This is a genomic window from Streptomyces sp. NPDC018964 (assembly GCF_044390325.1).
GTDB lineage: Bacteria > Actinomycetota > Actinomycetes > Streptomycetales > Streptomycetaceae > Streptomyces.
Map to the genome: position 1 here is coordinate 111911 of NZ_JBIRYZ010000008.1, position 57671 is coordinate 169581.

The 57671-nt window shown below is 72.6% G+C and carries 53 protein-coding genes and 1 riboswitch (2 of these 54 running past the window's edge); of the genes, 34 read left to right on the forward strand and 19 right to left on the reverse strand.

What is annotated here, in order from left to right:
* The 3 genes from macS to ACH5AO_RS15770 form a co-directional block, all read left to right on the forward strand.
* Window positions 1–814 carry the 3' portion of a MacS family sensor histidine kinase gene (gene macS / locus ACH5AO_RS15760; protein ID WP_398924826.1) on the forward strand. It extends 425 nt beyond the left edge of the window, so only the last 814 of its 1239 coding nucleotides appear in the window; its start codon lies beyond the left edge, outside the window; the stop codon is at window positions 812–814.
* A complete protein-coding gene (locus tag ACH5AO_RS15765; RefSeq protein WP_398924827.1) occupies window positions 811–1530 on the forward strand; it encodes a response regulator in 720 nt (239 codons plus the stop codon). Before macS ends, ACH5AO_RS15765 begins: the two co-directional genes overlap by 4 nt.
* A gap of 123 nt (window positions 1531–1653) precedes the next feature.
* The gene (locus tag ACH5AO_RS15770) at window positions 1654–2649 is read left to right on the forward strand and encodes a 2-hydroxyacid dehydrogenase (protein WP_398924828.1); all 996 of its coding nucleotides are present in this window, start codon (window positions 1654–1656) and stop codon (window positions 2647–2649) included.
* Here the strand turns inward: ACH5AO_RS15770 and ACH5AO_RS15775 are convergent.
* Both ACH5AO_RS15775 and ACH5AO_RS15780 read right to left on the reverse strand, forming a co-directional pair.
* The gene (locus tag ACH5AO_RS15775; RefSeq protein ID WP_398924829.1) at window positions 2601–4481 is read right to left on the reverse strand and encodes an anthranilate synthase family protein; all 1881 of its coding nucleotides are present in this window, start codon (window positions 4479–4481) and stop codon (window positions 2601–2603) included. The genes ACH5AO_RS15770 and ACH5AO_RS15775 overlap by 49 nt on opposite strands.
* Window positions 4482–4585: 104 nt before the next feature.
* The gene (locus ACH5AO_RS15780) at window positions 4586–4642 is read right to left on the reverse strand and encodes a trp operon leader peptide (protein WP_107062014.1); all 57 of its coding nucleotides are present in this window, start codon (window positions 4640–4642) and stop codon (window positions 4586–4588) included.
* A 147-nt stretch (window positions 4643–4789) separates the two neighbouring features.
* On the opposite strand from ACH5AO_RS15780, the gene ACH5AO_RS15785 reads away from it, so the two are divergent.
* Both ACH5AO_RS15785 and ACH5AO_RS15790 read left to right on the forward strand, forming a co-directional pair.
* A complete protein-coding gene (locus tag ACH5AO_RS15785) occupies window positions 4790–6145 on the forward strand; it encodes a class II 3-deoxy-7-phosphoheptulonate synthase (protein WP_398924830.1) in 1356 nt (451 codons plus the stop codon).
* 153 nt (window positions 6146–6298) lie between these two features.
* Window positions 6299–6535: a bacterioferritin-associated ferredoxin gene (locus ACH5AO_RS15790; protein ID WP_398924831.1), complete on the forward strand. Its 237-nt coding sequence runs from the start codon at window positions 6299–6301 to the stop codon at window positions 6533–6535.
* An 8-nt stretch (window positions 6536–6543) separates the two neighbouring features.
* Here ACH5AO_RS15790 and bfr read toward each other — a convergent pair whose 3' ends face one another.
* Window positions 6544–7062 (reverse strand): bacterioferritin, encoded by a 519-nt coding sequence (bfr, locus tag ACH5AO_RS15795; protein WP_398924832.1) that lies wholly within the window; start codon window positions 7060–7062, stop codon window positions 6544–6546.
* Between the two features lie 185 nt (window positions 7063–7247).
* Between bfr and ACH5AO_RS15800 the strand changes: the two genes are divergently transcribed.
* Entirely contained in the window at window positions 7248–7895 is a 648-nt protein-coding gene (locus tag ACH5AO_RS15800; RefSeq protein WP_398924833.1) for a sulfite oxidase-like oxidoreductase, read from the forward strand.
* 12 nt (window positions 7896–7907) lie between these two features.
* On the opposite strand, the gene ACH5AO_RS15805 is transcribed toward ACH5AO_RS15800, so the two are convergent.
* From ACH5AO_RS15805 to thiO, 5 genes are all read right to left on the reverse strand, one after another.
* Window positions 7908–8786 (reverse strand): deoxyribonuclease IV, encoded by an 879-nt coding sequence (locus ACH5AO_RS15805; protein ID WP_398924834.1) that lies wholly within the window; start codon window positions 8784–8786, stop codon window positions 7908–7910.
* Window positions 8787–8820: 34 nt separating this feature from the next.
* Window positions 8821–10746, reverse strand: a complete 1926-nt coding sequence (gene pknB, locus ACH5AO_RS15810; protein ID WP_398924835.1) for a Stk1 family PASTA domain-containing Ser/Thr kinase — start codon at window positions 10744–10746, stop codon at window positions 8821–8823.
* Window positions 10747–10934: 188 nt separating this feature from the next.
* Entirely contained in the window at window positions 10935–11732 is a 798-nt protein-coding gene (locus ACH5AO_RS15815; RefSeq protein WP_398924836.1) for a thiazole synthase, read from the reverse strand.
* 2 nt (window positions 11733–11734) lie between these two features.
* Window positions 11735–11935 (reverse strand): sulfur carrier protein ThiS, encoded by a 201-nt coding sequence (gene thiS / locus ACH5AO_RS15820; RefSeq protein WP_398924837.1) that lies wholly within the window; start codon window positions 11933–11935, stop codon window positions 11735–11737.
* Complete coding sequence (thiO, locus tag ACH5AO_RS15825) at window positions 11932–13098, reverse strand: glycine oxidase ThiO (RefSeq protein ID WP_398924838.1); 1167 nt, start codon at window positions 13096–13098, stop codon at window positions 11932–11934. Before thiO ends, thiS begins: the two co-directional genes overlap by 4 nt.
* Window positions 13096–13207, reverse strand: a riboswitch (TPP riboswitch). Its footprint overlaps the gene before it by 3 nt.
* A 37-nt stretch (window positions 13208–13244) precedes the next feature.
* Here thiO and ACH5AO_RS15830 point away from each other — a divergent pair.
* From ACH5AO_RS15830 to ACH5AO_RS15855, 6 genes are all read left to right on the forward strand, one after another.
* Entirely contained in the window at window positions 13245–13604 is a 360-nt protein-coding gene (locus ACH5AO_RS15830; RefSeq protein ID WP_398924839.1) for a hypothetical protein, read from the forward strand.
* Window positions 13605–13613: 9 nt separating this feature from the next.
* Entirely contained in the window at window positions 13614–14855 is a 1242-nt protein-coding gene (locus tag ACH5AO_RS15835) for an NAD(P)/FAD-dependent oxidoreductase (protein ID WP_398924840.1), read from the forward strand.
* 77 nt (window positions 14856–14932) lie between these two features.
* Window positions 14933–15298 carry an Rv2175c family DNA-binding protein gene (locus tag ACH5AO_RS15840; protein ID WP_073936587.1) on the forward strand — a complete coding sequence of 122 codons (366 nt, stop codon included), beginning with the start codon at window positions 14933–14935 and terminating at the stop codon, window positions 15296–15298.
* Between the two features lie 398 nt (window positions 15299–15696).
* On the forward strand, window positions 15697–16362 hold the full coding sequence (thiE, locus tag ACH5AO_RS15845; RefSeq protein ID WP_398924841.1) for a thiamine phosphate synthase: 666 nt from the start codon (window positions 15697–15699) through the stop codon (window positions 16360–16362).
* Window positions 16363–16469: 107 nt separating this feature from the next.
* Window positions 16470–17393, forward strand: a complete 924-nt coding sequence (gene metF / locus ACH5AO_RS15850) for a methylenetetrahydrofolate reductase [NAD(P)H] (protein ID WP_398924842.1) — start codon at window positions 16470–16472, stop codon at window positions 17391–17393.
* A gap of 56 nt (window positions 17394–17449) precedes the next feature.
* Window positions 17450–18403, forward strand: a complete 954-nt coding sequence (locus tag ACH5AO_RS15855; RefSeq protein WP_398924843.1) for a hypothetical protein — start codon at window positions 17450–17452, stop codon at window positions 18401–18403.
* 6 nt (window positions 18404–18409) lie between these two features.
* On the opposite strand, the gene ACH5AO_RS15860 is transcribed toward ACH5AO_RS15855, so the two are convergent.
* From ACH5AO_RS15860 to ACH5AO_RS15875, 4 genes are all read right to left on the reverse strand, one after another.
* Window positions 18410–19906, reverse strand: a complete 1497-nt coding sequence (locus ACH5AO_RS15860) for a phytoene desaturase family protein (RefSeq protein WP_398924845.1) — start codon at window positions 19904–19906, stop codon at window positions 18410–18412.
* Between the two features lie 405 nt (window positions 19907–20311).
* Window positions 20312–20941 (reverse strand): TetR/AcrR family transcriptional regulator, encoded by a 630-nt coding sequence (locus ACH5AO_RS15865; protein ID WP_398924847.1) that lies wholly within the window; start codon window positions 20939–20941, stop codon window positions 20312–20314.
* Window positions 20942–20976: 35 nt separating this feature from the next.
* Complete coding sequence (locus tag ACH5AO_RS15870; protein ID WP_398924849.1) at window positions 20977–23061, reverse strand: YhgE/Pip family protein; 2085 nt, start codon at window positions 23059–23061, stop codon at window positions 20977–20979.
* Window positions 23033–23788 carry an ATP-binding cassette domain-containing protein gene (locus ACH5AO_RS15875; RefSeq protein ID WP_398924851.1) on the reverse strand — a complete coding sequence of 252 codons (756 nt, stop codon included), beginning with the start codon at window positions 23786–23788 and terminating at the stop codon, window positions 23033–23035. The genes ACH5AO_RS15870 and ACH5AO_RS15875 overlap by 29 nt, the downstream gene beginning before the upstream one ends.
* A gap of 166 nt (window positions 23789–23954) precedes the next feature.
* On the opposite strand from ACH5AO_RS15875, the gene ACH5AO_RS15880 reads away from it, so the two are divergent.
* The 3 genes from ACH5AO_RS15880 (at window position 23955) to ACH5AO_RS15890 (ending at window position 26126) form a co-directional block, all read left to right on the forward strand.
* Window positions 23955–24554: an SAV_6107 family HEPN domain-containing protein gene (locus ACH5AO_RS15880; RefSeq protein WP_398924853.1), complete on the forward strand. Its 600-nt coding sequence runs from the start codon at window positions 23955–23957 to the stop codon at window positions 24552–24554.
* 111 nt (window positions 24555–24665) lie between these two features.
* Window positions 24666–25436, forward strand: coding sequence for a methyltransferase (locus tag ACH5AO_RS15885; protein WP_398924855.1), 771 nt, complete (start codon window positions 24666–24668; stop codon window positions 25434–25436).
* Window positions 25437–25724: 288 nt separating this feature from the next.
* Window positions 25725–26126 (forward strand): DUF3040 domain-containing protein, encoded by a 402-nt coding sequence (locus tag ACH5AO_RS15890; protein ID WP_398924857.1) that lies wholly within the window; start codon window positions 25725–25727, stop codon window positions 26124–26126.
* A gap of 82 nt (window positions 26127–26208) precedes the next feature.
* Here ACH5AO_RS15890 and ACH5AO_RS15895 read toward each other — a convergent pair whose 3' ends face one another.
* From ACH5AO_RS15895 to ACH5AO_RS15915, 5 genes are all read right to left on the reverse strand, one after another.
* Window positions 26209–26415, reverse strand: a complete 207-nt coding sequence (locus ACH5AO_RS15895) for a hypothetical protein (RefSeq protein WP_398924858.1) — start codon at window positions 26413–26415, stop codon at window positions 26209–26211.
* A 201-nt stretch (window positions 26416–26616) separates the two neighbouring features.
* Window positions 26617–28956 (reverse strand): DUF3488 and DUF4129 domain-containing transglutaminase family protein, encoded by a 2340-nt coding sequence (locus tag ACH5AO_RS15900; RefSeq protein ID WP_398925241.1) that lies wholly within the window; start codon window positions 28954–28956, stop codon window positions 26617–26619.
* Window positions 28957–29003: 47 nt separating this feature from the next.
* A complete protein-coding gene (locus ACH5AO_RS15905) occupies window positions 29004–30374 on the reverse strand; it encodes a DUF58 domain-containing protein (RefSeq protein ID WP_398924860.1) in 1371 nt (456 codons plus the stop codon).
* Window positions 30374–31426 (reverse strand): AAA family ATPase, encoded by a 1053-nt coding sequence (locus ACH5AO_RS15910; protein WP_398924862.1) that lies wholly within the window; start codon window positions 31424–31426, stop codon window positions 30374–30376. The genes ACH5AO_RS15905 and ACH5AO_RS15910 overlap by 1 nt, the downstream gene beginning before the upstream one ends.
* Before the next feature lie 263 nt (window positions 31427–31689).
* A complete protein-coding gene (locus ACH5AO_RS15915; RefSeq protein WP_398924864.1) occupies window positions 31690–32238 on the reverse strand; it encodes a beta-class carbonic anhydrase in 549 nt (182 codons plus the stop codon).
* A 418-nt stretch (window positions 32239–32656) separates the two neighbouring features.
* Between ACH5AO_RS15915 and rsmH the strand changes: the two genes are divergently transcribed.
* The 16 genes from rsmH (at window position 32657) to ACH5AO_RS15995 (ending at window position 50594) form a co-directional block, all read left to right on the forward strand.
* On the forward strand, window positions 32657–33613 hold the full coding sequence (gene rsmH, locus ACH5AO_RS15920) for a 16S rRNA (cytosine(1402)-N(4))-methyltransferase RsmH (RefSeq protein WP_398924866.1): 957 nt from the start codon (window positions 32657–32659) through the stop codon (window positions 33611–33613).
* A 75-nt stretch (window positions 33614–33688) separates the two neighbouring features.
* A complete protein-coding gene (locus ACH5AO_RS15925) occupies window positions 33689–34159 on the forward strand; it encodes a septum formation initiator family protein (RefSeq protein ID WP_398924869.1) in 471 nt (156 codons plus the stop codon).
* Between the two features lie 5 nt (window positions 34160–34164).
* On the forward strand, window positions 34165–36141 hold the full coding sequence (locus tag ACH5AO_RS15930) for a penicillin-binding transpeptidase domain-containing protein (protein ID WP_398924871.1): 1977 nt from the start codon (window positions 34165–34167) through the stop codon (window positions 36139–36141).
* Window positions 36142–36367: 226 nt separating this feature from the next.
* Entirely contained in the window at window positions 36368–37888 is a 1521-nt protein-coding gene (locus ACH5AO_RS15935) for a UDP-N-acetylmuramoyl-L-alanyl-D-glutamate--2,6-diaminopimelate ligase (RefSeq protein ID WP_398924873.1), read from the forward strand.
* Window positions 37889–37892: 4 nt separating this feature from the next.
* Window positions 37893–39308, forward strand: coding sequence for a UDP-N-acetylmuramoyl-tripeptide--D-alanyl-D-alanine ligase (gene murF, locus ACH5AO_RS15940; RefSeq protein WP_398924875.1), 1416 nt, complete (start codon window positions 37893–37895; stop codon window positions 39306–39308).
* A complete protein-coding gene (gene mraY, locus ACH5AO_RS15945) occupies window positions 39305–40378 on the forward strand; it encodes a phospho-N-acetylmuramoyl-pentapeptide-transferase (protein ID WP_030858959.1) in 1074 nt (357 codons plus the stop codon). Before murF ends, mraY begins: the two co-directional genes overlap by 4 nt.
* Complete coding sequence (murD, locus tag ACH5AO_RS15950) at window positions 40360–41778, forward strand: UDP-N-acetylmuramoyl-L-alanine--D-glutamate ligase (RefSeq protein ID WP_398924877.1); 1419 nt, start codon at window positions 40360–40362, stop codon at window positions 41776–41778. Before mraY ends, murD begins: the two co-directional genes overlap by 19 nt.
* 73 nt (window positions 41779–41851) lie before the next feature.
* A complete protein-coding gene (gene ftsW / locus ACH5AO_RS15955) occupies window positions 41852–43204 on the forward strand; it encodes a putative lipid II flippase FtsW (RefSeq protein ID WP_398924879.1) in 1353 nt (450 codons plus the stop codon).
* A 6-nt stretch (window positions 43205–43210) separates the two neighbouring features.
* The gene (murG, locus tag ACH5AO_RS15960) at window positions 43211–44305 is read left to right on the forward strand and encodes an undecaprenyldiphospho-muramoylpentapeptide beta-N-acetylglucosaminyltransferase (protein WP_398924881.1); all 1095 of its coding nucleotides are present in this window, start codon (window positions 43211–43213) and stop codon (window positions 44303–44305) included.
* 169 nt (window positions 44306–44474) lie between these two features.
* A complete protein-coding gene (locus tag ACH5AO_RS15965; RefSeq protein ID WP_398924883.1) occupies window positions 44475–45272 on the forward strand; it encodes a cell division protein FtsQ/DivIB in 798 nt (265 codons plus the stop codon).
* Between the two features lie 288 nt (window positions 45273–45560).
* A complete protein-coding gene (ftsZ, locus tag ACH5AO_RS15970; protein ID WP_217136554.1) occupies window positions 45561–46754 on the forward strand; it encodes a cell division protein FtsZ in 1194 nt (397 codons plus the stop codon).
* The gene (pgeF, locus tag ACH5AO_RS15975) at window positions 46751–47479 is read left to right on the forward strand and encodes a peptidoglycan editing factor PgeF (protein WP_398924885.1); all 729 of its coding nucleotides are present in this window, start codon (window positions 46751–46753) and stop codon (window positions 47477–47479) included. Before ftsZ ends, pgeF begins: the two co-directional genes overlap by 4 nt.
* 6 nt (window positions 47480–47485) lie before the next feature.
* Entirely contained in the window at window positions 47486–48205 is a 720-nt protein-coding gene (locus ACH5AO_RS15980) for a YggS family pyridoxal phosphate-dependent enzyme (protein ID WP_398924887.1), read from the forward strand.
* Window positions 48206–48334: 129 nt separating this feature from the next.
* A complete protein-coding gene (locus ACH5AO_RS15985; RefSeq protein ID WP_217136549.1) occupies window positions 48335–48976 on the forward strand; it encodes a cell division protein SepF in 642 nt (213 codons plus the stop codon).
* Between the two features lie 49 nt (window positions 48977–49025).
* The gene (locus ACH5AO_RS15990; RefSeq protein ID WP_398924889.1) at window positions 49026–49313 is read left to right on the forward strand and encodes a YggT family protein; all 288 of its coding nucleotides are present in this window, start codon (window positions 49026–49028) and stop codon (window positions 49311–49313) included.
* Window positions 49314–49370: 57 nt separating this feature from the next.
* Window positions 49371–50594, forward strand: a complete 1224-nt coding sequence (locus ACH5AO_RS15995; protein WP_398924891.1) for a DivIVA domain-containing protein — start codon at window positions 49371–49373, stop codon at window positions 50592–50594.
* Between the two features lie 311 nt (window positions 50595–50905).
* Here the strand turns inward: ACH5AO_RS15995 and ileS are convergent, their stop codons facing one another.
* Complete coding sequence (gene ileS / locus ACH5AO_RS16000) at window positions 50906–54049, reverse strand: isoleucine--tRNA ligase (protein ID WP_398924893.1); 3144 nt, start codon at window positions 54047–54049, stop codon at window positions 50906–50908.
* Window positions 54050–54794: 745 nt separating this feature from the next.
* On the reverse strand, window positions 54795–55523 hold the full coding sequence (locus ACH5AO_RS16005) for a hypothetical protein (RefSeq protein ID WP_398924895.1): 729 nt from the start codon (window positions 55521–55523) through the stop codon (window positions 54795–54797).
* Between the two features lie 97 nt (window positions 55524–55620).
* On the opposite strand from ACH5AO_RS16005, the gene ACH5AO_RS16010 reads away from it, so the two are divergent.
* The 3 genes from ACH5AO_RS16010 to ACH5AO_RS16020 form a co-directional block, all read left to right on the forward strand.
* Window positions 55621–56097: a TraR/DksA family transcriptional regulator gene (locus tag ACH5AO_RS16010; protein WP_398924897.1), complete on the forward strand. Its 477-nt coding sequence runs from the start codon at window positions 55621–55623 to the stop codon at window positions 56095–56097.
* Window positions 56098–56163: 66 nt separating this feature from the next.
* Window positions 56164–56766, forward strand: a complete 603-nt coding sequence (gene lspA, locus ACH5AO_RS16015; protein WP_398924899.1) for a signal peptidase II — start codon at window positions 56164–56166, stop codon at window positions 56764–56766.
* Window positions 56767–56809: 43 nt separating this feature from the next.
* Window positions 56810–57671, forward strand: the 5' portion of a protein-coding gene (locus ACH5AO_RS16020) for an RluA family pseudouridine synthase (RefSeq protein WP_398924901.1). It continues 83 nt past the right edge of the window; only the first 862 of its 945 coding nucleotides appear in the window; its start codon is at window positions 56810–56812; its stop codon lies beyond the right edge, outside the window.

The following is a 57671-nucleotide window of genomic DNA, read 5'->3' on the forward strand; positions in this document are numbered from 1 at the left end:
ACGCGGCAGCCCGGCCCGCGACACCGTGCACAACGTGATCCTCGTGTGGGTCGCCTCCATCGCCATCGGCTACGTCGTCGAGGTCGCCCGCGCCTCCGAGCGCACCCTCGCCCGCGCACTGGAGATCGAGGCCGCGACCAGGGAGCGGGAGCGCCTCGCGCGGGACATCCACGACAGCGTGCTCCAGGTGCTGGCCATGGTGCAGCGCCGGGGCGCGGTCATCGGCGGCGAGGCCGCCGAACTGGGCCGGATGGCCGGGGAACAGGAGGTCGCCCTGCGCACCCTGGTCTCCGGCGGGCTCGTCCCCGTCTCCCGGGCCTCGGAGGACACCGCCGAGGGCGCCGTCGTACGGGCCGTGGACGAGGACGACACCGGGGACGACGGGCCGGTCGACCTGCGCACCCTGCTCGCCCCCTACGCCGGATCCCTGGTCAGCCTCGCCGAGCCCGGAGCGCCGGTGCGGCTGGCACCGGCCGCCGCGCGGGAGGTGGCCGCCGCAGTCGGGGCCGCCCTGGACAACGTCCGCAGGCACGCGGGGGAGCGGGCACGCGCCTGGATCCTGGTCGAGGACGAACCGGACGAGGTGATCGTCACCGTCCGCGACGACGGCCCCGGCATCCCCGAGGGCCGGCTCGCCCAGGCCGAGGGCGAGGGCCGGCTCGGCGTGGCCCTGTCCATCCGGGGCCGGCTGCGCGACCTCGGCGGCAGCGCGGAACTGATCTCGGTGCCGGGACAGGGCACGGAGGTCGAACTGAAGGTGCCCAAGGCCGCGAAGGAATCGAAGGACCCACGGGGGAAGGCGGAACGGCGATGACGGACAGCACCGGGGAGCACGGGGAGCACGGGGAGCACGGGGACCACGGGGACCCGATCAGGGTCATGGTGGTCGACGACCACCCCATGTGGCGCGACGCCGTCGCCCGCGACCTGTCCGAGTCCGGCTTCGAGGTCGTCGCCACCGCCGGCGACGGCGACCAGGCGGTGCGCCGCGCCAAGGCCGCCGTACCCGACGTCCTCGTCCTCGACCTGAACCTGCCCGGCAAGCCCGGCGTCCAGGTCTGCAAGGAGGTCGTCGCCGCGCACCCCGCCGTCCGCGTACTGGTGCTCTCGGCGAGCGGCGAGCACGCCGACGTCCTGGAGGCGGTGAAGTCCGGTGCCACCGGCTACCTGCTGAAGTCCGCCTCCACCGAGGAGCTGCGGGACGCGGTGCGCCGCACCGCCGTCGGCGACCCGGTGTTCACCCCCGGCCTGGCCGGGCTGGTCCTCGGCGAGTACCGCCGCCTCGCCTCCGAACCGGCCGGCCCCGCCCCCGCCGGCGGCGAACCGGGCGCGCCCCGGCTGACCGACCGCGAGACCGAGGTGCTGCGCCTGGTCGCCAAGGGCCTCAGCTACAAGCAGATCGCCGAACGGCTCGTCATCTCCCACCGCACCGTGCAGAACCACGTCCAGAACACCCTCGGCAAGCTCCAGCTGCACAACCGCGTCGAACTCGTCCGCTACGCCATAGAGCGCGGCCTCGACGACGAGTAGGCCGGGCGGAACGGGCGGAAGGCCCTCCAGGTGTGCCCCGTACGGCCCGGGCACGCCCTCCGGGGCGCCCGTATATTCGCCGGTACGGCAGTACACGACCCGGCACCACCCCTGGAGGGAACCGTGGAGATCCTGGCGTTCGGAGTGCAGGCCGACGAGAAGCCGCTGATCGAGCGGGCCTTCGCGGGCCACCACGAGGTGCGCGGCCTCGACGTCTTCCTCAACGCGGACACCGCCCCCATCGCCGCGGGCCACGAGATCATCTCCACCAGCGTCAACTGCGACCTCGGCGCCGAGGTGCTCTCCGGCCTCGCGGCCGGCGGCACCCGGATGGTCGCCCAGCGCTCCACCGGCTTCAACAACATCGACCTGGAGGTCGCCGAACGGCTCGGCCTGACGGTCGCCCGGGTGTCGTCCTACTCGCCGTACTCGGTCGCCGAGTTCGCCTGGACCCTCGCCATGGCCGTCAACCGCCGGATCGTCCGCGCCTCCACCCGCACCCGCGACTTCGACTTCCGGCTCGACGGACTGATGGGCCGCGACCTGCACGGCCGCACCGCCGGGATCCTCGGCACCGGGAAGATCGGCGAGGCGTTCGCCCGGATCGCCCACGGCTTCGGCATGCGGCTGCTCGGCTGGGACGTCACCGAGAACCCCGCCTGCCTGGACCTCGGCATGACCTACGTCCCCAAGGAGCGGCTCCTCGCCGAGTCCGACCTGATCAGCCTGCACCTCCCGCTGCTGCCCGCCACCCGGCACATCGTCGACGCCGACGCCCTGAAGACGATGCGGGACGACGCGATCCTGGTGAACTCCAGCCGGGGCGGCCTCGTCGACACCGCGGCCCTCGTCACCGAACTGCGCGCCGGCCGCTTCACGGGCGTCGGCCTGGACGTGTACGAGGCGGAGGCGGGACTGTTCTTCCTCGACAAGTCCCTGGAGGCCGTCGACGACGACACCCTGGCCCGCCTCGTCACGTTCCCGAACGTCCTGGTCACCTCCCACCAGGCGTACTACACCGCGGACGCCGTCGGACAGATCGTCCGGACCACGGTGGACAACGTCCTCGACTACAGCGCCGGCCGCCGCTCCGAGAACGTCCTGGTGCCCCGGAGCTGACCCACCAGCTCACGGACGATCGCCGCGCCGTTCAGGGTCAGCACCGACTCGGGGTGGAACTGCACCCCGGCGAAACCCTCCCCGCGCAGCGCGTGCACCTCGCCGCCGGCGGCACGGCTCACCTCGACGCCGTGCGCGGCCAGCTCCCGCGCGGTGTCGTCGTCGCAGCGCGCCACGAAACTGTTGTAGAAGCCGACCGTCTCCGGCCGCCCGAACAGGTCGATCTCCGTCTGCGCCCCCTGGTACGGCACCTCCTTGCGCACGATCTCCAGGCCCAGCTCGGCCGCGACCAGCTCGTGGCCGAGGCAGACCCCGAGGACGCCGTGCCGCTTCCCCCGGATGACGTCGGCGGTCAGCGCGCGCAGGAACCGCATCTTCGGGTCGGCCGTGTCGGACGGGTCGCCCGGCCCGGGGCCCAGCACCAGCGGCCCCTCGTGCCCGAGCACCGCCTCCCGCAGCCCCGGCTCGTCGTAGCGCCGCACGGTCACGTCCAGCCCGGCGGCCCGCAGCACGTGGGCGAGCATCGCGGTGAAGGTGTCCTCCCCGTCGACGACCAGGGCGTGCCCGGTCAGCGCGTCCGACCGCTCCCGCATCCGCAGCCAGAACGGGGCCAGCGAGGCCCGGCGCCCGTCCAGCGCCGCCCGCACCCGGGGGTCGTCGGCCAGCCTCGGCCGTACGGACTCCTCGCGCGGGCGTCCCGGACGCGCCCCCAGCGCGGCCAGCACCCCGGCCGCCTTGGCGTGGGTCTCCGCGACCTCGCCCGCCGGGTCGGAGCCGCGCACCAGCGTGGCCCCGACCGGCACCCGCAGCCGCCCGGCCGCGTCGACGTCGGCGGTGCGGATGAGGATGGGGGAGTCCAGGGTCTGGGCGCCGCCCTCGTCGCGGCCGATGAGCGCCAGCGCGCCCGCGTAGTAACCGCGCCCGCCGGTCTCGTGCCGCTCGATCACCCGGCAGGCGTTCTGCACCGGCGACCCGGTGACGGTCGCCGCGAACATGGTCTCCTTCAGCACCTCGCGCACATCCAGCGAGGACCGGCCGCGCAGCTCGTACTCGGTGTGCGCGAGGTGCGCCATCTCCTTCAGCCGGGGCCCCACCACGACCCCGCCCATGTCGCCGACGGTGCACATCATCTTGAGCTCCTCGTCGACGACCATCGACAGCTCCTCGATCTCCTTGCCGTCGGCGAGGAACTCCAGCAGGTGCTCGGGGGTCGGCCCTCCGGCGGGGTAGCGGTAGGTGCCGCTGATCGGGTTCATCACGACCGTCCCGCCGGACGCCCGGACGTGCACCTCGGGGCTGGCCCCGACCAGGGTCCTGTCCCCGGTGTGGACGACGAACGTCCAGTACGCGCCCCGCTCGCCCTCGAGGAGCCGCCGGAACAGCGCCAGCGCGTCGGCCCGTCCGAACCCGGGGATCTCGCCCTCGTACGTCCGCCGGATCACGAAGTTGGCGCCCTCGCCCCGCCCGATCTCCTCGTCCAGGACCCGCCCGACGATCCGCGCGTACTCCTCGTCGCCGACGTCGAAGCCGCCGCCCTCCACCCGGACGTCGTGCGCGGGGAGCCGGTCGAGGGCCTCGGCGAGCGGGATCGCGTACCGCTCCTCGGGCGTCAGCACCAGCAGCGGGGTGCCGTCGTCGCGGACCTCGAAGCCGCGCTCGCGGATCTGCCGGAAGGGGACGACCGCCAGGCACGCGTCGGGCAGGTCGGCCAGGCGGTCACGGGTGCCCACCGGTCCGACCAGCAGCTCGACCACGCCGTGGTCGTGGCCCGGCGTGCGGCGGCGCAGCAGGGCGAAGGGGCGGTCGTCGTGCGGGAGCTGTGCCAGGTCCATGGGGTGTCCCTCGTCTCGTCGCTGTCATGAGCGTGAGGAACGACCCCGGGAAACACCGAAGGCCGCCCCTCGGGCGGCCTTCGCGAAGTCTTGCGTACGCGCAGTCAGTGGGCCGCCGGAGAAGCGGGCCACCACCAGTTCTGGGTCGAGTGCGCGAACATGGCAGGCACGCTACACGATGTGGCGCGTGACGTGTGCGGTTCCGCGTCGTTGCACGTGGTGTGCCCCCGCCGGGCGGAGGAGCGGCCCCCGTCTCATTTGTTGAGCGCCGGGATGGACGGCCGGTGCGACCGCGTAGTGTGGGGCGTGTGACCGTGAACGCTGATTCTCAAAGCGTCGCCGCTCAGGCGACCTGGCGAAACCTGCCTGCGGCGCAGCAGCCCGAGTACCCGGATGCCGAGGCTCTGCGCGATGTGATCGCCGAGCTCGAAACGTATCCCCCGCTGGTGTTCGCCGGCGAGTGCGACCAGCTGCGCGCGCGTATGGCGGCCGTCGCGCGAGGTGAGGCGTTTCTGCTCCAGGGCGGTGACTGTGCCGAGTCCTTCGACGCGGTGTCCGCCGAGCACATCCGGGCGAAGGTGAAGACCCTCCTCCAGATGGGCGCCGTCCTCACGTACGCCGCCTCCGTGCCCGTGGTGAAGGTCGGGCGGATCGCCGGCCAGTACTCCAAGCCGCGCTCCAAGCCGACCGAGACCCGCGACGGCGTGACGCTGCCGACCTACCGGGGCGACTCCGTCAACGGCTTCGACTTCACCGAAGAGGCCCGCATCCCGGACCCCGAGCGGCTGAAGCGCATGTACCACGCGTCGGCGTCCACGCTGAACCTGGTGCGCGCCTTCACCACCGGCGGCTACGCCGACCTGCGCCAGGTGCACGCCTGGAACCAGGACTTCGTGAAGTCCTCCCCCTCCGGCCAGCGCTACGAGCAGCTCGCCCGGGAGATCGACAACGCGCTGAACTTCATGCGGGCCTGCGGCACCGACCCGGAGGAGTTCAGGACCGTCGAGTTCTTCTCCTCGCACGAGGCGCTGCTGCTCGACTACGAGTCCGCCCTCACCCGTGTCGACTCGCGCACCGGGCAGCTGTACGACGTCTCCGGGCACATGGTGTGGATCGGTGAGCGCACCCGGCAGATGGACCACGCGCACATCGAGTTCGCCTCGCGGATCCGCAACCCGATCGGCGTCAAGCTCGGCCCGAGCACCACGGCCGAGGAGGCGCTGCAGTACATCGAGCGCCTCGACCCCGAGCGTGAGCCCGGCCGGCTGACCTTCATCGTCCGGATGGGCGCGGACAAGATCCGCGACGAGCTCCCCGAGCTGGTCGAGAAGGTCACCGCGTCCGGCGCCACCGTGGCCTGGGTGACCGACCCGATGCACGGCAACACCTTCGAGGCGGCCTCCGGTCACAAGACCCGCCGCTTCGACGACGTGCTCGACGAGGTCAAGGGCTTCTTCGAGGTCCACAAGGGGCTCGGCACCCACCCGGGCGGCATCCACGTGGAGCTCACCGGCGACGACGTCACCGAGTGCGTGGGCGGCGGCGACGAGATCTTCGTCGACGACCTGCACCAGCGTTACGAGACGGCCTGCGACCCGCGGCTCAACCGCAGCCAGTCGCTGGACCTGGCCTTCCTCGTCGCGGAGATGTACCGCGACCAGTAGCCGGCGCGGCCGGTGACACCGGCGAAGGGGTGGGGCGTGTATCACACAGGATCGCGCCCCGCCCCGCTTTTGTGCCCTTCGGGCGACAGGTAAGGTTAGGTTAGCCTCACCGATCAAGGGTCGGGACGGCTCGACCCAGTACCCTCCCGGGAGGTGAACCGCGTGTTCGTCTGCAGTTGCTTCGGTGTGACCGAGGAACAGGTGAGGAGTCACGCGGACGCCGGAGCGTGCACGCCCCGGCAGATCGCCTCCGCCTGCAAGGCCGGCACCGACTGCGGCGGCTGCGTGCGGCGCATCCAGGCACTGCTCGGCCGCGGCTCCTGCCCGCGCCGGCAGCTCGTCGACCAGGGCGAGCCGCCGCTCGCGGCGAAGGTCCCGGAAGCCGCGTAGGACCTGCCCTAGTGGGTCGAGAAGCCGCTCGTCCCCGGGCCCGACGAGTCGGGCTGGGACTGCTCGACGACCGTCGACAGGTACAGTGACTCGCCCAGTTTCTCGATCAGGTCCAGCTGGGTGTCCAGGTAGTCGATGTGGTGCTCCTCGTCGGCCAGGATCGCCTCGAAGACGTTGGCCGACGTGATGTCGCCCTTGGTGCGCATGACCTCCACCCCGCGGCGCAGCCGGTCGATCGCCTCGAGTTCGACCTCCCGGTCCGCCTGGAACATCTCGGTCACGGTCTGCCCGACCCGGACGTGGAACAGCCGCTGGTAGTTCGGCAGGCCGTCGAGCAGCAGGATGCGGTCGGTGAGCACCTCGGCGTGACGCATCTCGTCGAAGGACTCGGCGCGCGTGTACTCGGCGAGTTTCGTCCAGCCCTTGTGGTCCTGCAGCTTCGAGTGCAGGAAGTACTGGTTGATCGCCGTGAGCTCGGCGGTCAGCTGCTCGTTCAGGAATTCGATGACCTCGGGGTCGCCCTGCATCGCATGGGCTCCTTCCGCGCGGGGGGAACTGGCGGGTTGGAGCGCATGATTGCACCGGCGGAGAAGATCGTCCAGTAAGTATGGACTTAGTAAGTAAGTACATGCTCAGTCACCTTTGTTCCTGTTTGACCGAATCTGTCGGGCCCGGTTCGGGGGCATCGCCACCGGTCTGTCAGGATGGGGACATGGGTCAGCCGGCGGAACACGAACCGAGGGAGCGCGGATCAGGAGGGGCGGCGCGGTTCGAGCTCCCGCCGGGGCAGCGGCTGCAGAAGGGCTGGCCGGTCACGCACTACGGGCCGGTCCCCAAGTTCCGGCCCGAACGCTGGGAGTTCCGGGTCTTCGGCGCCACCGCCGACGGTGCGAAGCACCGCTGGAACCACGAGGAGTTCACGGCCCTGCCGTACACCACCGTCGAGGCCGACCTGCACTGCGTCACCAAGTTCAGCATGGTCGGCGCCGAGTGGGGCGGGATCCCGGCGCGCACCGTCATGGACATCGCCCCGCCCGCGCCGGACGTCACCCATGTGATGGTCTGGGCGGAGTACGGATTCAGCTCCAACCTCCGGCTGGCCGACTTCACCTCCGAGCGCACCCTCTTCGCCACCCATAAGGACGGCGAGCTGCTCACCGCCGAGCACGGCTTCCCGCTGCGGCTGATCGTCCCCCACCTGTACGCCTGGAAGGGCCCCAAATGGGTCCGCGGCGTGGAGTACATGACCGCCGACCGCCGGGGCTTCTGGGAGGAGCGCGGCTACCACAACATCGGCGACCCCTGGCAGGAGCAGCGCTACTCCTACCAGGAGGGGCCCGGGGACGGCCCCGAGATCTGACCCGGCGGCCCTTCAGGCGTCCCGCAGCTTCTTCAGCCGCTCCACGTCCGCGGCGTGCCCCTCCTTGCCGCCGGGCGTCTCGATGACCAGCGGTACGCCCTCGGTCGCCGGATGCGTCATCAGCGCCCGGAACGGGTCCTCGCCGATGTGTCCGGCGCCGATGTTCGCGTGCCGGTCCTTGTGGGCGCCGACCACATCCAGGGAGTCGTTGGCGTGGATCAGCTTCAGTCGGCCCTCACCGACCGTGTCCACCAGCAGGTCCAGCGTCCGGTGCATCCCGCTCGGCCCGGTCAGGTCGTGGCCGGCCGCGAAGATGTGGCAGGTGTCCAGGCAGACGCCAAGCTTCGGGTGGGCGTCCAGCGCCTCGAAATACGGTCCGAAGTCCCAGGTCCGTGAGCACAGCGAGGCGCCCTGGCCGGCCGTCGACTCCAGCAGCAGGAACGGGTCGTCGTCATGGGTGAGCTCGTCGAGCAGCGGCAGCATGTGCTCCCGTACCTGCCTCAGCGCCACCGACCGCTCCCGGCCGCCCGTGGCGCTGCCCGTGTGCACCACCACGCCCAGCGCGCCGATCTCCCGGCCGCGCCGCAGCGAGTGCCGCAGTGACTCCACGGACCGCTCGACGGTCGCCTCGGTGTGGGACCCGAAGTTGATCAGATACGGGGCGTGCACGTACGCCGGGATCGAGCCGTCCGCGCAGGCCGCGCGGAACGCCTCGTCCTGCCGGGGGTTGCCGGCCGGGGTGGCCCAGCCGCGCGGATTGGCGACGAAGACCTGCACCGTCTCGGCGTTCAGCGCACGGGCGTAGGACAGGCCGACGGAGTGCAGGCCGCCGGCCACGGGCACATGGCCGCCGACCGGGTTGCGGGCGGGGCCGGACAGGTGACTCTTCACCCGTCAAGGGTGCCACGCGCGCCGGCCCCGTCGGTCAGCGGATCTCGATGGTGATCGTCGAGCCTTTGGGCGCGGTGTCCCCGCCGTCCACGGACTGGCCCTTGACGGTGTCGCCGAAGAGTCCGAGCAGCCCGCGGTCCTCCTCCACGTCGAACCCGGCGCCCTCCAGCTTCTCCTTGGCCTCGCCCACGCTGTCGCCGACCACGTCCGGCACCTCGATCATCTCCGGGCCCTTGGACAGCGTCAGCGTCACGGTGTCGCCCTCGGCGGCCTGCCGGCCGGCGCCGGGGGTCTGCCGGGCCACCTGCCCGGCGTCGTGCTCGGAGTTGACCCGCTCGTCGGCGATTTTCACCTTGAGGCCGGCCTCCTCCAGCTCCGCGCGGGCGTCCTCCGCGTCGCCGCCGGTCACGTCCGGCACGTCCACCGGACTGCCCTTGCTCACGGTCAGCGCCACCGCGGAGCCCGCGCGGACCTCGGTGCCCTTGCCCGGCTCCGTGGAGATCACCGAGCCCCGGTCCACGGTGTCGCTGAAATCCCGGGCGACCATGCCCGGCTCCAGACCCTCGTCCTTCAGCAGGTCCCGCGCCTTGTCCAGCCGGTAGCCGTCGAGATCGGGCACCCGCACGGTCTGCGGACCCTTGGAGAGGGTCAGCGACACCGAGTCGTTGCCGCGGATGCGGGCGCCCGCCTTCGGGTCGGTGCTGATCACCGTGCCCCGCTCCACGGTGTCGCTGTACGCCTCCTCCACCTGGCCGGCCTCCAGCCCGGCGTCCGACAGCCGGTCCCTGGCCTCCTGCTCGGTCTTCCCCAGCAGCGGCGGGACCTTGGTGAACTGGCCGGAGTTGATGTACCAGATGCCCGTGCCGACCCCGAGGACCAGCAGTACGGCCACGACGATCGCCGCCGGACCACGCCGCAGCGCCGTCCGGCGCCGGGGCGGCAGGGGCGGCGGGGACCGGAACCGGCTGGTGCGGTGCACGGGGTCCACGGCCTCGTCCTCGTTGACGGGCAGCGGGCGGGGCACCGTCAGGGAGCGCGGGATGACGCTCGTACGGTCCTCCGCGTTGTCGTGCTCCGACGCCAGGGCCTGCGGCGGCACCGCGTCGAGCTGCTCGTCGGTGAGCCGGCCGCGCCCCGCGCGGACCTGCGCGAGCAGCGCCACCGCGTCGTGCGGGCGGACCTCGGGGTTGCGGGCGGTCGCCGACGCGACCAGCTCGTCCAGCTCGTACGCCATGCCGGGCACGGTGGCCGACGGGGCCGGCACGTCGTCGTGCAGGTGCTTGTAGAGCACGATCGCCGGTGAGTCGCCGTCGTGCGGCTTCTCGCCGGTCAGCATCTCGTAGAACAGGATGCCGCAGGCATAGACGTCCACGCGGGGGTCGGCGACGCCGTTCTCGATCTGCTCCGGGGCCAGGTACGAGACCGTGCCCAGCACGGTGCCCGTGGTGTTCGTCACCGAGTCCACGGCGCGCACCAGCCCGAAGTCGGCGACCTTGACCCGGCCGTCGTCCCCGATCAGCACGTTCTCGGGCTTCATGTCGCGGTGCACGAACCCGGCCCGGTGCGCGGCGCCGAGCGCGGCCAGCACCGGCTCCAGGATGTCCAGCGCGGCGCGCGGCTGGAGCGCCCCGCGCTCGCGCAGCACGTCGCGCAGGGTGCAGCCGGCGACGTACTCCATCGCCAGGTAGACGTACGCCCCGTCGGTTCCCTGGTCGAAGACCTGCACCACGTTGGGGTGGGCCAGCCGGGCGACCGACTTCGCCTCGCGGATGAACCGCTCGACGAACGAGCCGTCGGCCGCGAGGGAGGGGTGCATCACCTTGAGCGCGAGGATGCGGTCCAGACGGGTGTCCACGGCCCGGTAGACCGTGGCCATCCCGCCGACCGCGATCCGCGCCTCGACGCGATACCGGCCGTCGAGCACCTGCCCGACCAGAGGGTCCTGAAGGGTCGTGTCCACGCAGTGAGTCTACGAGCCCCCACCGACACCCCTCGCCGCCTCGCCCCTCGTTGAAGCGGACCTGTGACGTGCGTACCGCCGCAGCTGCGGGCAATCGTGCCGCTGGGGCGGCACGGGTGGGCGCAGCGGCACCCGGCAAGCGCCGGCAAGCGAAACCCACCCCCGCCCAGCCCCAGCGAACGCCACCGTCAGAACGCCGGCCGCTCCGGATCCAGCACAGCCAAGCCCTCCGCAGGAGACGACGCCTCCGCGGCGAACCACCGCCGTGGAATCCGCCCCGCCAGCCGAGCCAGCCGCCCCGCCTCCACCGCCCCCCGCATCGCGGAAGCCATCAGCACCGGCTCCTGCGCCCGGGTCACGGCGGACGCCAGCATCACCCCCGCGCACCCCAGCTCCATCGCCAGCGCCACATCGGACGCCGTCCCCGCCCCCGCGTCCAGGATCACCGGCACCCCCGCCCGCTCCACGATCAACTCGAAGTTGTGCGGGTTGCGGATCCCCAGCCCCGACCCGATCGGCGACCCCAGCGGCATGACCGCCGCACACCCCACGTCCTCCAGCTTCCGCGCCAGCACCGGATCGTCGTTCGTGTACGGCAGCACCGTGAACCCGTCGTCGACCAGCGTCTCCGCCGCGTCCAGCAGTTCGACCGGGTCCGGCAGCAGGGTCCGCTCGTCGGCGATGACCTCCAGCTTGACCAGGTCCGTGCCGAGCGCCTCCCGCGCGAGGCGCGCGGTGAGCACCGCCTCCCCGGCGGTGAAGCACCCCGCCGTGTTCGGCAGCACCCGGATGTCCAGCCTCTCCAGCACCGACAGCACGGATCCGTGCACCGAGGGGTCCACGCGCCGCATCGCGACGGTCGTCAGCTCCGTCCCGGACGCCACCAGCGCCCGCTCCAGCACATCGAGGCTCGGCGCCCCGCCGGTACCCATGATCAGGCGGGACGTGAAGGACGTACCGCCGAGGAGGAACGGATCGTCGGCCATGGTCAGCCTCCCTGGACGGCGGTCAGGACTTCCACGCGGTCACCCTCGTTGAGGGGCGTGGTGGGCCACTGCGCGCGCGGGACGACGGTTTCGTTGAGGGCGGCGGCCACCCCCGAGGGCGCCGTGGTGAGCGACTTCACGACGAGGTCGAGAGCCGTGCCGGGCGCGAACTCCCTGCGCTCCCCGTTGACCGAGACGTTCATGCGGGCTGCTCCGTGCGGACGGCGGCGCCGAAGCGCCGGGGGGTGAACGGGCGGGCCACCTCCGGCAGGGTGCCGGTGGTCAGGACCTCCGCCATGACGTCGCCGGTGACCGGCGTCAGCAGGACGCCGTTGCGATAGTGGCCGGTGGCGAGCAGCAGCCCCTCGAGCTCCGTCGGGCCGAGCAGCGGCGCGTTGTCGGGGGAGCCGGGGCGCAGTCCGGCCCGGGTCTCGGTCAGCGGCAGCTCGGTGATGCCGGGGACCAGCTCGTGGGCGTCGCGCAGCAGCTCGTACACGCCGCCCGCGGTCACCGTCGTGTCCCAGCCCATCTCCTCGCTGGTCGCCCCGATCACCAGCTCGCCGTTGTCGCGCGGCACCAGGTAGACGTGGCTGCCGCGCACCACGGCCCGCACGGTCCGGTTCAGGAAGGGACCGTGCCGCGTGGGCATCGTCAGCCGTACGACCTGCCCCTTCACGGGGCGCACCGGCGGCAGCACCTCCTCGGGGACGCCCGCGAGCCGCCCGCTGAGGCTGCCCGCGGCGAGCACCACCTGCCCGGCGCCCAGCTCGGTGCCGTCGGCCGTGACCACGCCCGTCGCGCGGTCCCCCGCGACGACGAGCCGCTCGGCCCACGCGTGGTGGACGGTCACCCCCGCGCGTTCGCAGGCAGTGACCAGCGCGGCCGCCAGCCGCCGGGGGTCGATCTGGTGGTCGCCGTCCACCCGCAGGCCGCCGCGCACCCCCGGCGCGAGCATCGGCTCCAGGCGCCGGCAGTCCCGCCCGGACAGCCACTGCGAGTCCAGCCCCGACCGCTGCTGCAGGGCGTGCAGTTCCCGCAGGTGGGCGCGGTCGTCGGCGTCCAGTGCCACGGCGAGCGTGCCGCACGCGCGGTAGCCGAGGTCGTGGCCGGTCAGCTCGGTCAGCTCGGCCGCGAAGCCGGGATAGCGCCGCGCGGAGGCGAGGTTCAGACCGAGCAGGGTCTCCTCGCCGTAGTGCAGTTCCGTGACGGCGGCCAGCATCCCGGCGGCCACCCCGGCGGCTCCGCCGCCCGGCTCGGGGTCCACCACGGCCGTGGCGAGGCCGCGCTGCGCGGCCCGCCAGGCCGTGACCAGACCGATGATTCCGCCCCCGACGACGAGGACGTCTGAGGTGCGCGTGGGCGACATGGGCGTCCAGCCCCTCCCTTCGCCGGCATGACCCGGATCAGGTTCGTACGGTCGGAGGCCGCAAGCCTCCCTCTCAGCCCGGTGCGTCCGGGCTCCCGCGAGTGCTTGTACGTTGGTCACCCTAACGCTTGTAAAGGAGCCTCCGCGTGGCACCATCGCTCGACGGACTCGTCCTCGCCCCCGTGGCCGACCAGGCCCCCGGCCAGGTCGGCACCCGCACCCGGTTCGTCTACCACGAGCGGGGCGGCGAGATCTGGGCCGAGTACGCGGGCGGCGACGTCGTGCGCGGGCACCTGGTGGGCACCCGCGCGGGAGACCGGCTGGACTTCCGGTACGTGCAGCTGAAGCGGGACGGCACCACCTCCTCGGGGCACTGCGTGTCGACGGTCGTGGAGCTGCCCGACGGGCGGGTACGGCTGGAGGAGAGCTGGGAGTGGGAGTCGCAGCCGGGCAGCGGGACGAGCGTGGTGGAGCAGCTCGGCGATGATGCGGCGTCAGGTGTCTGAGGTGATCGGGTGAGCGAGCAGACCCAGGGACCGGGACGGTCCGAGCCGCGGCGGGTGGTGGTGGCGGGCGCGGGCATGGCCGGCGTGCAGACCGCCCTCGCCCTGCGGGAGCAGGGCTTCACCGGCGCCGTGACCCTGATCGGCGCGGAACCCCACCAGCCGTACGACAGGCCGCCGTTGTCCAAGGCGGTACTGCTCGGCAAGGCCGAGGACTCCGCCTTCGACGTCGACTTCGAGGACGCCGGCGTCGAACTGCGGCTCGGCTGCGAGGTGCTCGGCCTGCGGCCCGGCGACCACGAACTGGACACGGAGGCCGGGCCCGTCCCGTACGACGTCCTGGTGGTCGCCACCGGCGCGGAACCGGTCCGGCTGCCGGGCGCGGAGGGCGTGCCCGGCGTGCACCTGCTGCGCACCCTGGACGACGCCGCGCGGCTGCGGCCGGTGCTCGCGCGGCAGCACGACGTCGTGGTGGTCGGCGCCGGCTGGATCGGCGCGGAGTTCGCCACGGCGGCCCGCGAGGCGGGCTGCGCGGTCACCGTCGTGGAGGCCGAGGAACGGACGCTCACCGGGGTGCTGCCCGCCGAGGTGGCCGCTCCGATGGCCGCCTGGTACGCGGAGGCCGGCGTCACGCTGCGCACGCACGCGCGCGTGGAGCGCGTCGAGCCCGGCACCGTGGTCCTGGACGACGGTACGCGGCTGCCCGCGGGCGCCGTGGTCGTCGGCATCGGGGCCCGGCCCGCCACCTCCTGGCTGGCGGGTTCCGGGATCGAGCTCGGGACGCACGGGGAGGTCGTCGCCGACCGTCATCTGGCGACCTCCCTGCCGGACGTGTACGCGGTCGGCGACTGCGCGTCCTTCCCGTCCGGGCGCTACGGCGAGCGCCTCCTGGTCCACCACTGGGACAACGCCCTCCAGGGGCCGCGCACGGTCGCCGTGAACATCCTCGGCGCGGCCACCGGCCGGGAGCCGGTGGTCTACGACCCGGTGCCGTACTTCTGGTCCGAGCAGTTCGGGCGCTTCGTGCAGTACGCGGGGCACCACGCGGACACCGACCGGACGGTGTGGCGCGGGGACCCCGCCGAGGCGGCGTGGAGCGTCTGCTGGCTGCGGGGGTCCCGCCTGGTCGCGCTGCTGACGGTGGGACGGCCCCGGGACCTGACGCAGGGGCGCAGGCTGATCGAGGCGGGCACGGCGATGGACGCGGAGGCGCTGGCGGACCCGGCGCGGCCCCTGAAGTCGGCGACGGCGTGACACTCCCGGACCGGCGCGTCCGCCCAGGTGGGCGGGGCTGACTTCCGACTGTCGGTGGCAGATGGCAGGCTTGTCCCGTGACCGAGATTGACGCAAAGATCGATGCTCTCGTCCCCGCCTGGCTCACCCTCCCCGACATCGCCGAGATGCTCGGCGTCGAGGTGACGCGCGTCCGGCAGCTGGTCAAGGAGGGCCAGCTCATCGCCGTGCGCCGGGGTGAGAACCGCGCGCTGCACGTGCCCGCCGCCTTCATCGACGGGGACAAGGTCGTCAAGGGCCTGACCGGGACCCTGACGCTCCTGCGGGACGACGGCTTCACGGACGAAGAGATGCTGGAGTGGCTCTTCACCCCCGACCCCTCCCTGCCGGGCACCCCCGCCCAGGCGCTCAGCGAGAACCGCGGCACGGAGGTGAAGCGCCGGGCCCAGGCGCTCGCGGTCTGACCCGGCCCTGACCGTCCACGATCCGGACACCGCCGGCCGGGGCGTCGAGCCCCGGCCGCGGGAACCCGCGCCGGTACGGAGCCCGGGGCGGGCGGCGGGCCGGCCGCGTGACGTGGGGACGGGCTCGCGTCCGCAAGGAGGCGTTCGCCGGGCCGCGACCACCGGGATTCCGGCCGGAGGTGTTCCCACGCACCGGGGTTCCCGCGCACCGGAGGCGGGCGGCCCGCGGTGTCCGAGGCGGTGCGGTGGCCCGTGAGGGGCGTCTCGCGGTCGTCGGCGCGGCGGCATAGGGTCCGTTGCGGTGCGCGCTCCGCCGGCCCGTGACGGCCGGAGTGCCCGCCCACGCCATACCGGGCCCGCCGGGTCCGTACGCCGCCGACACCCTGGGGGACCCTCCTGTGACCGCCACCGCTCGCGCCCGGCTCGCCGACGCCCTGCTCTACCTGTGCACCGACGCCCGCAGGCGGCAGGGCGACCTCCCGGAGTTCCTGGACGCGGTCCTGGCCGGCGGGGTCGACATCGTGCAGCTACGGGACAAGGGCATGGAGGCCGGCGAGGAGCTGGAGCACCTGGCGGTCCTCGCCGACGCCTGCGCCCGGCACGGCAAGCTGCTCGCGGTCAACGACCGCGCGGACGTCGCCCACGCCGCCGGCGCCGACGTCCTCCACCTCGGCCAGGGCGACCTGCCCGTCCCCGCCGCCCGCGCCATCCTCGGCGACGGCGTCCTGATCGGCCGCTCCACCCACGCCGAGTCCGAGGCCGCCGCGGCGGCCGTCCAGCCCGGCGTGGACTACTTCTGCACCGGCCCCTGCTGGCCCACCCCCACCAAGCCCGGCCGCCACGCCCCCGGCCTCGGCCTGGTCCGGTACACCGCCGCCCTGGGCACCGAGCGCCCCTGGTTCGCCATCGGCGGCATCGACCTCGGCAACCTCGACGAGGTGCTGGACGCCGGCGCCCGCCGGGTCGTCGTCGTACGGGCCGTCACCGAGGCGGACGACCCGGGCGCGGCGGCGGCCGAGTTCGCGAAGCGGCTGCGGCAGGCGGCGCCCGTGAACGCCGGATGACCCCCGCACGTCTCAGGACTGTCCAAGGGGTGGACAACAAGTCGGCATTCCAGACAAATGTCCCGCATCCGGTTGGGGGACCGCCGCCCCCTGGCTAACCTGCCGGTATGGCCCTCGGAACAGCATCCACCAGGACTGACCGCGCACGCACCGTGCGCGACATGCTCGCCGCCGGCAAGACGACGTTCTCGTTCGAGTTCTCGGCACCGAAGACCCCCAAGGGTGAGCGGAACCTGTGGAGCGCGCTGCGCAGGGTCGAGGCGGTCGCCCCGGACTTCGTCTCCGTGACCTACGGCGCGGGTGGCTCCACGCGCGCGGGCACGGTCAAGGAGACCCAGCAGATCGTCGCCGACACCACCCTCACCCCGGTCGCCCACCTCACCGCGGTCGACCACTCCGTCGCCGAACTGCGCAACATCATCGGCCAGTACGCCGACGCCGGGATCCGCAACATGCTCGCCGTGCGCGGCGACCCGCCCGGCGACCCGATGGGCGACTGGGTGCCGCACCCGCAGGGGCTGACCTACGCGGCCGAACTCGTCCGGCTCATCAAGGAGTCGGGCGACTTCTGCGTCGGTGTCGCCGCCTTCCCGGAGATGCACCCGCGGTCGGCCGACTGGGACACCGACGTCGCCCGCTTCGTCGACAAGTGCCGGGCCGGGGCCGACTACGCGATCACCCAGATGTTCTTCCGGCCCGAGTCCTATCTGCGGCTGCGTGACCGAGTCCACGCGGCGGGCTGCACGACCCCGGTGATCCCCGAAGTCATGCCGGTGACCAGCGTGAAGATGCTGGAGAGATTGCCAAAGCTCAGTAACGCCGCGTTCCCGGAGGCCCTCAAAGAGCGGATCCTCGCAGCGAAGGACGATCCGGCGGCGGTACGCTCCATCGGTATCGAGTTCGCCACGGAGTTCTGTGCCCGGCTGCTGGCCGAGGGAGTGCCCGGACTGCACTTCATCACGCTCAACAACTCCACGGCGACCCTGGAAATCTACGAGAACCTGGGCCTGCACCACCCACCGCGGGCCTAGACCGGTCGCACTCATATACGACACACTGAGTAGCGACCACTGGGAGAGGGGCGTACATGGGCTGGACGGTCCTCTACATCGCGTTCGGCATCGTCGCGCTGTGGTTGCTCGGTGAGGTACTGCTGCAGTACAAGGCGCGCCTGCGCTGGCGGCTGCTCGCCTTCGGCGGCTTCCTCGGTGTCGTGCTCGGTGTACTGATCCCGTCCGTGGTCGTCATCGGGCTGGGCGCCGCGGCCTTCGCGGTCGGCCAGACCTACGTGACGCTGTCGTTCCGCCGCGGTTTCGCGGCCGGCTGGGCGGTCAACGCGCCGGTGCTGGCCGCCGTCAAGGGCCGCCGCGGCGACCGCGGACGCCAGGAGCCGACCCTGGAGGTCTCCGACCTGGAGACGCCCGGCGCCGGTCACGGAGACGAGGGCGACGGCCACCACGACCGGCCCGGCCACGCGGACGACGACTACGACCGCGACGACGTGTTCACCCCCGCCGCCCGCCCCGGCCAGCCGGCGGCCGACGGGGCCACCGCCGTCTACGAGCCGCAGCCCATGCCCGACGACACCGGCTCCTACGGCGTCTACGGCGACACCGGGTACGCGGCCCCGTCCCAGGACCAGTACGCGGCGGCCGCCCAGGGCGCCGACCCCAACTACGCCTACGACTACTCCGGTTACGGCCAGCAGCAGGGCTACGACACCACGGGCCAGCAGCAGTACGCGGCCTACTCCGACCCGTACACCGGCGACCCGGCCTACGGGAACACCTCGTACGACACCGGCTACGCCGACCCCCAGCAGTACCCCCAGCAGCAGGACTACGGCCAGGACCCGTACGCCCAGCAGGGCTACGGCGGCGAGACCCCGGCCGGTGGCCTGTGGGTCCCGCAGCAGCGCACCGCCGACGACCCGTACGGCGGTGAACTCCCGCCCGAGCAGCAGCAGTACCCGTACCAGGGCGACGGGCAGACGCACGGCAACGGCGGCGGCACCGGGTACGACGAGCAGTACCGCTACTGAGCGCGCTCACTGCGACCCGCGGAACTCCGGCCCCTCCACGATCAGTCCGGCCACCAGCGCCCCCGACATCCCGGCGTGCGGAAGCCCGCCGCCGGGGTGGGACCAGCCGCCGGCCGTGAACAGTCCCGCCAACGCGGTGCCGTTGGCCGGGTGCAGCAGCCGTCCGTCCGCCGCGGCCAGCGCCGGCACCGGCACCGCACCGCCCTCCGCGCCGGTCTCCCCGGCGATGTCGGCCGGGGTGCGCACCTCGTGCCACAGCAGCCGGTCGCGCAGGCCGGGCACGGCACGCTCGGCGACGGCGATCAGACGCTCGGCGTACGAGTCCCGGGCCCCCTCGGTCCCGGCGGGCACCACCGACGTCACCGTGACCGCCTCGTGGCCGGCGTCCGGGACCAGCGCCGGGTCGTCCGGCCGCAGCACCGTGACCGTGGGCCGCGGGGGCAGGTCCCCGGAGGCACCGGACAGCGACGCCAGTTCGGCCTCCCGGTCCTCCGCGTGCACGACCGTGCGGTGCGGGGTCCCCTCCGGGCGCCCGCCCCGCAGCGCCAGCGCCACCGTCACCCGGCTCGCCGTCCCCCGCCGGGCCGGGACCTCGCCGGCACCGCGCACCGGCGTCCCCCGGCTCAGCCGGTCCAGCACCCCGGGGGCCACCCCGGCGACCACGAGGTCCGCCTCCGTGACGGTGCCGTCGGCGAGCTCCAGCCCCGCCGCCCGGCCGTCCTCCTCCAGGATCCCGGCGGCCTCCGCGCCGAAGCGGAACTCCACCCGGCGGGCCAGGCACCGCTCGTACACCGCCCGCGCCAGCTCCCGCATGCCACCGCGCACGTACCACATGCCGAAGGCGTGCTCCATGTACGGCAGCACCGCGGCGCTCGCCGGGGTGGAGCGGGGGTCGAGGCCGTACGCCAGGGCGTGGCCCTCCAGCAGCGCGATCAGCCGGGGATCACGCAGCTCCCACGCCCCGACCTCCGCGAGCGTGCCCGCCGTGCGCGTGCGCAGGAACTTCCTGTGCGGGACCGCCGGATACGGCTCACGCTCGGCCAGCACCCGCCAGTTGGGCCACAGCGGCTCCTCCAGCAGCGGCCGGCGCGACCGGTCCCAGGCCTCCCGGGCCCGCACCAGGAAGTCCCCCCAGCGTCGGGCCGCGTCCGCCCCGAGGCTCTCCTCCAGCGCGGAGACGACGCCCGCGCGGGAGGCGTTCGGCAGCGACACGCGCGTACCGTCCGCGAACACGTGGTGCGACGACGGGTCGACCTGGACCAGTTCGACGCACTCCTCCAGCGGCTCCCTGCCGGTCTTCACGAACAGGTCCCGGTAGACCGCCGGAAGCGGGAGCAGTCCGGGCCCGGTGTCGAAGGCGAACCCGCCCCGCTCGAGTCGGCGCAGCGCGCCGCCGTACGTCTCCGTCCGCTCGTACACCGTCACCCGGTGGCCCGCGACGGCCAGCCGGGCGGCGGCCGCCATCGCGCCCATCCCGGCGCCGATCACCGCAATCCGTGCCATGCCAGGGACTTTATCCGCCACCGCCGGCAGTCCGTCCCGAGTACCCGCGCCCCCGTCCCGGGCCCCAGTCGGCGGCGCCGGGCCGTGGGCACGCGTGCGCGGCCCTGAGTACCCGTACCTAGCCGCCGAGTTGAGTACGCGCGCGGATGGGGGCCGGCCCCCGGGAACGGGAGAGTGGAGACCACGGAGAGGGGCCCCGCCCCGGAACCGGCGACACGGGGCGCCGGAACGGTACGGGCCCGCGATCCGCTCCTTCCGCCGGAACCGTCGGCGGGAGCGAGGCACGGGGGAACCCGTGGGACGACCGCACGGGGGAACGTACGGGGGAGCAGGGAAGGCGCCGGTCCGACGGTGGCCCGCGGGGGACGCGGCCACCCCGGGCCGGCGCCTTCGTCCGTCCCGGACTCAGCGGCGGCCGCTGACCCGCCCCTGCAGCAGCCGGGACAGGGCGGAGTGCACGTCGTCCAGGGAACGCTCCGGCTGGAAGGACTTCCAGTCCAGCGCTGCCACCAGCACCATGCCGACCAGCGCCGCCGCCGTCAGCGGGACGTCGATCTCGTCGCTGAACTCGCCGTTCGCCACGCCCTCGCGCAGCACGCCCTCGACCACCGCCACGGCCTGCTGCCGCACCACCATCAGCGTGGACTGCCAGGCCCGGTTGGTGCGCCACAGCTCGGCCACGTACAGCTGGGTGAAGGCCGGGTAGCGGTCGATGAAGACGAGCCCCGCGCGGATCATCGCGTCCAGGGCGTCGACCCCGCCGCCGCCCTCCGCGGCCGTCCGCTCGGCCGCCTCCCGCAGCGAGGCGGTCAGCAGACCGACCCCGTGTCGCAGCAGCTCCTCGAAGAGGACCGACTTGCTCGCGAAGTTGTAGTAGACCGTGCCCTTCGCGACCCCCGCCCGCTCGGCGATCTCGTCCACGGTGGTGGCGGAGAAGCCTTGCTCGGCGATGAGGGTGACGGCCGCCTCGTAGAGCTTCTGCCGGGTGGCCTCGCGGCGGGCACTGCCGCCCGGCGTGGTGCTGCTGCGTTCCATGGCCCTGATTCTCACAGGAGCACCGGCGCGCCCGTTCAAAGGCTCAGCTCGGGGTGGAGGCGGTCCACCGTCCACACCTGGCGGCGGCGGGCCGACAGCGCGGTCAGCGCGAGGGCGCCCGCGGTGAAGGCCGCGAGCACGGCGCACGCCTGCCACACCGGTGTGAGCCCGCCGCCCGTGATGAGCCGCCGCAGCGCCCCGACGACATGGCTCATCGGCAGGAACGGGTGCAGCGCGTTGAAGAAGCCGGGGCTGGTCTGCACGGGGTACGTGCCGCCCGCCGAGGTCAGCTGGAGCATCAGCAGCGCGAGGACGAGGATCCGGCCGGCCGCGCCGAAGCGCGCGTTCAGCCACTGCACGATCGCCGCGAAGCACGCCGTCACCAGGAACAGGAAGCCCACCGTCCCGGCCGCCCGCGCCATCCGCAGCCCGAGCGCCCAGTGCAGCACCGACATCAGCGCCAGCGTCTGCAGCACCCCGATCGCCACCACCGGCAGCCAGCCCGCCAGCGCGATCCGCCAGGCGGAGGCGCCCGCCGCGAGCGCGCGCCGGTTCATCGGCGCGATCAGCATGTACGCCACCATCGCGCCCACCCACAGCGACAGCGGGATGAAGTACGGGGCGAAGCCGGTGCCGTAGTCGGGCGCCTTGTGCGGGTCGTGGGAGACGAGCCGGACCGGGTCGGCCATCACCTCGGTGCGCCGGTCGCGGTCCCGCTCGTCGTAGTCGGGGATCCTCCCGGCGCCGTCGTGCAGGCCGCCGGCGAGTTCGCCGGAGCCGTCGACGAGCTTGTGGAGGCCGCCGTTCAGGTCGTCCGCGCCCGTTTTCAGCTCGCCTACGCCCTCGTCCAGGTCCGTGGCGCCGGTCTCGGCGGTGCCGAGTCCCTTGTTCAGCTTCTTCGCGCCGGCGGCGACCTTGCCGGCCCCGGCGTCGAGCTCGTTGATCCTGGTGACGGCGTCGTCGAGGTCCTCGGAGAGGTGCGGGGCGCGGTCGGCGAGCGTCCGGGCCTGCTTCTCCAGGGCGGCGAGGCGGGTGTCGAGCTTCTTCAGGTCGTCGCGGTGGCCGGTGACCAGGGCGCCGGTGTCGGCGGCGACGTCCGCCGCCGTGGCCGCCGCGTTCCTGGCCTTCTCCAGGTCCGGGCAGGCGGCGTCGGGCAGGACGGGGTCCTCGCAGCGTGCCTTGTGGATGCCGTCCATGGTCTCGGACGCCGCGCGGGTGTCCTTCACGGCGGCCGGCGCCTCCTCCTCGAGGGTGTCGAGGTCCTCACGGAGCTTTCCGGCCGAGTCGGCGACGAACCGCGCGGTGTCGCCGATGGTCTTCTCGTTGTCCTTCAGGAACGGGCCCGCTTCGGCGTCGACCGCGTTCACCTTGTCGGCGAGTCTCCGCGTGCCGTCCGCGACCTTCTTCGAGCCGTCCTCCAGGTCACCGGCGCCCTCGTGGAGGTCTTTCAGCCCCTTGGAGAGCTTCCGGCTGCCCTTGCGGGCGTCCGCCAGGCCGTCGGAAAGGTCCTCGGAGCCCTTCTCCGCCTTCCCGATGCCGCCGCTCAGCTCGTCGGCCCCCTCGGCCGCCTTCACGGTCTCGCCGTGGATGTCCGAGAACGAGACGAAGATCCGGTCCAGGAAGGAGCGCGAGGCCTTCGTGGACGCGGCCCGGCGCACCTCGCCGAAGACCGTCCGGGAGATCTGCCCGACGATGTAGTTGTTGGCGTCGTTCGTGCGCACCCGGAGGGCGCCCGCCTCGGGGGAGCCGCCCGAACCGGAGGCGATGCGGCGGCTGAGGTCGGCGGGCAGGGTCAGCGACAGGTAGTACGTGCCGTCCTCGACGCCCCGCCGGGCCTCGGCCGCGCTCACCTCCCGCCAGTCGAAGGTGCCGCTGTCGAGCAGCCCCTCGGCGATGTCGTCGCCCGCGGTGATCCGCTTCCCGCCGGCGCGCGCCCCCTCGTCGTCGTTCACCAGCGCCACCGGGATCCGGTCCAGCCTGCCGTACGGGTCCCAGAACGACCACAGGTACAGGGCGCCGTACAGCAGCGGCAGCACCAGCAGGGCGACCAGGGCCGCGCGCGGCAGCCTGCCCCGGCCGAAGCGCCGCAGTTCAAGAGCGGCCAGTCGCGGTGATCGCACCGGCGGTCTCCTTCCCGTCGTCGAGGCGGCCGGTCCCCGTGCGGACGGGCGTCGCGTCGGGCGGTGCCTCGCCGCACACGGCCAGCACGGTGGTGCCGGCGCCGGCGATGGACCGCAGCAGGGCCCAGACCGTGTCCCGTTCGGCGGGCGACAGCTTCAGGTCGGCGTCGTCCACACCGAGAAGGCGGGGGCGCCCCAGCAGCGCCAGCGCGAGCGACAGCCGCAGCGCCTCCACCCGCTCCAGGTCCCGTACGGCGGTCCGCGCGCCCTTGGGCAGGGCCGCGAGGTCGAGTCCGGCGCTGGTGAGGGCCGTGTCGACGAGGCGCCGCTCCTCGGCGGCCCGCGCGGTGCGCGGACGTGGCGGCCGGAGGAACGGCGAGTCGCCGAAACGGCGTCGCAGCAGGTTCTGTTCGCGCAGGTGTTCGCCGACGGTGAGGGCGGGGTCGAGGTCGGTGACGCCGCCGACGTGGGCGAGGGCGCTGGCCCGGCGGACCGCGGACATCCGCCGGGGCAGTTCCAGCCCGCCCACGCTGGCCAGGCCCTCCGTGGGCCGCATCCGGCCGGTGAGGGCGAGCAGCAGGCAGGTGCGGCCCGACCCGGACGGCCCCTCCACCGCGATCAGCGAACCGGGCTCCGCGTCGGCCGAGACCCCGCGGAACACCCACCCCCGGGGCCCCTTCAGACCGAAGTCGCGGGCCGTGACGGCGAATCCGGACGGACCGTCCACCGCATCCCCCTGTTTTTGAACTGACTGGTCAGTTCAAAAACTAACGCGAACAGTCGATCGAAGCAAAAGCCCAGGTCAGAACGGATTGTCAGTGGCATACCTCACGATGTGTACATACGGCACCTCTTGGGAGGGGAGCCGTCACCAAGACGACAGGAGGTTCGTCATGGCCAACCCGTCCGCAGCCGCCGCCCGTCGGCCCCGCGCAACCGGCCCTGCCCCCTCACTGAACGGCCCGGCGAGCGACATCCACCCCGTGCTGCGCCGCGCCACGGCCCCGCCCGCCGCCCTCGACCTGCTCGCCCAGGCCCGTGCCGGACTCGACGAGGCGTCCGTCCTGGAGACACCCAACGAGCGCTACGCGACGGCCCACCTCGCCGCCCTGCGCACCGCCGCCGCCGTGCTCGCCGCCCGCGGCCGGCCCGAGACCTCGCCCCGGGCCCGGGCCCGGATACGGAGCGCCTGGGACGTGCTCCCCGAGATCGCGCCCGAACTCGCCGATTGGAGCGCGCTGTTCGCCTCCGGGGCCGGACGCCGCGCCCGTGCCGAGGCCGGCATCCAGGGCGCGGCGAGCGGCCGGGACGCCGACGACCTGATACGCGACGTGGCGATGTTCCTCCGCCTGGTCGAACGCATGCTGGTCCTCCAGCCGGTCCTGCCCCTCCCGGCGGCGCGGGGAAGCGCGCGGAGGGGGTCCGGGGGCGAGGCCCCCGAGGACGGGACGGGAAGGGACGGAGGAGGCGAAACACCTCGCGCGGCCCCCTAGCCCCTCGGCCAGGTGGCCGGAAACCACGGCACAGGCCATAGGGTGGACACCGCCTGAAACCCGATCGCTCCGCCGAAGACCAGGCGGCGCCCCGCCGAGGAGTCAACTACCGTGTCGGACCCGATGCGGCCCCGCGCCGCCCTCCGTACCGCCGTGGTCTGGGAGGTCCTCCAGGACGCCCTGGAACGTCGGGTCGAGGCGACCGGACGGCAGGCGCTGGACGTCCTCGACACCGGTGGCGGCAGCGGCAACTTCGCGGTGCCCCTCGCCCGGCTCGGCCACCGGGTGACCGTCGTCGACCCCAGCCCCAACGCGCTGTTCGCCCTGGAGCGCCGCGCCGCCGAGGCCGGTGTCGCCGACCGGGTGCGGGGCGTCCAGGGCGACGTCCGGGGCCTCTTCGACGTGGCGGAGCGCGGCGGCTACGACGTCGTGCTGTGCCACGGCGTCCTGGAGTACGTCGACGACCCCGCCGAAGGCGTCCGCAACGCGGTGGCGGCCCTGCGCCCCGACGGCGTCCTCAGCCTGCTCGCCGCGGGCCTCGGCGGTGCCGTGCTCGCCCGGGCCCTCGCCGGTCACTTCACGGAGGCCAGGCAGGCGCTCGACGATCCGGACGGCCGATGGGGCACCGGCGACCCCGTGCCGCGCCGCTTCACCGCCGACCGGCTCACCGCGCTCGTGGAGGGCGCGGGCCTGAGGGTCGGCGCCGTGCACGGGGTGCGGGTCTTCGCCGACCTCGTCCCCGGCGTGCTCGTCGACACCGAGCCCGGAGCCCTGGACGCGCTGCTGAGGCTGGAGGCCGCGGCGGCCGAGCACGCGGCCTTCCACTCCGTGGCCACGCAACTTCACGTACTCGGTGAGACACAGGAGACCCCGGAGGCCTGAGCGGCTGCCGGGACGCGCCGCTGATCAGCGGCGCGTCCGCCGGTCCCGCCGCGCATGGAGTGCGCCACAGGCCCCCCGAATGGCGGCTTGGCGCCGTATGATCGAGGGAGACCGCCCGGCATGACGGGCCGGCCGCCGGGGAATGAGAAGCCTCAGCGGGCCGGGACGTGATGGCTGGTACCGGTTGGCCAATTGGCGCAGAGGGGCGGGTTTCACGGGGGCGATTCCCTGCCTATCCTGAAGGGACCCCCCGGGTCGCCCCGGCGACTGCACGATGAGGAGGACTCCGTGCCGCTCTCGGAGCACGAGCAGCGCATGCTCGAGCAAATGGAGCGAGCGCTGTACGCCGAAGATCCCAAGTTCGCGACAGCGCTCGAGGGAAGCGGGCTGCGTACGTACACCCGGCGACGGGTCTACCAGGCGGTCGCGGGCTTCCTCGTGGGTATTGCGCTCCTCATGGCCGGTATGGTCGCCCAGCAGGTCTGGCTCAGTGTCGTGGGGTTCCTCGTGATGCTGGGCTGCGCGGTCCTCGCGGTGACCGGCTGGCGCAAGGCGCCCAAGCCGGGAGAGCAGGCCGTCGGCACACCGGGCACGCCGCAGGCGGGCCGCCAGACCAGACAACGCCGCTCGATGATGGACCGCATCGAGGAACGCTGGCAACGCCGTCGCGACGAGCAGGGCGGCCACTAGGCCGACCGAGAACGTGCCGAAGGGGCGACCACCGCACGGTGGTCGCCCCTTCGCGTTCCCGTTCCCGCGGGCAGTCGGTGCCTCAAGGCTCCGGGAGGTACTCCCGGGCGGCACGGGTGAGCACGACCGCCCCCGCGGCTCTCCACGGGCAGCCGGGGCCGTCCGGGGGCCCGCCGAGGTGGGTGGCGGGCGGGGTGAGCCACGGGGCCCGGCGCTTGCGGGGACACCGGCGCACCCATCCGCGCCGCCCCAGCGCCGGGCAGCGCACCCACTCCTGTCCAGTGCTCACGTCGGGCAGCGCACCCCATTCCCGCCCAGCGTTTACGTCGGGCCGTGCACCCCACTCCCGCCTAGTGCTTACGTCGGGCGGCGCGGCTCGCTCCCGCCCAGTGCTTACATCGGGCAGCGCACCCTACTGTCGCCCAGTGCTCACGTCGGGTACCGCGCAACCCCGCGCGGACCGGCCCCGCGGGGCCGGTCCGCGCGCGGCTCAGCCCCGCTGCCGTGACGGCCGGCGCCAGGCCGGACGGAGCGCCGGCAGGCGCGCACGCACCCCGGCCCACCACGCCGACACCGCCCACACCACCCGCACACTCGACCGCGGAGCGAACACCGCCCGCATCCGCACCCGCCGACCACCGGCCGAGGCCCGCAGTCCCGCGGCAGCCCCCCGCACCTCGTCCGCCAGCCCTACCACCGGCCGCGGCCGCGGCGCGTACAGGACCTGCTCCACCGCGTCGGCCACCCGGTGCACCGACGCCGCCGCGTCCGGGCCGAGCCGGCCCAGCCGCACGATCCGGTCCGCCGTCCCGCGCGGGGTCAGCGACTTGTCCGGCGCGATGCCGTAGTCCCACGCCGTGTCGGTCAGCTCGTCCCAGACGGCCAGGACGTACGGCACCGTCTCCGCCTCCGAGCGGCCGTGTCCGCCCAGCCGCGCCGCCCGCGTCCTCGCCCGCCACAGCAGGGGCGACAGCGGCAGCACCAGCACCACGAGACCGGCCAGCGCCCACCCCAGCAGCGCGTACCACTTCGGTCCGTCGTCGCCCGTGGGCAGGGCCACCTGCGGCGACTCGCTCTCGCACGCCCCGAGCCTCCTGCGCTCCGTCGTGCAGCTCTCGCTCTCCGAGGGCTCCGCCGACGGCTCCGCGGACGCGGTCCGCGAGGGCCGGGCGGGATCGGGCACCGTGTTCTCCGCGGTGTCCTGCACGGTGTACGACGGCGTCGAACCACGGGTCGGGGTCGGCTCGAACCGGGTCCAGCCCACACCCTCGAAGTACAGCTCCGGCCAGGCGTGCGCGTCCCGCAGCCCGACCGAGACCGTGCCGTCCGCCTGCGGGGTGCCGGGCGCGAAGCCCACCGCGACCCGTGCCGGTATGCCCAGCGAACGGGCCATCGACGCCATCGCGAACGAGAAGTGCACGCAGAAGCCCTGCTTGTCCCGCAGGAAACGGGCGATCGCCTCCGAGTCGTTGCCGACGTCGACCTCGGTGTCGTACTCGAAGCCGCCGGTCAGCGTGAAGTACTCCTGGAGCCTGACCGCCTGGTCGTAGGGGGTGGCCGCGCCCTCGGTGACCTCACGGGCGGTGCGGGACACCACGGCGGGCAGCGAGTCCGGCAGCTCGGTGTACTCGCGCCGCAGCGCGGGCACCGGATCCGGCGCGCCGGCCAGCTGTTCCGCCGTGGGCCGCACGTGGAGGCTGCGCACCTCGTACGTCAGACCGCGCGTGTTCTGTCCGCGGCCGCCGACCAGCGACATGCCGACGGGTTCGTAGAGCCAGTCGCCCCGGATGCTCACCCCGCTCGGCGGGTACGGCGTCGGCAGCCAGTCCTGGGCGTACCAGTCGGCGGTCGAGATCGTCGTGCCGATCTCCGTGCGCTCGACGTCGGGGCCGAGGCCCGGCGGCGTCGGGAACGTGCCGGTGGGGACGGTGGTGAAGGACCGCTTCGACGGCTTCCACGTGGTGCCGTCGAAGTCCTCCAGGGACACGATCCGCAGATACAGGTCGGACACGTCCGTCAGCTCGGAGCGCACCGACATGACCTGGCGGTCGTCGTCCCTGTTCAGCGAGTCCTGCAGCGACACCAGCAGGTTCACCGCCGAGACGTTGCCGCCCCCGCCGGTGCCCGAGCCGGCCCCCGTGCCGCCGGGGTCCAGCAGGCCGCCGTTCATCGCGGGCAGGCCGAGCGGCACCACCAGGGCGATGCCCAGCGCGACCGCGCCGATCCGCCGCCCGGTGCGCACCGGTGCGACGGCGCCGGGCGAGTCCCCGCCCGGGCCGGGTGCCCCGCCGAACACACGCCCCCACTGGGAGAGCCGGTCCCGGCCCTCGGCGAGCAGCAGCATCAGGTAGCCGGCCGCCGCCAGCAGGAACCACAGCCAGTCGATGCCGTTGTCGGACAGCCCCGCCGCCACCGAGTACAGGGCGAGCAGCGGCAGCCCGGCAGGGGCCGCGCTGCGGAAGGTCACCGCGAGGGCGTCCACCAGCAGCCCGATCACCAGCACGCCGCCGACCAGCATCAGCCGGATGCCGTCGGACAGCGGCGCCGGGATCGCGTACCGGCTGACGTCGTTCCCGCCCTGCTCCAGCAACTCGGCGAAGAAGCGGACGACGTCGGGGCCGGGTATCAGCCCGGCGAAGGCGTGCTCACGCGCGAACACCAGGGTCAGCAGCACCAGCGTCACCAGGACCTGCGCCGCCACCGTCAGCGGACGCGCCAGCGGTACCCGCCGGGCCGCCGCGCCCACGCCCGACTGCGCCGCCAGCAGGAACGCCGCCTGGAGGATCCAGGACGCCGGGTCGACCAGCGGCAGCAGGGCGCACGACGCCATCAGTGTGGCCGCCCACGCGCACAGCGTCAGCCTCGCCCGTCCGCTGATCACGGTCCCTCCCCACCACTCGCCGCGGCCAGGCCCGAACGCTCCCGGTCCGCCTGCCGCCACAACTCGTCCAGCGGGGTGCCCCGCGGCACGCCCAGCGCCGTCCAGCCCGCCTCGCGCAGCATCCGCAGCCACTCCTCGCGCCGGTCCGCCGCACCGGGCACATCGGTCGGCTCCCGCAGCCAGGTCCCGCTGTCCAGCAGGAAGGCGAACGCGCCTCCGCTGCGCTGCCGCATCCGCGCGAGCACCGCGGTCTGCTCCTCGTCCAGGTCGCCGAGGAAGGCGACCAACAGCCCCTCGTTCCCGCCGCGCAGCACGTCGTAGGCGCGGGACAGGCCCTCCTCGTCGGAGTGGTCCACCACGGCGAGGGCGTCCATCATCAGCCCGGCCGCGTCCGCGGACTCCTGGTTCACCCCCGCGAACCCGTCGGAGCCCTCGCCCGGCACCGAGGTGCCGGTGTCGGTCAGCAGCCGTACCGAGAAACCGCGCTCCAGCATGTGCATCAGCACGGAGGCCGCACCGGACACCGCCCACTCGAACGCCGAGTCCGGGCCGGCGCCCGCGTAGGCCACGGCCCGGGTGTCGAGGAGCACCGTGCACCGGGCGCGCTGCGGCTGCTCCTCGCGGCGCACCATCAGCTCGCCGTAGCGGGCGGTGGAGCGCCAGTGCACCCGGCGCAGGTCGTCGCCGTGGCGGTAGCCGCGCGGGATCACGTCGTCCTCGCCGGCCAGCGCCAGCGCGCGCTGCCGTCCGTCGCCGTACCCCTTCGCCTCGCCGCTCAGCCGCACCGGCGGCAGCGGCTCCACGCGCGGGATCACCGTCAGCGTGTCGTACGTGGAGAAGGACCGGGTCAGCTCGCACATCCCGAACGGGTCGGACAGCCGCAGCTGCAGCGGGCCCAGCGGATAGCGGCCGCGCAGGTCGGAGCGGACCCGGTAGGACACCTCCCGGCGCCCGCCCGCCTCCACCCGGTCCAGGACGAACCGCGGACGCGGGCCGAGCACGTAGGGCACCCGGTCCTGGAGCATCAGCAGGCCCGTGGGCAGCCGCGAGACGTTCTCCATCCGCAGGTGCACCCGCGCCTCGGAGCCGGCGGGCACCCGCCCGGGGGAGAGCCGGCGGCTGCCGGCGACCCGGTAGCGGGTGCGGTAGAGCACGGCCGCGCACACCAGCGGAAGCACCGCGAGCAGCAGTCCGACCCGCAGCAGGTCGCTCTGCCCCAGTACGTACGCGCAGATCGCGGCGGCCACACCGGCGGCCAGGAAGGAACGCCCGCGGGTGGTGAGACCCGCCAGGGCCGTCCTGACGCCGCTCCGGCCACCTGTGTCGCCCGTGCCGCCGTCCGCGTGGACGGCGCCGGCGGTGGTCATCACAGCCTCCGGGGCGGCTGCCGGCCGAACTCCGGACCGCCGTGGCCGAGACCGCTCTGCCGCGAGGCGTCCGCGGACGTCCGGGGGCGGTCCGCGGGCACCGGGGTGTGCTGGAGGATCTCCTGCACCACCTGCTCGGCGGTCCGGCGGTTGAGCTGGGCCTGGGCGGTGGGCAGCAGCCGGTGGGCGAGGACGGCCACGGCGAGTGCCTGCACGTCGTCCGGCAGCGCGTAGTCCCGGCCGCCGAGGGCCGCCGTCGCCTTCGCCGCGCGCAGCAGGTGCAGCGTCGCGCGCGGCGAGGCGCCGAGTCTGAGATCGGGGTGCGTGCGGGTGGCGGCGACCAGGTCCACCACGTACCGGCGGATCGGTTCGGCCACGTAGACGTCGCGCACCGCCTCGATGAGCTTGAGGATCTCGTGCGCGTGCGCCACCGGCTGGAGGTCCTCCAGCGGGGAGACGCCGCCGTGCACGTCCAGCATCTGCAGCTCGGCCTCCGCGCTCGGGTAGCCGACCGAGACGCGGGCCATGAAACGGTCGCGCTGGGCCTCCGGCAGCGGGTAGGTGCCCTCCATCTCGACCGGGTTCTGCGTCGCCACGACCATGAACGGGCTGGGCAGCTCGTAGGTCTTGCCGTCGATGGTGACCTGGCGCTCCTCCATCGACTCCAGCAGCGCGGACTGCGTCTTCGGCGACGCGCGGTTGATCTCGTCGCCGATCACCACCTGCGCGAAGATGGCGCCCGGCTTGAACTCGAAGTCACGGTGCTGCTGGTCCCAGATGGACACACCGGTGATGTCCGAGGGCAGCAGGTCCGGAGTGAACTGGATCCGCCGCACCGAGCAGTCGATGGACCGCGCCAGCGCCTTGGCCAGCATCGTCTTGCCGACTCCCGGGACATCCTCGATGAGCAGATGTCCCTCGGCGAGCAGTACGGTCAGCGAGAGCCGTACGACCTCGGGCTTTCCCTCGATCACGCCTTCCACCGAACTCCGCACGCGCTCCACCACGGCGGTCAGATCAGTGAGGCTCGCTCGATCGTCATAGGTCGTCACCCGGCCCTCCTCGGCCTTTCCCCGCGCTCCGGAAGGGAGCGGGGGACCCCAAATGTCCCGGGCCGACGCCTTGCTGTGTGGACCGGCCCACCCCGAATCACGGACACCGCGCGGGAAAAGTTCCGCGTGGCGCCACTCCCGCATTCTTGCCGCCGTTACCGATTCGTGTCACTCGCCTGTGGACAACTGACAGCGATATGCCAGGTCTTGCGACAGTCGAACGGCGTCCGGAGTCCGGGTTCCCTCCGGGGTGGGCGGCCGGGTCAGGCGGGGTCGATCTCGCGCAGCAGGCCCGTGTGCACGTCGAAGACGAAGCCGCGCACGTCGTCGGTGTGCAGCAGGAACGGCGAGGTGCGCACGCGCTGCATCGACTGCCGTACGTCCTGGTCGACGTCCCGGAAGGCCTCCACGGCCCAGCCGGGACGCTGGCCCACCTCCATCTCCAGGTCGTGCCGGAACTCCTCGGTGATGGACTCCAGACCGCAGCCGGTGTGGTGGATGAGGACCACGCTGCGGGTGCCCAGCGCACGCTGGCTGATGGTCAGCGAGCGGATCACGTCGTCGGTGACGACGCCGCCCGCGTTGCGGATGGTGTGGCAGTCGCCGAGTGACAGGCCCAGCGCGGCGTGCAGGTCGAGGCGTGCGTCCATGCAGGCCACCACGGCGACGTTGAGCACAGGGCGGGCGTCCATCCCGGGGTCGGTGAAGGCGGCCGCGTACTGCTGGTTGGCGTCGACCAGACGGTCGGTGACCGTGCCGTGGCCGGTGGCGGCGTTCTGAGAGCCGGTGGGAACCGATGCTGAAGTCGTCATACCCATGACGGTACTGGTCACGAGGGCATCGGGCCCGTTGTGAGGGGCGACAAAGAACGTCAGCGGGTCTTGGTGTGAGGTAACCCACAGGAGTGGTGTGAGCCCCCTCCTGCGGGTGATGTGCCCGATCCGCCCCTTGACCTGCCGCGCGGACCGCGACGCGCAGGCCGGTTGATTGACCGGGCGGAACCGTGGACTAAAGTGGCGCGAAGCGGGAGGCGAGAGCGCCCGCCGCACTGAATTTCCCCGGATCCCCCGGCGACGCCCGGGGAATCTCCCCGCGTGCGCGGCGCGCACGTACGGCTCGGCCTCCTCCCGCCGCCGCCCGGCCGACGCCCGACGGCGCCGGTCGCCCCTCACCGGGGGAGGGCGGGAACCCGGCGGTGCGTGAGTGCCGCGCCGGATTTGAGAGGGCCACTTGAGCCAGAGTCGACACGTCCCGGTGATGCTCCAGCGGTGCCTGGACCTGTTGGCGCCCGCCCTGGAGCGGCCGGGAGCGGTGGTGGTCGACTGCACGCTCGGGCTCGGCGGCCACAGCGAGGCCCTGCTGCGGCGGTTCCCCGAGGCCCGGCTCGTCGCCCTGGACCGCGACAAGGAGGCCCTGCGCCTGTCCGGTGAGCGGCTGGCGCCCTTCGGCGACCGGGCCACCCTGGTGCATGCCGTCTACGACGAGCTCCCCGGCGTCCTCGACCGGCTCGGCGTCCCGCGCGTGCGGGGCGTCCTGTTCGACCTCGGGGTGTCCTCCATGCAGCTCGACGAGGCCGACCGCGGCTTCGCCTACGCCCAGGACGCCCCCCTCGACATGCGCATGGACCAGACGACCGGCGTCAGCGCCGCCGAGGTCCTCAACACCTACCCGGCCGGCGAACTCGTCCGCATCCTGCGCGCCTACGGCGAGGAGAAGCAGGCCAAGCGCATCGTCTCCGCGATTGTGCGCGAACGCGAGAAGGAGCCGTTCACCAACAGCGCCCGCCTGGTCGAGCTGATCCGCGACGCGCTGCCGCAGGCCGCCAAGCGCACCGGCGGCAACCCGGCCAAGCGCACCTTCCAGGCCCTGCGGATCGAGGTCAACGGCGAGCTGTCGGTGCTGGAGCGGGCGGTCCCGGCGGCCGTGAAGGCCCTCGACGTCGGCGGACGGATCGCCGTGCTGTCGTACCACTCCCTGGAGGACCGGCTCGTCAAGCAGGTGTTCGCGGCCGGCGCCGCCACCACCGCCCCGCCCGGGCTCCCGGTCGTCCCCGAGCGGTACCAGCCCCGGCTCAAGCTGCTCACGCGCGGTGCCGAACTTCCCACCGAGGAGGAGATCGCCGAGAACCGGCGCGCGGCCCCCGCGCGGCTGCGCGGCGCCGAGCGGATCCGGGAGGACGTCGATTGAGGCACGGACGGCGCACGGGGCGGGTGACGGGCGGCCGGGCGTACGGGTGGGAAAAGCGAACTCAGGGGAGCGTGAGTGAGTAGGAAACCCGAACTGAAGGGGAGGCCCGCGCCGAAGGGAAGGCCCGAGCTGAAGGGGAGGGCGGCCCGGCTCGCCCGGCTCCTGCCCACCGGGCGCGCCCAGGCGGCGCGCACCCCCTTCGTCCTCCTCGTCGTCGTCCTCCTCGGCGGAGGTCTGATCGGCCTCCTGGTGCTGAACTCCGCCCTCAGCGAGGGCGCGTTCCAGCTCGACGACATCCAGCGGGAGACCAAGAACCTCACCGACGAGGAACAGGCCCTGCAACGGGACATCGACGCCTACTCCGCCCCCGACGCCCTCCAGCGCCGCGCCCGCGAGCTCGGCATGGTGCCCGGCGGCGACCCCGCCTTCCTCGGTCCCGACGGCAAGGTCAAGGGCGTACCCGGCGCCGCCCACGCCCCCATGCTCCTGGCGCCCGGGGCGCCGGCCGCCACGCCCACGCCCTCCTCATCGACCCCCGGCAGGTGACGGAAGTGTCCGACAGGGAACCGCCCCGCCGCCGGGTGCCCGGCCCCGCCAGGCCCGCCCGCCCGGCCGCCGGACAGCGACCGGCCGCCGGACAGCGCCCCGGCCCCGGCTCCCGCCCGGCCCGCAGGCCCGCGGGAACCCGCCCCGCGCCCCCGAAGGCCATCCGGCTGGGCAGCCCGCGCCCCCGGCTGCGCCTGATCGGCGTGGCCCTGACCCTGGTCCTGCTCGCCTTCGCCGTACGGCTCTTCCAGGTGCAGGCCGTCGACGCGAGCACCTACGCCGCCAAGGCCGACCGGAACCGCTACGTCGGCCAGGTGCTGGAGGCCCAGCGCGGCGGGATCACCGACCGCCACGGCGTGGCCCTGGCGACCACCGAGGACGCCTACGACATCACGGCCGACCCCACGATGTTCGCCCCGGACGAGCTGGAGATCGCCGACGGCCCTGAGCAGGCCGCCGCCCTCCTCGCCCCGATCCTCGGCCAGGACCAGGACGAGCTGGTCGAGAAGCTGCGCCCGGAGAACAAGGCCCTGCGCTACGTCAAACTGGCCGCCCGCCAGACCCCGCAGACCTGGAAACAGATCAAGGACCTGAAGACCGCGCTCGCCAAGAAGGCCGCGACGGACGACTCCACCACCAACGTCCTGGCCGGCGTCTTCTCCGTGCCCACCAGCAAGCGGGTGTACCCCAACAACGAGCTGGCCGCCGGAATACTGGGCTGGGTCAACGCCGAGGGCAAGGGCGGCGGCGGCATCGAGCTCCAGTTCGACAAGCGGCTCGCCGGCCAGGACGGCAAGATCCGCTACGCCCAGTCCGGCGGCCGTCTCGTCCCGACCGCGGGCTCCACCGAGACCCCGGCCGTGCCCGGCAGCGACGTCGAGCTCACCATCGACCGCGACATCCAGTGGGCCGCGCAGAACGCCATCAGCGAGCAGGTGAAGAAGTCCGCGGCCGACCGCGGCTACGTCATCGTCCAGGACACCCGCACCGGTGAGGTCCTCGCGATGGCCAACGCGCCCGGCTTCGACCCCAATGACCTCTCCGAGGCCGACCCGGACGCGCTCGGCAACGCGGCCGTCCAGGACGCCTTCGAACCCGGCTCCACCGCCAAGGTGCTCTCCATGGCGGCGGTCCTCGAGGAGAACGCCGCCACCCCCGGAACGCACGTCGTCGTGCCCAACCGGCTGCACCGCGGCGACCGCCTCTTCAAGGACGACATCGACCACCCGACCTGGTACCTGACGCTCAACGGCGTCCTCGCCAAGTCCAGCAACATCGGCACCATCCTCGCCACCGGCCAGCTCGGCAAGACCCAGGCCCAGGCCAACAAGGTCCTCTACGAGTACCTGCGCAAGTTCGGCCTGGGCAGCCACACCGGGCTCGGCTTCCCCGGCGAGACCAAGGGCATCCTCGCCCCGCCAAACGCGTGGTCCACCTCGCAGCAGTACACGATTCCGTTCGGCCAGGGCGTCTCCGTCAACGCCATGCAGGCCGCCTCCGTCTACTCGACCATCGCCAACGGCGGCGTCCGCGTCGAACCCACCCTCGTACGCGGCTCCAAGGGCCCCGACGGACGCTTCATCCCCGCCCCGGCGCCCGAGAAGACCAGGGTCGTCAGCGAGAAGACGGCGAAGACGCTCGCCCGGATGCTGGAGTCGGTCGTCGACGACGCGGAGGGCACCGGCACCAAGGCACGTATCCCGGGCTACCGGGTCGCGGGGAAGACGGGTACGGCGAACCGCGTGGATCCGGCCACCGGCAGGTACCACGGCTACACCTCGTCCTTCGCCGGCTTCGCCCCCGCCGACAAGCCCAGGATCACCGTCTACTGCGTCATCCAGAACGCCACCGAGGGCAGCTACTTCGGCGGCCAGATCTGCGGACCCGTGTACAAGCAGGTCATGGAGTTCGCCCTGAAGACCCTCCAGGTGCCGCCGACCGGCGCCGCCCCCGCCGACCTCCCGGTCACCTTCAAGCCCTGACCCGTACACCGAGCACCGAGCCACCAGGAACCACCCCGTGACGACGATCACTCCCGACCCCGGGAACCGGAACACCTCCCGCCCCTCGCCCACCCGTCACCCACCGCCGCCCCCGCCGGACGGCGGTGCGCGCGGGCCCCTCTTTGGCCCCCCGGCCGGTGCGCCCGGTACGCTCACCGCCGTGCCACACGCTGATCAGTCCCAAACCGCCCAGAAGGGCCACCCCGTGACATATCCGGGACCGCCCCGTCCGGTTCAGGTCTCCGCCACACCCCTCGCGGAGCTCGCCGGCCAGCTGGGTGTCCCCACGCCGGAACGGGCCGCGGAGGTCACGGGCATCACCCATGACTCGCGCGCCGTCCGCCCCGGCGACCTGTACGCCGCCCTCCCGGGCGCCCGCGCCCACGGCGCCGACTTCGTCACCCAGGCCGCCGGCCTCGGCGCGGTCGCCGTCCTGACCGACCCGTCCGGCGCCGAGCGCGTCGCCGCGGCCGGACTGCCGGCGCTGGTGGTCGACGACCCGCGCGCGCGGATGGGCGAGCTGGCGGCCACCATCTACGGCCACCCGGGCCGCGATCTGCTCCAGATCGGCATCACCGGCACTTCGGGCAAGACCACCACCGCCTACCTGGTCGAGGGTGGCCTGAAAACGGCCCACCGCACGGGGCTCATCGGCACGGTCGAGATGCGCATCGGCGACGAGCGCATCAAGTCCGAGCGCACCACCCCCGAGGCCACCGACCTCCAGGCCCTGTTCGCCGTCATGCGCGAGCGCGGCACCGACGCGGTCGCCATGGAGGTCTCCAGCCACGCCCTGGTCCTCGGCCGGGTCGACGGCTGCGTCTTCGACATCGCCGTCTTCACCAACCTCAGCCCGGAACACATGGAGTTCCACTCCGACATGGAGGACTACTTCCGGGCCAAGGCACAGCTGTTCACGCCGGAGCGCAGTCGGCTCGGCGTGGTCAACGTCGACGACGAGTACGGCCGCCGCCTCGCAAAGGAGGCCGGCGTCCCGGTCGTCACCTACTCCGCCGAGGGCCACCCGGACGCCGACTGGCGCGCCGAGGGCGTCGAGGTCGGCCCGATGGACTCGACGTTCACCGTGACCGGCCCCGGGGGCGAGCGGATCGCCGCCCGGTCGCCGCTGCCGGGCCCGTTCAACGTGGCCAACACCCTCGCCGCGATCGTCGCCCTCGCCGCCGCCGGACTCGACCCGCAGGCCGCCGCCGACGGCGTCGCCGCCGTACCGGGCGTGCCGGGCCGGCTGGAGCGCGTGGACGCCGGACAGCCGTACCTCGCGGTGGTGGACTACGCCCACAAGACCGACGCCGTGGAATCGGTGCTGCGCGCCCTGCGCAAGGTCACCGAGGGCCGGGTGCACGTCGTGCTCGGCTGCGGCGGCGACCGCGACCGGACCAAGCGGGAGCCCATGGGCGCCGCCGTCGCGCGGCTCGCCGACACCGCCGTACTGACCTCCGACAACCCCCGCTCCGAGGATCCCCTCGCGATCCTCGCCGCCATGCTCCGGGGCGCGGCCTCCGTGCCCGCCCACGAGCGCGGCGAGGTGCAGGTCTTCGAGGACCGGGCCGCCGCGATCGCCGCCGCCGTCGCCAGGTCGCAGCCCGGTGACACGGTGCTGGTCGCCGGCAAGGGCCACGAGCAGGGGCAGGACATCGCCGGGGTGGTACGTCCCTTCGACGACCGCCAGGTGCTCCGGGAAGCCATCAAGAAAACCCAGGGATGAACTTGTGATCGCCCTCTCCCTCGCCGAGATCGCAGAAGTCGTCGGCGGGCAGACGCACGACATACCGGACCCGTCCGTCCAGGTCACCGGACCGGTCGTCCGGGACTCGCGGGAGGCGGGTCCGGGCAGCCTGTTCGTCGCCTTCGCCGGCGAGCGCGTGGACGGCCACGACTTCGCGGCCCAGGTCGTCGAGGCGGGCGCGGCCGCCGTGCTCGCCTCCCGGCCCGTCGGGGTCCCCGCGATCGTCGTGGCGGACGTCCAGGCGGCCCTCGGCGCCCTCGCCCGGCACGTCGTCGGCCGGCTGGGCACCACCCTCGTCGCGCTCACCGGCTCGGCCGGCAAGACCAGCACCAAGGACCTCATCGCCCAGGTGCTGCGGCGCAAGGCGCCGACCGTCTTCACCCCCGGCTCGCTCAACAACGAGATCGGGCTGCCGCTCACCGCGCTCACCGCCACCGAGGAGACGAAGTTCCTCGTGCTGGAGATGGGAGCGCGCGGAATCGGCCACATCCGGTACCTCACCGGACTGACGCCCCCGAAGGTCGGACTCGTCCTGAACGTCGGTTCCGCCCATATCGGCGAGTTCGGCGGCCGGGAGCAGATCGCCGAGGCCAAGGGCGAGTTGGTGGAGGCCCTGCCCCCGGCCGAGGAGGGCGGCGTCGCGGTCCTCAACGCGGACGACCCCCTCGTACGGGCCATGGCGTCCCGTACGAAGGCGAAGGTGATCCTTTTCGGAGAGTCCGACGAAGCGGACGTCTCCGCCGAGAACGTGCGACTCACGGACAGCGGACAGCCTTCCTTCAGGCTTCACACACCCTCCGGTGCATCCGATGTGACCATGCGCCTGTACGGTGAGCATCACGTGTCGAACGCGCTCGCCGCGGCCGCCGTCGCCCACGAGTTGGGCATGTCCGCAGACGAGATCGCCACCGCGCTCTCCGAAGCGGGCTCCCTCTCCCGCTGGCGGATGGAGGTCACCGAGCGCCCGGACGGCGTGACGGTCGTCAACGACGCCTACAACGCGAACCCCGAGTCCATGAAGGCCGCGCTGCGCGCGCTGGCGGCCATGGGCAAGGGACGCCGTACGTGGGCGGTGCTCGGCAAGATGGCCGAGCTCGGGGACGAGGCGCTCGCCGAGCACGACGCGGTCGGACGGCTTGCCGTCCGGCTCAACGTCAGCAAGCTCGTCGCGGTCGGGGGCAGGGAAGCCTCCTGGCTGCAACTGGGCGCATATAACGAGGGTTCGTGGGGTGAGGAGTCGGTGCACGTGTCCGACGCACAGGCGGCGGTCGACCTGTTGCGCAGCGAGTTGCGCCCGGGAGACGTCGTTCTCGTGAAGGCGTCCCGTTCGGTCGGGCTCGAGAGCGTGGCGCAGGCGCTGCTCGAGACCGGTGCCGAGGGTGAGGTCGCAGTCCGATGATGAATCAGATCCTGTTCGCAGGAGTCATTGGCCTCTTCCTGACGCTGATCGGCACCCCGCTGCTGATCAAGCTGCTCGCGCGCAAGGGCTACGGGCAGTACATCCGTGACGACGGCCCGCGCGAGCACGCCAGCAAGCGCGGTACGCCGACGATGGGCGGCATCGCCTTCATCCTGTCGACGGTCGCCGCGTACTTCCTCAGCAAGGTGATCAGCGGCGAGCCGCCGAGGTACTCGGGCGTGCTGGTGCTGGGCCTGATGGTCGGCATGGGCCTGGTCGGCTTCCTGGACGACTACATCAAGATCGTCAAGCGGCGTTCGCTGGGTCTGCGGGCCAAGGCGAAGATGGCCGGCCAGCTGATCGTCGGCATCGCCTTCGCGGTGCTGTCCCTGCAGTTCGCGGACTCCCGCGGACAGACCCCGGCCTCCACGAAGCTGTCGTTCATCACGGACTTCGGCTGGACCATCGGCCCGGTGCTGTTCGTCGTCTGGGCGCTGTTCATGATCCTCGCGATGTCGAACGGCGTGAACCTGACCGACGGTCTGGACGGCCTCGCCACCGGCGCCTCCGTGCTCGTCTTCGGCGCCTACACCTTCATCGGCGTCTGGCAGTTCCAGGAGTCCTGCGCCAACGGCGAGACGCTGACCAACCCCGGCGCCTGCTACGAGGTGCGCGACCCGCTGGACCTCGCGGTCGTCGCCTCCGCGCTGATGGGTTCCTGCCTGGGCTTCCTGTGGTGGAACACCTCGCCGGCCAAGATCTTCATGGGCGACACCGGTTCGCTGGCGCTCGGCGGTGTGCTCGCGGGTCTCGCGATCTGCTCCCGCACCGAGCTGCTGCTGGCCATCCTGGGCGGTCTGTTCGTCCTCATCACCATGTCGGTGGTCATCCAGGTCGGCTCGTTCAAGCTCACCGGGAAGCGGGTCTTCCGGATGGCGCCACTCCAGCATCACTTCGAACTCAAGGGCTGGTCCGAAGTCCTCGTGGTGGTCCGCTTCTGGATCATCCAGGGCATCTGTGTGATCGTCGGACTGGGCCTCTTCTACGCGGGATGGGCAGCGGACAAGTGACCGACTGGCAGGGGAAGAACGTCACCGTCGCCGGACTCGGCGTCTCCGGCGTCCCGGCGGCCAAGGTGCTGCACGGGCTCGGCGCGAAGGTCACCGTCGTCAACGACGGGGACGACCCGCGCGCCCGCGAGCAGGCCGCCGAACTGGAGGCGCTCGGCGTCACCGTGCGCCTCGGCGACGGTGCGACCCTGCCGGAGGGCACCGAGCTGATCGTCACGGCCCCCGGCTGGAAGCCGGACAAGCCGCTGTTCGCGGCGGCGGACGCGGCCGGGGTGCCGGTGTGGGGCGACGTCGAACTCGCCTGGCGGCTCAGGAAGCCCGGCGCGGCCGACTGGCTCGCGGTCACCGGCACCAACGGCAAGACCACGACCGTCCAGATGCTCGCCTCCATCCTGAGGGCGGCGGGCCTGCGCACCGCCGCCGTCGGCAACATCGGCGTCTCCCTCCTGGACGCCGTGCTCGGCGAGGAGGAGTACGACGTGCTCGCCGTGGAGCTGTCCAGCTACCAGCTCCACTGGGCGCCCTCCCTGCGCGCCCACTCGGCGGCCGTGCTCAACCTCGCCCCGGACCACCTCGACTGGCACGGCTCCATGGAGGCGTACGCCGCAGACAAGGGCCGCATCTACGAGGGCAACCGCGTCGCCTGCGTCTACAACGCGGCCGACAAGGCCACCGAGGACCTGGTCCGCGAGGCCGACGTCGAAGAGGGCTGCCGCGCCGTCGGTTTCACCCTGGGCACCCCGGGTCCCTCCCAACTCGGCGTCGTGGAAGGCATCCTGGTCGACCGCGCCTTCGTCGAGAACCGGCAGAGGAACGCCCAGGAGCTCGCCGAGGTCTCCGACGTCAACCCGCCCGCCCCGCACAACATCGCCAACGCCCTTGCCGCGGCGGCCCTCGCGCGGGCCTACGGGGTGCCCGCCGGCGCCGTACGGGACGGCCTGCGGGCCTTCACCCCGGACGCCCACCGCATCGCGCACGTCGCCGACGTGGACGGGGTCGCGTACGTCGACGACTCCAAGGCCACCAACACGCACGCGGCACAAGCCTCGTTGGCGGCCTACGAGCCGATCGTGTGGATCGCCGGCGGGCTCGCCAAGGGCGCCACCTTCGACGAACTGGTCGCCGGCGCGGCGAAGCGGCTGCGCGGCGTCGTGCTGATCGGCCGGGACCGTGCCCTGATCCGCGAAGCCCTCGCGCGACACGCCCCGGAAGTACCCGTCGTCGACCTCGACCGGACCGACACTGGGGCGATGCTCCAGGCCGTCCAGGAGGCGCGGCGGCTCGCCCGGCCCGGCGACACGGTGCTGCTGGCCCCGGCCTGTGCCTCGATGGACATGTTCACCAACTACAACAAGCGCGGTGACGCGTTCGCACAGGCGGTGCGCGAGCTCGGCGCCTGATCCCGGCCGCCTGGCGCCGGGCGACCTCGGGAGGGACGCGTGGGACCGTCGACGGCGTACAGCGGAGGCCCGGATGACCGGTAGTCGTACCGGCCGCCCGCCCGTGCGGCGGGCGGCACGCGGACCCGTCGTGCCCGGGCCCCCGCGCGAGAACCCCCTGCGCACCCTGATCACCCGGGCGCGCAGGGCCTGGGACCGCCCGCTGACCGCGTACTACCTGATCCTCGGCGGCAGTCTGCTGATCACCGTGCTGGGCCTGGTGATGGTCTACTCGGCCTCCCAGATCACGGCGCTGCAGATGTCGCTGCCGGGCTCGTACTTCTTCCGCAAGCAGCTGCTGGCCGCCGTGATCGGCGGCGTACTGCTGCTGGTGGCCTCCAGGATGCCGGTGAAGCTGCACCGCGCCCTGGCCTACCCGATCCTCGCGGGCGCCGTCGTCCTGATGGTCCTGGTGCAGGTGCCGGGGGTGGGAGTCGCGGTCAACGGCAACCAGAACTGGATCGCCCTCGGCGGCTCCTTCCAGCTCCAGCCCAGCGAGTTCGGCAAGCTCGCGCTGGTGCTGTGGGGCGCCGATCTGCTCGCCCGCAAGCAGGAGAGGCGGCTGCTGTCCCAGTGGAAGCACATGCTGGTGCCGCTCGTCCCGGCCGCCTTCATGCTGCTCGGGCTGATCATGCTCGGCGGTGACATGGGTACGGCGATCATCCTGACGGCGGTCCTCTTCGGCCTGCTGTGGCTGGCGGGGGCGCCGACCCGGCTGTTCGTCGGCGTGCTGTCGATCGCCGCGCTGCTCGGCGCGATCCTCATCCGCACCAGCCCCAACCGCATGGCCCGGCTCACCTGCCTCGGTGCCACCGAGCCCCGGACGGGACCGGTCGACTGCTGGCAGGCCGTGCACGGGATCTACGCCCTCGCCTCCGGCGGGATCTTCGGTTCCGGACTCGGTGCGAGCGTGGAGAAATGGGGTCAACTCCCCGAAGCCCACACGGACTTCATCTTCGCCGTCACCGGTGAGGAACTGGGCCTGGCGGGGACGCTGTCGGTACTCGCCCTGTTCGCGGCTCTAGGCTATGCGGGTATCCGCGTGGCCGGACGCACGGAGGACCCCTTCGTCAGGTATGCCGCGGGAGGCGTGACCACCTGGATCACGGCCCAGGCCGTGATCAACATCGGTGCGGTGCTCGGTCTGCTGCCGATCGCCGGAGTCCCGCTCCCGCTGTTCTCCTACGGGGGATCCGCCCTGCTGCCGACCATGTTCGCCATCGGGCTGCTGATCGCCTTCGCGCGTGAGGACCCCGCTGCACGGATGGCGCTTGCCATGCGGCAACCCCGCTTTGGTAGAAAGCGGGGCGGGGGTCCACAGCGGCCCCGGAGATGGAACACGATGCGACGGCGCGCCCCGGTGGCGCGGTCGTCCGGAGAGCGGTGAATTTCGGTGCATGTCGTACTCGCCGGCGGAGGAACCGCGGGCCACATCGAGCCCGCGCTCGCCCTCGCGGACGCCCTGCGCAGGCAGGATCCGACCGTGGGCATCACGGCCCTGGGCACGGAGCGTGGCCTGGAGACCCGTCTCGTACCCGAGCGCGGGTACGAGCTGGCGCTGATTCCCGCCGTACCGCTGCCGCGCAAGCCCACCCCCGAACTGATCACCGTTCCGGGCCGGCTGCGCGGCACCATCAAGGCGGCCGAGCAGGTCCTGGAACGCACCAAGGCGGACGCCGTGGTCGGCTTCGGCGGCTACGTCGCCCTGCCCGGCTACCTCGCGGCCAAGCGGCTCGGCGTGCCGATCGTGATCCACGAGGCCAACGCCCGGCCCGGACTGGCCAACAAGATCGGCTCCCGGTACGCCGCCCAGGTCGCCGTCTCCACGCCCGACAGCAAGCTGCGCAACTCCCGCTACATCGGCATCCCGTTGCGCCGTTCCATCTCCACCCTCGACCGGGCCGCCGTACGCCCCGAGGCCCGCGCCGCGTTCGGCCTCGACCCCAATCTGCCCACGCTGCTGGTCTCCGGCGGCTCGCAGGGCGCCCGCAGGCTCAACGAGGTCGTCCAGCAGGTCGCTCCGTGGCTCCAGCAGGCCGGGATCCAGATCCTGCACGCGGTCGGTCCGAAGAACGAACTGCCGCAGGTGCACCAGATGCCGGGAATGCCCCCCTACATCCCGGTAAGTTACCTGGACCGGATGGACCTCGCGTACGCCGCGGCCGACATGATGCTCTGCCGCGCGGGCGCGATGACCGTCGCCGAACTCTCCGCCGTCGGGCTCCCGGCCGCCTACGTCCCGCTGCCCATCGGCAACGGCGAGCAGCGGCTCAACGCCCAGCCGGTGGTCAAGGCCGGCGGCGGACTGCTGGTCGACGACGCGGAGCTGACTCCCGAGTGGGTGCAGCAGAACGTGCTGCCCGTGCTCGCCGACCCGCACCGGCTGTACGAGATGTCCCGCGCCGCCGCCGAGTTCGGCCGTAGGGACGCCGACGATCTGCTCGTCGGCATGGTGTACGAGGCGATCGCCGCCCATGCGCACCGCTGAGCGGCGAGCGAGCCGAAGGGGCGCGTCGGTGTCGGGCGACCGCGGGAGTCCCCCGCGCGAGCATAATTCGAGCGTGGGGGAGTGCGGAGGCCCGAGGGGTTGAGCACGGTCGGCCGCCCGACACCGACTCGAGCGCCCCGGAGGCGAACCGGGCCCTGAAGGAGGAAGCATGGCCGGATCGACCACCGCCGAGCGTGGTGAACGCAAGCGGGAGTCGTCCGGCCCGCCGCCGCGCGTCCGGCGGTTCGGACGGCGGCAGGTTCGTCGGATCATCGCATCGGCGGTCGCCCTGGTGTTCCTCGGCAGTGGAGCGTTCTGGCTGCTGTACGGGTCGGACCTGGTGCGCGTGGAGCGCGTGACGGTGTCGGGCACCCGCGTCCTGACTCCCGAGCGGGTGCGCGAGATCGCCGACGTCCCCCTCGGGGAACAGCTGGTCTCCGTCGACACCGATGCGATCGAGGCGCGGCTTTCCTCCGCTTTGCCCCGGATCGACACCGTCGAAGTGGTTCGTTCCTGGCCGGATGAAATCACCCTGAAAGTAGCGGAGCGCACCGCTGTTCTCCTCATCCGCAAGGGCGGGAAGTTCATCGAAGTGGACGACGGGGGTGTCCGGTTCGCCACGGTTTCCAAGGCGACCGAAGGCGTGCCCGCGCTGGAACTGGCCGTCTCCCGGACCGGTTCCGCGGCGGCGAGCCTGCGCCGCTTCGGCGAGGACCGGCTGATCCGGGAGGCGGTGCGGGTGGCCGGCGCGATCCCGGCCTCCGTGGCGCACGTCACCCGCAGCGTCAAGGTCCGTTCCTACGACGACATCTCGCTGGAACTGGCGGGCGGTCGTACGGTCGACTGGGGGAGTGGTGAGAAGGGCGCCGAGAAGAGCCGTACTCTCACCGCACTGATGAAAGCGGAGCCCGGTGCGCGGCACTTCGACGTGAGCGTGCCCACGGCCCCCGCGTCAGCGGGGAGTTGACGCACATCAGCGCAGGCCAGCACCCTGATTGGGCACCGCTACGGCTGATCACATAGGGTGAAAAGAAAAACGGGAGGTTCGGCGTGTTCGTTGAACGGGCGCCGCTTGTCGACTTAGTGTCCTGTTCAGAAGACTCCAGGGAACGGACACACTGGTAACCCTAAACTTCAACGTTAGGGTTCGGGTCGGCGCTACGGACCGTCCCATTCGGCATCAGTCGTCGGGTCGCGGGGGCATCAGTGCTTCAGCGGTCGGGCGACACGTAACTCGAGGCGAGAGGCCTTCGACGTGGCAGCACCGCAGAACTACCTCGCAGTCATCAAAGTCATCGGTGTCGGCGGCGGTGGTGTCAATGCCATCAACCGGATGATCGAGGTCGGTCTCAAGGGCGTCGAGTTCATCGCCATCAACACCGACGCGCAAGCCCTGTTGATGAGCGACGCCGACGTCAAGCTCGACGTCGGCCGTGAACTCACCCGCGGACTCGGCGCCGGAGCCAACCCGGCCGTCGGCCGCAAGGCCGCGGAGGACCACCGTGAGGAGATCGAGGAGGTCCTCAAGGGGGCCGACATGGTCTTCGTGACGGCCGGCGAGGGCGGCGGCACCGGCACCGGCGGCGCGCCCGTCGTGGCCAACATCGCCCGCTCGCTGGGGGCCCTCACCATCGGCGTGGTCACGCGCCCGTTCACCTTCGAGGGGCGGCGCCGCGCGAACCAGGCCGAGGACGGCATCGCCGAACTCCGCGAAGAGGTCGACACCCTCATCGTCATCCCGAACGACCGGCTGCTGTCCATCTCGGACCGCCAGGTGTCGGTCCTCGACGCCTTCAAGTCGGCGGACCAGGTGCTGCTCTCCGGTGTCCAGGGCATCACCGACCTCATCACCACGCCCGGTCTGATCAACCTGGACTTCGCGGACGTCAAGTCGGTCATGTCCGAGGCCGGCTCGGCCCTCATGGGCATCGGCTCGGCCCGCGGCGACGACCGCGCGGTGGCCGCCGCCGAGATGGCCATCTCCTCGCCGCTCCTGGAAGCCTCCATCGACGGCGCCCGCGGTGTGCTGCTCTCCATCTCCGGCGGCTCCGACCTCGGCCTGTTCGAGATCAACGAGGCCGCCCAGCTGGTCAGCGAGGCCGCCCACCCCGAGGCCAACATCATCTTCGGCGCGGTGATCGACGACGCCCTCGGCGACGAGGTCCGGGTCACCGTGATCGCGGCCGGCTTCGACGGCGGCCAGCCGCCGGCCAAGCGGGACAACGTCCTCGGCTCGTCCTCGGTCAAGCGTGAGGAGCCCGCCCCGGCGCGGCAGCCGGAGAGCCGTCCGTCCTTCGGTTCGCTCGGCAGCGTCACGCCCAAGGAGGACCCGGAGCCGCCGGCGCCGGAGCCGGTGCGCGACATCCCGGCCGTCCAGCCCCCGGTCCCGCCGTCGCGGACCTACGACAGCGCGGCCGAGGAACTGGACGTACCGGACTTCCTGAAGTGATAGGACAGCGCGAGAGCGTGAGCGGCGCGCACTTCGCCTTCACCGACCGGTGGGGCGGGGTGAGCGCCGCTCCGTATGAGGAGCTCAACCTCGGCGGAGCCGTCGGCGACGACCCCGGCGCCGTACGCGCCAACCGCGAACGGGCCGCCGGGTCCCTCGGCGTGGACCCGGCCCGGGTGGTCTGGATGAACCAGGTGCACGGGGCCGACGCGGTCGTGGTCGACGAACCCTGGGGCGAGCGCCCGGTCCCCGAGGTCGACGCGGTCGTCACCGCGCGGCGCGGACTCGCCCTCGCGGTGCTCACCGCCGACTGCGTGCCCGTACTGCTCGCCGACCCGGTCGCCGGCGTCGTGGCCGCGGCCCACGCGGGCCGGCCCGGCATGATCGCCGGGATCGTCCCCGCCGCCGTACGGGCCATGACCGGGCTCGGCGCCGACCCCGCGCGGATCGTCGCCCGTACAGGACCCGCCGTCTGCGGCCGGTGCTACGAGGTGCCGGAGGCGATGCGCGACGAGGTGGCCGCCGTCGAACCGGCGGCGCACGCCGTCACGAGCCGGGGCACACCGGCGGTCGACGTGGCCGCGGGCGTGCACGCGCAGCTCGAACGGCTCGGGGTGCGTGACCGGGAGCGGTCGCCGGTGTGCACGCTGGAGTCGGACGATCACTTCTCGTACCGCCGCGACCGCACCACCGGGCGGCTCGCGGGCTACGTGTGGCTGGACTGATGGGACATGACGGACCGTAAGGACGAACTCGCCGCGAACCTGGCGAGAGTGGAAGAGCGGATCGCCGCGGCGTGCGCCGCCGCCGGACGCGGGCGCGACGAGGTGACCCTGATCGTGGTCACCAAGACCTACCCCGCGGAGGACGTGCGGATCCTGTCCGGACTCGGGGTGCGCCATGTCGCCGAGAACCGGGACCAGGACGCCGCCCCCAAGGCGGCGGCATGCGCGGATCTGCCCCTCACCTGGCACTTCGTCGGTCAACTTCAGACCAACAAGGTGCGTTCCGTGGTGGGTTATGCCGATTTCGTGCAGTCCGTCGACCGTTCCCGGCTGGTGGCGGCTCTCTCCAAGGAGGCCGTGCGGGCCGGGCGCGAGATCGGCTGTCTGATCCAGGTGGCGCTCGACGCCGACGCGAGCGGCCGGGGGGAGCGCGGAGGCGTGGCGCCCGGCGGTGTCGCGGAGTTGGCCGAACTGGTCGCGCGGTCCGAGGGGCTGCGGCTCGACGGACTGATGACCGTCGCCCCGCTCACCGGGGAGTACGCGGGACGCGAACAGGCCGCCTTCGAGCGGTTGATGGATTTGTCGACCGACCTGCGCCGGACCCATCCGACTGCGAACATGGTCTCGGCAGGGATGAGTGCGGACCTCGAACAGGCCGTGGCCGCCGGAGCGACACATGTGCGCGTCGGCAGTGCGGTACTCGGAGTCCGCCCCGGGCTCGGGTAACGTCGCCAAGAAGTCGGACCACAGCAGAAAATATGGTCAGTTCCGCCGAACAGCGGACGTAAAGACCTAGTGGATCGCGGGCACTTGGCGGTCGTCAGCGGATCCACCACAGAGCGGAGGACTCGGAGCATGGCCGGCGCGATGCGCAAGATGGCGGTCTACCTCGGCCTCGTGGAGGACGATGGGTACGACGGCCGCGGATTCGACCCAGACGACGACTTTGAACCCGAACTCGACCCGGAGCCCGAGCGGGACCACCGGCGGCACGAGCCGTCCCACCAGGCGCACGTCTCACATCAGCCCCAAAGGGATGAAGAGGTGCGAGTCGTCCACCCTCCCGCGCCGCGCGAACCGATCGCCCGATCCGCTTCGCTCCCCGCGGAATCGCCACGCCCGGCGCGGATCGCGCCCGTGGCGTCCATCACACAAGAACGCGCAAGCCTGGAGAAGAACGCACCGGTGATCATGCCCAAGGTCGTGTCGGAACGAGAGCCTTACCGGATCACCACACTCCACCCCCGGACCTACAACGAGGCCCGTACCATCGGGGAACACTTCCGTGAAGGTACGCCGGTGATCATGAATTTGACGGAGATGGACGACACGGACGCGAAGCGACTTGTCGACTTCGCGGCCGGGCTGGTGTTCGGTCTTCACGGCAGCATCGAGCGGGTGACGCAGAAGGTGTTCCTGTTGTCGCCTGCTAACGTCGATGTCACGGCGGAGGACAAGGCCCGCATCGCAGAGGGCGGGTTCTTCAACCAGAGCTGAGACGCAGGACCGGACGAAGAGCGGTACAGGGGAGAGGGAAAAGCAGGCCATGGGCGTGTTCGCGCAGGTGATCTACATCGCGCTGATGGTGTTCCTCATCGTGCTGATCTTCCGTTTGGTCATGGATTACGTGTTCCAGTTCGCCCGCTCGTGGCAACCCGGCAAGGCGATGGTGGTCGTCCTGGAGGCCACCTACACTGTCACCGATCCACCGCTGAAGCTTCTGCGGCGGGTCATCCCGCCGCTGCGTCTCGGGGGCGTGGCGCTCGACCTGTCCTTCTTCGTACTGATGATCATCGTCTACATTCTGATCTCCCTCGTGGGCAGGGCACTGTGAGGTGACTGTGGACGACATGGGCCTGCCGACTGCCGATGACTACGTTGAGGTGAAGAGATGCCGTTGACCCCCGAGGACGTGCGGAACAAGCAGTTCACGACCGTCCGCCTCCGAGAAGGCTATGACGAGGACGAGGTCGATGCCTTCCTCGACGAGGTCGAAGCCGAACTGACGCGCCTGCTCCGCGAGAACGAGGACCTGCGCGCCAAGCTGGCCGCGGCCACGCGCGCCGCTGCCCAGAACCAGCAGAACATGCGCAAGCCCCCCGAGCCGCAGGACCAGCAGCAGCAACAGCAGGGACCGCCCCAGGGCATGCCCCAGCAGGGCATGCGAGGTCCCGGCGCTCCGGTGCCCGCCGGCATATCGGGCCCGCCGCAGCAGCAGATGGGTGGCCCCATGGGTGGTCCGCCCCAGCTGCCGAGCGGTGCTCCTCAACTGCCCGCCGGCCCCGGCGGACAGGGCGGCCCGCAGGGTCCCGGCCCCATGGGCCAGGGTCCCGGGCCGATGGGCCAGGGCGGCCCGATGGGGCAGGGTCCCGGCCCGATGGGTCAGGGCGGCCCGATGGGCCAGGGCCCGATGCAGGGGCAGATGGGCCCCGGTGGCCCGATGGGCGGCCCCATGGGCGGTCCCGGGATGCCCGGCCAGGGAGGACCCGGTATGCCCGGTCAGGGCGGCCCCGGTGGCGACAGCGCCGCGCGCGTCCTGTCGCTGGCCCAGCAGACCGCCGACCAGGCGATCGCGGAGGCCCGTTCCGAGGCCAACAAGATCGTGGGCGAGGCGCGTTCGCGTGCCGAGGGCCTCGAGCGGGACGCCCGTGCCAAGGCGGACGCCCTGGAGCGGGACGCGCAGGAGAAGCACCGCGTCGCGATGGGCTCCCTGGAGTCCGCCCGCGCCACGCTGGAGCGCAAGGTCGAGGACCTGCGCGGCTTCGAGCGCGAGTACCGCACGCGGCTGAAGTCCTACCTGGAGTCGCAGCTGCGCCAGCTGGAGACCCAGGCGGACGACTCGCTCGCCCCGCCGCGCCAGCCCGCGAGCACCGCGCCGTCGCTGCCGCCGTCCCCGGCGCCCTCGATGGCTCCGGCCGGTGCCGGTGCGCCGTCCTACGGCGGCAACCAGACGATGGGTGGCGGTCAGGGCGGTCCCTCCTACGGCGGCGGTCAGCAGCAGATGCAGCCGGCCATGACCCAGCCGATGGCGCCGGTGCGTCCGCAGGGCCCGTCGCCGATGGGGCAGGCTCCCTCGCCGATGCGCGGCTTCCTGATCGACGAGGACGACAACTGACGGCCCTTCGGCCATGAGTACGGCGTAGCGATCGGCAGCGTTCAGGGCGGGCCCCGGGTTCACGAACTCGGGGCCCGCCCTTGTGCTACGCGTGTTCACGGGGTTTGTGGTGTTTGTTCGGGCTTGCCTGTGGTGTCCGACGCACGAAACGCCGAAGGCCCGGCCCGCCAGGTTTTTTCGGCGGGCCGGGCCTTCGGCGTCGCGTGGTGCCTCCCCGTCCTCAGGGGTGGGCCGTCCGGCGGCCCCAGGGGGGCGTGGCCGGCCGCGCTGCGGCCCCGCACCCCGTGGGGGTGCGGGGCTCACCGGGAGCCTTACGCCTTCCGCAGGCGGAACGTCAGCGACAGGCCCTCGTCCGTGAAGGCGTTCCCGTAGGTGTCGTCCGCCGTGCCCTGGGCGAAGTCCGTGGCGAGGACCTCGTCGGCGATCAGCGTGGAGTGGCCGGTCAGGGCCGCGACGGTCGCGGCGTCCGTGGCCGTCCAGCGCAGGGCGATCCGGTCGGCCACGTCCAGGCCGCTGTTCTTGCGGGCCTCCTGGATCAGGCGGATGGCGTCACGGGCCAGGCCCGCGCGGCGCAGTTCCTCCGTGATCTCCAGGTCCAGGGCGACCGTGGCACCGGCGTCGGACGCCACCGACCAGCCCTCGCGCGGGGTCTCCGTGATGATCACCTCGTCCGGGGCGAGGGTGACCGTCTCACCGTCGACCTCCACCGAGGCCGTGCCCTCACGCAGCGCCAGGGACAACGCGGCGGCGTCCGCGTTCGCGACGGCCTTGGCGACGTCCTGGACCCGCTTGCCGAACCGCTTGCCCAGCGCGCGGAAGTTGGCCTTCGCCGTGGTGTCCACCAGCGAGCCGCCCACCTCGGACAGGGACGCCAGGGACTCGACGTTCAGCTCCTCGGTGATCTGCGTGTGCAGCTCCGGGTCGAGGGCCGCGAAGCCGCCCGCCGCGATCAGCGCGCGCTTCAGCGGCTGGCGGGTCTTCACGCCGGACTCCGCGCGCGTGGCCCGGCCCAGCTCCACGAGCCGCCGCACCAGCACCATCTGCTTCGACAGCTCCGGGTCGATCGCGGACAGGTCCGCCTCCGGCCACGAGGACAGGTGCACCGACTCCGGGGCGCCCGGGGTGACCGGAACGATCAGGTCCTGCCAGACCCGCTCGGTGATGAACGGGGTCAGCGGCGCCATGAGCTTCGTCACGGTCTCGACGACCTCGTGCAGCGTGCGCAGCGCGGCCTTGTCGCCCTGCCAGAAGCGGCGCCGGGAGCGGCGGACGTACCAGTTCGACAGGTCGTCGACGAACGCGGAGAGCAGCTTGCCGGCGCGCTGGGTGTCGTAACCCTCCAGCGCCTGGGTCACCTGGTCGGTGAGCGCGTGCAGCTCGGAGAGCAGCCAGCGGTCGAGGACCGGGCGGTCGGCCGGGGCCGGGTCGGCCCCGCTCGGCGCCCAGTTCGACGTACGGGCGTACAGGGCCTGGAAGGCGACCGTGTTCCAGTACGTCAGCAGCGTCTTGCGGACGACCTCCTGGATGGTGCCGTGGCCCACCCGGCGGGCCGCCCACGGGGAACCGCCGGCCGCCATGAACCAGCGGACCGCGTCGGCGCCGTGCTGGTCCATCAGCGGGATCGGCTGCAGGATGTTGCCCAGGTGCTTGGACATCTTGCGGCCGTCCTCGGCGAGGATGTGGCCGAGGCAGACGACGTTCTCGTACGACGACCTGTCGAAGACCAGGGTGCCGACCGCCATCAGCGTGTAGAACCAGCCGCGGGTCTGGTCGATGGCCTCGGAGATGAACTGCGCCGGGTAACGGCTCTCGAACAGCTCCTTGTTCTTGTACGGGTAGCCCCACTGCGCGAACGGCATCGAGCCCGAGTCGTACCAGGCGTCGATGACCTCCGGCACGCGCGTGGCCGTCTTCCCGCAGCCGTCGTGGCGGCAGCCGAAGGTGACCTCGTCGATGTACGGGCGGTGCGGGTCGAGCCCGGACTGGTCGGTGCCGGTCAGCTCGGTGAGCTCCGCGCGGGAGCCGACGACCGTGAGGTGGTCGTCCTCGCAGCGCCAGATCGGCAGCGGGGTGCCCCAGTAGCGGTTGCGGGACAGCGCCCAGTCGATGTTGTTGTTCAGCCAGTCGCCGAACCGGCCGTGCTTGACGGAGTCCGGGAACCAGTTGGTCCTCTCGTTCTCCTGGAGCAGGCGGTCCTTGACGGCCGTGGTGCGGATGTACCAGGACGGCTGCGCGTAGTAGAGCAGCGCGGTGTGGCAGCGCCAGCAGTGCGGGTAGCTGTGCTCGTACGGGATGTGCCTGAAGAGCAGGCCGCGCTCGTCGAGGTCCGCGGTGAGCTTCTCGTCGGCCTTCTTGAAGAAGACGCCGCCGACCAGGGGGACGTCCTCCTCGAAGGTGCCGTCGGGGCGGACCGGGTTGACCACGGGCAGGCCGTAGGAACGGCAGACCTTGAGGTCGTCCTCACCGAAGGCGGGGGACTGGTGGACGAGGCCGGTGCCGTCCTCGGTGGTGACGTACTCGGCGTTCACCACGTAGTGGGCGGGCTCAGGGAAGTCCACCAGCTCGAAGGGGCGCCGGTACGTCCAGCGCTCCATCTCGGCGCCGGTGAAGGACCGGCCGGTGGCCTCCCAGCCCTCGCCGAGGGCCTTGGCGAGCAGGGGCTCGGCGACGACGAGCTTCTCCTCGCCGTTCGTGGCGACGACGTAGGTGACCTCGGGGTGGGCGGCGACGGCCGTGTTGGACACCAGGGTCCACGGCGTGGTCGTCCACACCACCAGCGAGGCCTCGCCGGCCAGCGGGCCGGAGGTGAGCGGGAAGCGGACGTAGACGGACGGGTCGACGACCGTCTCGTAGCCCTGCGCCAGCTCGTGGTCGGACAGGCCGGTGCCGCAGCGGGGGCACCAGGGGGCGACGCGGTGGTCCTGGACCAGCAGGCCCTTGTTGAAGATCTCCTTCAGCGACCACCAGACGGACTCGACGTACTCCGGGTCCATGGTGCGGTAGGCGTCGTCGAGGTCGACCCAGTAGCCCATGCGGGCCGTCAGTTCGGTGAAGGCGTCGGTGTGCCGGGTCACCGACTCGCGGCACTTGGCGTTGAACTCGGCGATGCCGTACGCCTCGATGTCCTGCTTGCCGGAGAAGCCGAGCTCCTTCTCGACGGCCAGCTCCACCGGGAGGCCGTGGCAGTCCCAGCCGGCCTTGCGGGCCACGTGGTAGCCGCGCATGGTGCGGAAGCGGGGGAAGACGTCCTTGAAGACGCGGGCCTCGATGTGGTGGGCGCCGGGCATGCCGTTGGCGGTGGGCGGACCCTCGTAGAACACCCATTCGGGGCGTCCCTCGGACTGCTCCAGGCTCTTGGCGAAGATCTTCTGCTCGCGCCAGAAGTCGAGCACCGCGTGCTCGAGGGCGGGCAGGTCGACCTGGGCGGGTACCTGGCGGTACGTCGGCGTTGTCATCAGCGGGCTTCCTCCGGCGGACTTGCTGCCTTCCGTCCGGAGGGACGAGAGCTGTGTCGATCCCTGCGCCGCCGTCGGCGCGCTCCCGCGGTACCACCCTCCTTGACCCCCCGGTGCGTCGTGTGCTCCGGTGAGCCCCCTCATTGAGGTCGCGATGCCGGTTCTACCGCCCCGTACAGGGGTTTCTTCCGGCGGCTCCGGGGTGATCTTCACGTCGCGCTCGCCCCCGGGCTCACACCGTCCCCGGGTCGCTCTGGGCTGCGTACGCCGCTACTCGTCCCCATCCACGCTTTTCGCTCCGCCCAGTGTACGGCGCGGCGGGGACAGCGGCCGACCGGATTTCCGCCCGCCGTACGACCCGGCGTACCTCGAACGGCGAGGTGGGCCCGTCCGGATCCCGGGGACGTCCATGTCGGCGGCATACCCGGCGGGGAGCTGGGCACAACGCATGCAGGTTCGCCGCGCGGCGCCCGCGGGGCGAGGGAATCGGGCGGTGTGCCCCGTTGCCGCGGGACTCGAGTCGATTTATCGTCCCAGAACGATTCGCGCGCAAGATCACAATATGTGAAGGGGCCGCGGCCATGGTGGCGAAGAAGACCGCCGTACAGCAGCCGGCACCGTCCGGCAGGCCCGGACCCGCTCAGGGCGGCGGGGCCGGGGAGGGAGGGCCCGCCAAGGAGGCGGCGGCGAGGAAGAGGGCGAAGAAGGCGGCGGACGCCACCGAGGAGGCGGCGGAGCGCACGGCTCACGACGGGGTGCCGGTGGCGACCGGGCTGCCCGTCGCGTCACCCGTGAAGAAAGCGTCGGCAGGGAAGGCCACGGCCGGGAAGGCCACGGCCGGAAGGGAACCCGCTGACGAGGCCGTCGCGCGGGGGACGGCGGCCGGGGCTGCGCCCGTGAAGGAGGCGTCTGCGAAGAGGGCGCCCGCGCGGAAGGCGTCGGCGGAGAGCGCTGCGGCGGAGGGGGTGCCTGCGCGGGAGGCGGTGGCGGGGAGTGCCGCGGAGGAGGGGGTGTCCGGGCGGAGGACGCCTGCGCGGAAGGTGTCCGCGCGGAAGGCGGCGGCGCGGGAGGCGGTGGCGGGGAGGGTGTCCGGGCGGAAGGCGCCCGCGCGGGAGGCGTCCGCGCGGAAGGTGTCCGCGCGGGAGGTGTCGGCGGGGAAGGCGGTGGCGGGGAGCGCCGCGGCGGAGAGGGTGTCCGGGCGGAAGGCGCCTGGGGGGAAGGCGGTGATGGAGGACGCGTCGGCGGGGAAGGCGCCTGGGGGGAAGGTGGTGGCGGAGGACGCGTCGGCGGAGAGGGTGTCCGCGCGGAAGGGGGCCGGGGAAGTGGCCGGCGAGAAGGCGCCCGGGTCCGGGAAGGCGTCCGTGGCGGGGAAGAGGGGCCGCGAGAAGGCGGCCGGTGAGGTGCCGGGGAAGGGGGCCGCCCCGGGGGCGGTTTCCGCGGGGTCCCCGGAGGCGGGCCGCTCGGGGAGCGGCACCGCCGGGGCCGGTGGGTCCGTACAGGATGCGGCCGGGCACAGCACGGCCGATGACGCGGGCGCGGTGGATGCCGCGGCGCAGACGGGAGTGACGACGGTGAGCGCGAAGAAGACTCCTGGCACGGCCACGGCGGCGAAGAGCCCCGTACCCAAGGCCCGGATCGGCACGGCGGGCCCGGACGACCTCGCGGTACGTCCGGGCGAGGAACCCTGGACTCCGGAAGAGGCCCGGGAGGCGCGGGCCGAGCTGACGTCCGAGGTGCTGAGGCTGCGCGAGGAGATCGCCGCCTCCGAGCAGTCGCTGGTCGGCCTGATGCGGGACTCCGGCGACGGCGCGGGCGACGACGACGCCGACACCGGCACCAAGAACATCACGCGCGAGCACGAACTCGCGCTCGCCGCGAACGCGCGCGACATGCTCAGCCAGTTCGAGCGCGCCCTCCAGCGGCTCGACGCCGGCACCTACGGCCTGTGCGAGAACTGCGGCAATCCCATCGGAAAGGCCCGTATGCAGGCCTTTCCCCGGGCCACCCTGTGCGTCGAGTGCAAGCAGAAGCAGGAGCGACGGTACTGATCGGCGGGCGCGCGGGGCGTGCCGTACCCTCGTCCTTCAGTCAGGTACCTAGGTTGAGGGACTCACGTGGCAGAGGCGGAGCGCATCATCGGTACGCCGGACACCCCGGACGCGGACCGGGAGGAGCAGGAACCGGCCGGCACCGGAGGGACGGCGGCGGAGGCGGAGGCCGAAGGGCCCCGCGGCAAGCGACGGATCGCCGTGCTGTTCGCCGTCGCCGTGTTCGCGTACGCCCTCGATCTGATCAGCAAGATGATCGTGGTCGCCAAGCTGGAGCACCACGAGCCCATCGAGATCGTCGGGGACTGGCTGCGCTTCGAGGCGATCCGCAACGCGGGCGCGGCCTTCGGCTTCGGCGAGGCCTTCACCGTGATCTTCACGGTGATCGCCGCGGCCGTGATCGTGGTGATCATCCGCCTCGCCCGCAAGCTCCACAGCCTGCCCTGGGCGATCGCGCTGGGCCTGCTGCTCGGCGGCGCCCTCGGCAACCTCACCGACCGGATCTTCCGCTCGCCGGGCGTCTTCGAGGGCGCGGTGGTCGACTTCATCGCGCCCAAGCACTTCGCCGTGTTCAACCTGGCGGACTCGGCGATCGTGTGCGGCGGCATCCTGATCGTGCTGCTGTCGTTCCGCGGCCTCGACCCGGACGGCACCGTCCACAAGGACTGAACGCGACTGCGGGGTTGTCGGACCCGTCCGGCATACTCGACGGGTGAGCACGATTCCCGAGATCCGTACCCTGCCCGTGCCCGACGGTCTGGAGGGCGAGCGCGTCGACGCCGCCATCTCCCGCATGTTCGGCTTCTCCCGCACCAAGGCGGCCGAGCTCGCCGCCGCGGGGAAGGTCACGGTCGACGGGGCGGTGGTCGGCAAGTCCGAGCGGGTCAGCGGCGGCGCCTGGCTCGAGGTGGAGATGCCGCAGGCGCCCGCGCCGGTGCAGGTCGTCGCCGAGCCGGTCGAGGGCATGGAGATCGTGCACGACGACGACGACGTGGTCGTGATCGTCAAGCCCGTCGGTGTCGCCGCCCACCCCTCGCCGGGCTGGTCCGGCCCGACGGTGATCGGCGGCCTCGCCGCCGCCGGGTACCGCATCTCGACCTCCGGCGCCGCCGAGCGCCAGGGCATCGTGCACCGCCTCGACGTCGGCACCTCCGGCCTGATGGTGGTCGCCAAGTCGGAGTACGCGTACACGTCGCTGAAGCGCCAGTTCAAGGAGCGCACGGTCGACAAGCGTTACCACACGCTCGTCCAGGGCCACCCCGACCCCACCAGCGGCACCATCGACGCCCCCATCGGCCGCCACCCGCAGCACGACTACAAGTGGGCGGTCACCGCCGAGGGCAAGCCGTCCGTCACGCACTACGACCTCATCGAGGCCTTCCGCGCCGCCTCCCTCCTCGACGTCAAGCTGGAGACCGGCCGCACCCACCAGATCCGCGTCCACATGGCCGCCCACCGGCACCCCTGCGTCGGCGACCTCACCTACGGCGCCGACCCCACGCTCGCCAAGCGGCTCCGCCTGACCCGCCAGTGGCTGCACGCCGTGCGCCTCGGCTTCGAGCACCCCGGCGACG

Coding starts and splice junctions, on each gene's coding strand:
- ACH5AO_RS15765 (WP_398924827.1), top strand. CDS start 811: ATGACGGACAGCACCGGGGAGCACGGGGAGCACGGGGAGCACGGGGAC.
- ACH5AO_RS15775 (WP_398924829.1), bottom strand. CDS start 4,481: ATGGACCTGGCACAGCTCCCGCACGACGACCGCCCCTTCGCCCTGCTG.
- bfr (WP_398924832.1), bottom strand. CDS start 7,062: ATGCAGGGCGACCCCGAGGTCATCGAATTCCTGAACGAGCAGCTGACC.
- ACH5AO_RS15800 (WP_398924833.1), top strand. CDS start 7,248: ATGGGTCAGCCGGCGGAACACGAACCGAGGGAGCGCGGATCAGGAGGG.
- ACH5AO_RS15815 (WP_398924836.1), bottom strand. CDS start 11,732: ATGGCCGACGATCCGTTCCTCCTCGGCGGTACGTCCTTCACGTCCCGC.
- thiS (WP_398924837.1), bottom strand. CDS start 11,935: ATGAACGTCTCGGTCAACGGGGAGCGCAGGGAGTTCGCGCCCGGCACG.
- thiO (WP_398924838.1), bottom strand. CDS start 13,098: ATGTCGCCCACGCGCACCTCAGACGTCCTCGTCGTCGGGGGCGGAATC.
- metF (WP_398924842.1), top strand. CDS start 16,470: ATGGCCCTCGGAACAGCATCCACCAGGACTGACCGCGCACGCACCGTG.
- ACH5AO_RS15855 (WP_398924843.1), top strand. CDS start 17,450: ATGGGCTGGACGGTCCTCTACATCGCGTTCGGCATCGTCGCGCTGTGG.
- ACH5AO_RS15860 (WP_398924845.1), bottom strand. CDS start 19,906: ATGGCACGGATTGCGGTGATCGGCGCCGGGATGGGCGCGATGGCGGCC.
- ACH5AO_RS15865 (WP_398924847.1), bottom strand. CDS start 20,941: ATGGAACGCAGCAGCACCACGCCGGGCGGCAGTGCCCGCCGCGAGGCC.
- ACH5AO_RS15880 (WP_398924853.1), top strand. CDS start 23,955: ATGGCCAACCCGTCCGCAGCCGCCGCCCGTCGGCCCCGCGCAACCGGC.
- ACH5AO_RS15900 (WP_398925241.1), bottom strand. CDS start 28,956: ATGGCGTCGTGCGCCCTGCTGCCGCTGGTCGACCCGGCGTCCTGGATC.
- ACH5AO_RS15905 (WP_398924860.1), bottom strand. CDS start 30,374: ATGACCACCGCCGGCGCCGTCCACGCGGACGGCGGCACGGGCGACACA.
- ACH5AO_RS15915 (WP_398924864.1), bottom strand. CDS start 32,238: ATGACGACTTCAGCATCGGTTCCCACCGGCTCTCAGAACGCCGCCACC.
- mraY (WP_030858959.1), top strand. CDS start 39,305: ATGATGAATCAGATCCTGTTCGCAGGAGTCATTGGCCTCTTCCTGACG.
- murD (WP_398924877.1), top strand. CDS start 40,360: ATGGGCAGCGGACAAGTGACCGACTGGCAGGGGAAGAACGTCACCGTC.
- ftsW (WP_398924879.1), top strand. CDS start 41,852: ATGACCGGTAGTCGTACCGGCCGCCCGCCCGTGCGGCGGGCGGCACGC.
- ACH5AO_RS15965 (WP_398924883.1), top strand. CDS start 44,475: ATGGCCGGATCGACCACCGCCGAGCGTGGTGAACGCAAGCGGGAGTCG.
- ACH5AO_RS15980 (WP_398924887.1), top strand. CDS start 47,486: ATGACGGACCGTAAGGACGAACTCGCCGCGAACCTGGCGAGAGTGGAA.
- ACH5AO_RS15985 (WP_217136549.1), top strand. CDS start 48,335: ATGGCCGGCGCGATGCGCAAGATGGCGGTCTACCTCGGCCTCGTGGAG.
- ACH5AO_RS15990 (WP_398924889.1), top strand. CDS start 49,026: ATGGGCGTGTTCGCGCAGGTGATCTACATCGCGCTGATGGTGTTCCTC.
- ACH5AO_RS15995 (WP_398924891.1), top strand. CDS start 49,371: ATGCCGTTGACCCCCGAGGACGTGCGGAACAAGCAGTTCACGACCGTC.
- ileS (WP_398924893.1), bottom strand. CDS start 54,049: ATGACAACGCCGACGTACCGCCAGGTACCCGCCCAGGTCGACCTGCCC.